Origin of the sequence: Arthrobacter psychrolactophilus (genome assembly GCF_003219795.1) — a bacterium.
GTDB classification, from domain to species: domain Bacteria; phylum Actinomycetota; class Actinomycetes; order Actinomycetales; family Micrococcaceae; genus Specibacter; species Specibacter psychrolactophilus.
The window spans coordinates 341,335-397,664 of the sequence record NZ_QJVC01000001.1; the positions used below are offsets into that span (position 1 = coordinate 341,335).

A 56,330-nucleotide genomic window follows, 5' to 3' on the forward strand; every position below is an offset into this window, starting at 1 on the left:
GGACGAGCGCTACACGATTTAGCGCCCTTTCGGCATTCTCGCCATAGCTGGGTATTCTCGCCATAGGTCGGCCTATAGCGAGAATGCCCAGCTATGGCATTTTTCGTAGGTGACCCCATTGACGCGGCGCGCGAGGAACGAAACGATGGAGACATCCGGTAGTTATGACCCGTCAAAGCCCCATTTCAGGAGTCAATGTTATGTCCACGCAGGTATTCATCAACCTACCCACCCGCGATCTTGACCGCTCGAAGGCGTTTTTCGAAGGGATCGGCTGGCAGATTCAGCCGAATTTCACGGATCAAAATGCCGCCTGCGTCCAAATCGATGAGAATGTCTTCCTCATGATCCTCACCTATGATTTCTTCGCCACGTTCACGGACAAACCCATCTCCGATCCCGCCACCTCGCTACAGGTGCAGACGGCCCTGAGCCGTGACAGCCGCGAGGACGTGGACGCGCTCCTGGAGAAGGTGCTGGCCTCAGGTGGCAACGAGCCCCGCCCCGCGCAGGACATGGGCTTCATGTACTCCCGCGACTTCGAGGATCCGGACGGCAACTGGTTCAGCGCTTTGTGGATGGACCCGAAGGCGGCAGAACAGGGCCCGGAGGCGTTCATGGCCGAGCAGGCCGAGGGCTAGGCCGGCCACGTCCAGAAGACGCGCCCGCCCCCCCCCTCAAAAGGGGACGGGCGTGTTTTTCGTGGCCTGACAATACGGCGCCCTCGTCCAGCGCTGGAACGGAAGATGACCCTCGCTCGTTGAGCTGGACAAGGCCGGTAAAGCTGGGAGAATTTAAGGTAAGGGCTGGATTCGCATCGGCTCGCTGAAGGGCAAGGGGGACACCATCAAAAGCTGGACCGTGGAGGACGCAGGGTTTGCCGTGGAGGAATCACGATTCCAGGAACAAACGCTCAAGGAAGCCGCGCAAGCCATCCGGAACACCATCGTGGGCAGGCTCCATGATGATGGGCTGAACCATCATGACGTGCAATTCCGGGTCAAAAGTGCCCAATCCGCGGCGGAGAAGATGTCCCGCCGCGATGAATTCGGCAATCTGAAATACCCCGGCGGACTGGAACGGCTCGACGACCTGATCGGCGTCCGCGTCATCTTGTACGTGGAATCGGACATCGACGCCGTGGCGATCGCGCTGAGCAGCCAATTCACCTGCCATGACGACGAAGACAAGACCGCCATGATCCGTAAAAATGGCGGCATTGGCTACGCTGGCCGGCACCTCACGCTGGAGGTCCCCGCCAAGAATCCGCCCACAAATTGCCGTGACTATTCGGGCTACCGCTTCGAGGTCCAGATCCGCACCGTCCTCCAACACGCCTGGGCGGAGTTTGAGCACGACATCCGCTTCAAGGGCACCAGCGGCGACAACGCCGAGATCAGCCGCGCCTTTACGATGGCCTCCACCTTGATTGAGCTGGCCGATCAGCAGTTCGTCAACATCGCCGACACCTTGAAGCGGCTCCAGTCCGAGGGCACCATCGAGCCTGTCCCCGAGACTCAGAAGCTCGACGCCGGATCCCTCCAGAATGTTTTGAACCGCGCCTTCCCGCAGTACCGCAATAGCAAGGAAAACCAGTACGACTGGATGGTGCACATCCTCGCCGCGAACGGGATCGACACCGTCACCGCCGCCGAGGACTGGTTTAAGTCGATCGACGCGCGGAAGGTCGTCAAGCTCATGGCCTACCGTTTCAATCCGGGCCAGGTCCGCATCGCCGACGACCTCCTGCTGCAATCCTTTGGCGAGGCCTACGTTGCCGCCACGAAGTCGGTGGGCAGCGATCGGAACCGGGAAAGCAAGTTGCGCTCGCGCCTACGCCGACTCCGCAGCGAATGGGATGAGCCGCAGGACACCTGAGGCGCCGTTCAGCCCTGCGTCGCGGCCCACTGCGCCACCCGGGCCGTGCTTTCCTCCTCCGAGAGGTCCTCGACGCGGGTCATGATGGACCAGCGGACGCCGAAGGGGTCGCGAATGCTGGCGAAGCGGTCACCGGAAACAAATCCTGTGGCGGCTTCGCGCACCGTGGCTCTGGAGGCGACGGCGCGCTCCAGCACGGCATCCACGTCGGGGCAGTAAAGGGCGATGGAATAGCAGTCGTCGTCGCCTTCCGGGGCCTTGACCAGGTGGTACTCCGGGTTGGGCTCGCCAAGCTGCAGCCGACCCTGACCGAAGTCGAGTTCGGCATGCACCACCATCCCGCTGAACTCGGTCACGCCCACGGTGCGCGCGCCAAACACGTCCTTGTAGAACTCGATGGCGCCGGCTGCATTGGGGATGCTGAGGAACGGGGTCAGGCTGCTGAATCCATGGGGGATCCCGTTGCTGGTGAACTGGCCGTTCGCGGCCGTTGTCTTCTCAATTTCCGCTGAATTGTTCATGGAGTCAACGTTACGGCGCCGGGTATGCTGCGGGCTTGGAGATTTGCGACATGCTGATGTGGGCGGGCCCGGGTCATAGACTGTCCCCGTGGATCACGACTTCAAGGGAATCCTGTACCCGGCACGCCTGCCGACATTCCACCGGCTGCCCGCCCCCGACTGCGTGGCAGATCTGGTCCAGTGGTTTTGGATTCCGGAGTGGGACATTGCACCGGGCCGCTCCTCACGCCAACAGGTGCTGTCCTTTCCCGCCTCCAACCTGGCCATCCAGCGAGACGTGGTGGAACTGGCCGGACCCACCACCAAGGCAACGCAGCAAGACCTGGAGGGACGCGGCTGGGCCGTGGGCGCCCTGCTGCACCCGGCTGCCGTGCCGGTGTTCACCGCCAACCCAGCGGGACTGCAGGACAGCAGACTGGAGATTTCGGCACCTGGGCTACTGGCCGCCGTCGTCCTGGCCATGGAAAACCCCGACGGCGACACGCGACGCGGACAGGCGGTTGACGTGGTCGCCCGGTGGCTGGCGGAGCAACTGCCGCAGGTCTCGGATGAGGCGCTGCTGACTAACGCCATGGCGGCAAAGATTGCAGGGAACCCGGATCTGCTGCATGTTGAGGACGTCGCGGAGGAACTGGCGGTGTCGGTGCGGACGCTGCAGCGGCTCGCGAAAAAGTACGTGGGTCTGGGCCCGTCGGCGCTGATTAGGCGGCGCCGGCTGCAGGAGGCCGCGGACCGCGTCCGCCGCCATCCGGAGGTGGATCTGGCAGGTATTGCCGCGGAGTTTGGCTACGCCGATCAGTCGCACCTGGCTAATGATTTCCAGCGTTTCCTCGGCTTCACGCCCAGCAGCTACCGGCAGCAGTCCTGAGGTTTGTGACGTCGCGTGAATTACCGTGACCCTGCGCGTCAGAAGCGTTGAGCGGCGGCGTGGACTTCCTTACCGTTGAGCCATGTCTGAAAACTTGTCTGGGAGCCATGAAGTAAAAACCATCCGCATTGTGGCTGGCCAAAAACCCCGGCGCAAGATTCGCGGCCTGGAAATTGCGGCCATCGCCGCCATCATCGGATTGATCGGTGCCGGCGCGGCGGTGGCCTCCACGGCATCCCGCAACGCCGAGCCAACCGCGGCCGCCCCCGTCCAGGCCCAGACCCTGAAGTTGGGCTATTTCGCCAACGTCACGCACGCCCCGGCGCTGATCGGCGTCAACGATGGCATCATCGCCAAAAACCTAGGCTCCACCACGTTAGAAACTCAGGTCTTTAACGCCGGCCCCGCGGCCATCGAGGCGCTCAACGCCGGCGCCATCGACGCCGCGTATCTGGGCCCCAATCCCGCCATCAACTCCTTCGTCAAGAGCGGCGGCGAGTCGATTCGCATCATCGCCGGAGCCACGAGCGGAGGTGCCCAACTCGTGGTCAAGCCGGACATCACCGAGGCGGCGCAACTTAAGGGCAAGATCCTGGCCACCCCGCAGCTCGGCGGCACGCAGGACGTGGCGCTGCGCTCGTGGCTCGCCGGCGAAGGATTTGCCACAACACCTAGCGGCGGCGGCGACGTCACGATCAACCCCACTGACAACGCCAGCACCCTCAAACTCTTCCAAGAGGGAAAGATCGACGGCGCCTGGTTGCCTGAGCCCTGGGCCTCCCGTCTGGTGCTCGAGGCGGGGGGCAAGGTGCTGGTCAACGAGGCCGATCTTTGGGACAAGGGCGAGTTCGCCACGACCATTTTGATCGTCAACAAAAGCTACCTCGAAAAGCACCCCGACACGGTGGAATCCTTGCTGGCAGGCAACGCCGAGTCCATCGACTGGCTCAATGGGCACCCCGCCGAGGCGGCCCACGCCGTCAACACCGCGCTCAAGGCCCAGGCCGGAAAAGCCCTGGCGGAGAACGTCATTGCCCGTTCCCTGACGGAGCTGAAATTTTCCGCCGACCCCCTCGCGGCAACCTTCCCCAAGCTCCTGCAGGACGGGGTTACGGCAGGCGTTGGCACGCAGGCAGATCTGTCCGGCATCTTTGACCTGGGCCCGCTCAACACGGTGCTGCGCGAGAACAAGTCGCCCGAGGTTTCCGCAGCAGGGCTGGACTGATCCGCGAGAATATGACGTTGCGTGAAGCAACATGACCTCGAGCGTCGCTTTCATTGAGGGGCACCTGCGGATTCCTTACCGTTTAGATATGGAAAAAAGCGGAAGTCAGCGACGTTGGCGCGGTGTGGAGATCGTGGTTTTAGCGCTCCTCCTGGCCTTGATCGGGGCCGGAGCAATTGCGGCCGGATCACATGACACCGCCGCCTCGCCCACCACAGCAACAGGATCGAGAGCATCATGACGCAGCTGCTGACCGCGGACGCGGTGACCACCACGAACGCCGGCGCCGAGAGCGCACGCCGGGCACCCGTCGTCGTCCTGGAACACCTGGGCAAGAGCTTTGGCTCCGGTGCCCCCGTGCTGGATGACATCAACGCCACGATCCGACAGGGCGAATTTGTGGCCCTGCTCGGCGCCTCGGGCTGTGGCAAGTCGACCCTGCTGAACATCATCTCCGGACTTGATGGCCCCTCCACGGGCGCCCTGGAGGTGCCGGAGGACGGTGCCGCGTTCATGTTCCAGGACTCCTCGCTGTTTCCCTGGCTCACGGCGCGCGGGAACGTTGAACTCGCGCTGAAGCTGCGGGGCGTGGGCCGCGCCGCACGTAAGGCGCGCGCCGTCGAACTTCTTGACCTCGTGAACCTGGGGCACTCCATCGACAAGCGCCCCCACGAACTCTCGGGAGGCATGCGCCAACGCGTGGCCCTCGCCCGGGCGCTCGCGCAGGACAAGCCGCTGCTGCTCATGGACGAGCCCTTTGCCGCGCTCGATGCCATCACGCGCGACCTGCTCCACAACGAGCTCGAACGCGTCTGGAAAGAGACCGGACGAACCATCATTTTTGTCACCCACAATGTGCGTGAAGCCGTGCGATTAGGGCAGCGCGTGCTGCTGCTCTCCTCCAAGCCGGGGCGGGTTGTGGCGCAGTGGGAGGTCTCCGAGGAGCACCGCACGGACGCTGCGGCCGCCGGGAAGCTGACCGGCGATATCACGACTCGACTGCGCGAGGAGATTCGCCGACATGCCTGAGACAGTCACCTCACCCCTGCTCAAGAGCGGCTCCGACGACGAGCTGCGCTCCCTCGAGGCCGGGCTGGATTCGCTGCAGTCCGACGCCGTGGAACGTCACCGGATCGACTGGTCTCGCATCCTGTTGCCCCTAGCCGCCTTCATTGTGCTGCTGCTGGCCTGGCAATTCTATGTTTCGCTGGGCCTGCGCCGCCGCGATCTGGTACCCGGTCCGCTCGACGTCTTGGGTTCGCTGGGCGCGCTGTGGCACGAGGGCACGGTGCAGGAAGCCGTGTGGACCTCGCTGCAGCGCGGCATCATCGGCTTTACCGTCAGCATTGTGGTGGGCACGCCGATCGGGCTCCTGCTCTCGCAGGTCCGGCTCTTGCGCCGAGCCTTTGGCCCGCTCATCTCCGGCCTGCAGGTTTTGCCGTCCGTCGCCTGGGTTCCGGCCGCCATCATCTGGTTCGGGTTGACCGACGCCACGGTGTACTTCGTCATGTTCATGGGCGCCATCCCCTCGATCATCAACGGCCTCATCGCCGGCGTGGATCAAATTCCCCCGCAGTACCGCCGCGTGGGACAGATCCTCGGCGCCTCGCGCTGGGAAATGGCACTGAACGTGGTGCTTCCGGCAGCCCTCCCCGGCTACGTTGGCGGGCTCAAGCAGGGCTGGGCCTTCTCCTGGCGCTCCCTCATGGCCGCAGAAATTATCGCCATGGGCGGCTCCCTGGGCTTCGGCCTGGGCTCGCTGCTGGAACAGGGCCGCCAGCTCTCCGACATGGGAATCGTCATGTCGGCCATCCTGGTCATCTTGTTCGTCGGTATCGCCGTGGAGCTGCTCGTGTTTGCGCCGGTCGAAAAGCGCCTCCTGCGCCGCCGCGGTTTGCTGGCCGGCAGCACCCGCTAGCTGGCGGCAATGTGTCGCCGCGTGACGCCACGTGAAGTGGTGTAACGCATCCCTTGTTTCCCTTTATGGCGCCTCTCTAAGGTTTTTCTTATGGCAATTGTGGATCTTTACCCAACCTCACTCCGACTCCTCGGCCGCCCTGTTTTGGTGGTCGGTGGCGGCACGGTTGCGGCTCGTCGTGCCAAGGCCCTGCTCGACGCCGGAGCTCACGTCACGCTGGTAGCTCACGTTCTCAGCGCCCCGGCTCGGGAACTGGCGGATGCCGGACTGCTGTCATGGCAGGCCCGCGACTACGAAAGTGCTGACATCAGCGGTGTTTGGTACGTCGTGGCAGCCAGCGGCGACACGGCCACGGACGCCCTCGTGGCTGCCGATGCCGAAAGTAACCGAATCTGGTGCGTCAACCACTCCGACGCCGCGGAATCTGCTGCGTGGACACCGGCGGTTGCCACGGTGGAAGATATCAAGGTTGCGGTCAACGCTGGGGGAGACCCCTTGCGTGCCGTGGCCATCCGCAACGCCATCGCCGCGTCCCTCGAGAGTGGCGACCTGCCGCTGGGACGTTTCCGCGGCACGGGGGAGGGCCACAAGTTCAATCCCGAAAAGGGCCGAGTCGCCCTCGTTGGCGGGGGCCCCGGCGCGGAGGACCTCATCACGGTGCGCGGTCGTCGCCTACTGGCGGAGGCCGACGTCGTGGTTGCCGACAGGCTAGGTCCGCGAGGCTTGCTGGAAACCCTCGGTGAGCACGTTGAGGTGATCGAGGTTGGCAAGACCCCCGGACACCACCCGGTTCCCCAGGGCGAGATTAACGCCATCCTGGTACGGGAAGCCCTCGCCGGAAAGCGGGTAGTTCGGCTTAAAGGAGGCGACCCGTACGTTTTGGGTCGTGGCGGCGAGGAAGCCATTGCCTGCCGCGAACACGGCGTGGACGTGGAAGTTGTTCCGGGCGTGACGAGCGCCGTGAGCGTTCCGGCGGCCGCGGGGATCCCCGTTACGCACCGCGGTCTCGCTAAGGCCTTCACCTTGATCAGCGGCCATGAGGAACTTGACAACGTCCCGCGCGGCAGCGATCACACCGTGATTCTGCTCATGGGTGTGGGTACCCTGAACCGTTCCATGCCTATCCTTGAAGCAGCAGGCCGCGGACAAGATTGCCCCGTGGCCATTATTGAAAATGGCTACTCGAAGGATCAGCGCGTCACGATTGGCACGCTTGGCACCATCGTGAGCCTCGCTCAGGCGGCTCGGGTACGTAACCCGGCGGTCGTCGTCGTTGGTGATGTGGTGCGGGTCAGCCCGCTCGCACCGCCGGAACTGGCCACCGCCAATTACGGCACGCGGGAAACTATCAGATCCTTCTCTTAGACTTATCTATAAGCCCTTTGGACATACAGAAATGAGCACAGCCGTGTCATCAAGCACTTCAGCAGCGCCCGGTACACAGGAGCGCCCGCTGCGTATTGCCGTTATTGGTTCCGGTCCGGCCGGCGTCTATGCGGCAGACATGATTACCAAAAGCTCCGAGGTGAGTGATGGCCTAGTCGTCAGCATTGACCTTTTCGATCGCTACCCCGCACCCTACGGCTTGATCCGTTACGGTGTGGCCCCCGATCATCCGCGCATCAAGGGCATCGTCAACGCGCTCTACAAGGTTCTGGACCGCGGAGACATCCGTTTCTTCGGCAACGTTGACTACGGCACGGACCTCTCCCTCGAGGATCTGCAGAAGCATTACGACGCCGTCATCTTCGCCACGGGCGCTATCAATGACGCAGACCTGAACATCCCTGGCATCGAGCTGGATGGCTCCTACGGTGGCGCCGACTTCGTGTCCTGGTACGACGGTCACCCCGACGTGGCCCGCGAATGGCCCCTGACCGCTAAGGAAATCGCCGTCATCGGTAACGGCAACGTGGCCCTGGACGTGGCCCGTGTGCTGTCCAAGCATGCCGATGACCTGCTCGTCACCGAGATCCCGGAGAACGTCTACGCCGGCTTGAAGGCATCGCCCGTCACCGACGTGCACATCTTCGGCCGTCGCGGCCCGGCTCAGGTGAAGTTCACGCCCATGGAGCTGCGCGAACTCAGCCACTCCAAGGACGTCGACATCGTGCTCTACGAGGAGGACTTCGACTTCGACGAAGCCTCCGATGTGGCCGTCAAGAGCAACAACCAGGTCAAGACCATGGTCAACACGCTCACCAACTGGCTCGTTGAGCAAGATGACGACGCCGCCGACCCCGCCACGGGTGCCTCGCGACGCCTGCACCTGCACTTCCTGCACAACCCCGTGGAGATCACGGGCGAGGACGGCAAGGTCACCGGCATCAAGTTTGAGCGCACCGAGCTCGACGGCACGGGCAATGCGCGCGGCACCGGCGAGTTTATCGACTACCCGGTTCAGGCCGTGTACCGCTCGGTTGGCTACTTTGGTTCGGCCCTGCCGGACGTCGAGTTTGACCACAAGCGCGGCGTTGTCACGAACGACGGCGGACGCGTGTTGGGTGCCGATGGCACCCATGTGCCGGGCATCTATGCAACGGGTTGGATCAAGCGTGGACCGGTAGGCCTCATTGGCCACACCAAGGGCGACGCCCTCGAGACCATCACGCACCTGCTGTCCGACCGTGCGGACCTGCCGTTGGCCGACGAGGCCGCTCCCGAGTCAATCGTTGAGCTGCTTGATTCCCGCGGTGTGGAATTCACCTCGTGGGAAGGCTGGCTGGAGCTGGACGCCCACGAAAAGGCGCTGGGTGCTGCGGCATCGGAGTCCGGCCCCGTGCAGCGCGAGCGCATCAAGGTTGTTCCCCGCGAAGAGATGGTCAGCGTCTCCCGTGGAGCCTCTGTAACCAGCTAAGGGCGTCCTTGACGGGTGCGACTTGAAAACGCCACCCTTGGGCATTCTCGCTATAGCTCGGCCTATAGCGAGAATGCCCAAGGGTGGCATTTTTGCGTGTGGAGCCTCTTTAGCCCTGTGGCGACAGCCGTCGCACCGCCAGCGCCAACCACAGCTGCACTCTGTCGGAGGTCAAGGCGGGGTCGTATCCCGACAGCTCGGCAATCTGCGTCAACCGGTAGCGGACGGTATTACGGTGCAGCGCCAACTCCTCGGCCACCGCGGCCACGGAACCATTAAGCCGGAGATAGCATTCAAGGGTCTCAAGCAGTTCGGCGCCATGCGCCTCGTCGAATGCCGTCAGCGGGCCCAAGGCCTCCGACGCCATATCGGCCATGGGCACGTCGCCGCTGGCCAAGAGGAGCGAGGTGAGGCTCAAGCGCTCCGGAACGTTGACCTCCAGTCCGCGGGTGATGGCCTCTCGAGCCTCAAAGTAGCTCCACCGCAAACCATTCGCCTGGGCATAGGCGCCACCAATTCCCACAGGGGCGGTGATGCCAACATTGTGCATTTGGTGGCTAAGATCCCGGCCTAGTACGGCGGGGTCCCCGGCCCGTGTGGGCACAACCAGCAACAACTCCTGCCGGCCCTCGGAATTGATGGTCGTGGCGAGGGCGCTGTCGAGAGTCGGGGGCAAGGTGATGGTGGAAAGGGCAGCGAACTTGTCCTCATCCACGCTGATCAGCAGCACAAAATTCTTTGCCGCGGGGGAGATGCCCAGGTTCTCCAGACGCGCCGCCGAGTCGGCGGGGTTAAGGGTTCCGCGCACAATGTCGGCGATCGACTGCCCTGCGATTTGGCGGGCACTTTGCCGTCGCTGCAGGACGTTGTTGAGCTCGATGCTGATGAGCCCCCGCGCATAATCGACAATGCCGTCGTCGTGAAATGGCTTGTGAAGCCAGAGCGTGCTGCTGTCGCGTTTGCCGGTGGAGAGCGCCACTGGATGCCAGGCGTCGTCGTCGGGGGTAGCGTCCGGAACTGTTGTGGCCACCTCGCTGCCATATTGGGTGATGATCAAGCCGGCGCCCACCATGGCGGAGAGCTTGTGGAGCAGAGCAGGCAATCCGCCACCGATCAGCAGCGTCCGGGCCAAGACTTGGTGCTCGCGCAGGAGTCGCTCAAGTTTGGAGTAATGGTCGGAGGAGCGGGCATTGGCCACGAGCTTGCCAATAGCGATGAAGGGGGTGCTGTAGGGAACCTCGACCACGGGAACCGACCAACGATTTGCCTCGGCGATGAGGGCCGAGGGAACCGCCTCGTGTTCGAATCCAATCCCAAAACCAATGCCGACGGCGCCCGCCCGCTTGATCTGCCGGACGAAGGAACGTTGCGCATCCGCGGTGCCCTGGCGTGCTCCCGTGGTGAGTACCAACTCGCCCCCGCTGAGGAACGATGCAGGATTCTCCAGCTCCGTCACGGCAACCCAATCGATGGCGGCCGAGAGCGGCGTGCGGCTCGAACCCAAGTTCTTCAGATGCAGGGTGGGGACGGCCAAAAGGTCTGCCAAGGTGAGTGCCATGTATTAACTATACAAACGCACTATACGAACGAGGGGCCGTGGTGCACTTGGCTATTCATGGATGGTGCAGTGCTGGCCTAGGCTTTCGCATAAGCGGTAAGTAATCCGCGTCACTCCCGTCAACCGTCAGAGGAAAGTACACCGTGGTCCAGACCTTGCAGAACTTCATCAACGGAGAGTTTGTTCCTGTTACCGGGACAGAATCTTTGGACGTCGTCAATCCCAGCACGGGCGAGATTGTGGCTCAGGCTCCCATCTCCAGCCAGGCAGACGTCGATGCGGCGATGGCTGCTGCCGCAACGGCGTTCAAGTCGTGGAAGCATGCAACCCCCGGACAGCGCCAGAGCGTCCTGCTCAAGATGGCCGATGCCATCGAGGCTCGCAGCGACGACTTGGTGGAGGCGCAGCATCGCAACACCGGCCAGGTCAAGGCCATGATTGCCGCGGAAGAGGTGGCCGCCGGAGCCGATCAGCTCCGCTTCTTTGCCGGAGCCGCCCGTTTGCTGGAGGGTCGTTCCGCCGGCGAGTACATGGAGAACTTCACCTCGTACGTACGCCGCGAACCGGTTGGCGTGATTGCCCAGGTGACCCCGTGGAACTATCCGTTCCTGATGTTGATCTGGAAGATTGGCCCGGCCTTGGCAGCTGGCAACACCGTGGTCCTCAAGCCCAGCGACACAACGCCGGAGAGCACACTGGTCTTCGCCGACATCGTCAAGGACATTGTGCCGGCCGGTGTGCTGAACTTTGTTCTGGGCAACGGGGCAACCGGCGCCGCCATGGTGGAGCACAAGACCCCCGCCATGGTGTCGATTACGGGCTCGGTGCGCGCAGGTATCGCCGTGGCAACAGGTGCCGCCAAGGGGCTCAAACGCGCTCACCTGGAACTGGGCGGGAAGGCCCCCGCGATTGTCTTTGCCGACGCCCATCTCGGCAAGACGGCGCAGGAGATCGCCGAGTACTCCTTCTTTAACGCTGGCCAGGATTGCACGGCCATCACCCGGGTGCTGGTGGAGGAATCCGCCCACGCAGAGTTCGTCCAGGCCTTGGCCGTCGCGGCGCAGGGGCTGGAGACGGGGAACCCCGACGAGTCCAAGAACTACTTCGGGCCGCTCAACAACGTCAACCACTTCAACGCCGTCGTCAAGGTCGTGGAAAACATCCCCGATTACGCCACCATCGTCACGGGCGGCCAGCGTGTGGGCGACAAGGGCTTCTTCTTCGCCCCGACGGTCGTTGACGGCGTCAAGCAAAGCGATGACATCGTCCAGCAGGAAACGTTCGGCCCGGTCATCACGGTGCAGACCTTCAAGACCGAGGAAGAGGCCGTCGAGCTGGCCAACGATGTCGAGTACGCGCTCGCATCCAGCGTCTGGACCGCCAATCACGGTGTGGCCATGCGGGTCTCCCGCGACCTGGATTTTGGTGCCGTGTGGATCAACACCCACATCATGCTCACGGCCGAGATGCCTCACGGCGGCTTCAAGCAGTCCGGCTACGGCAAGGACCTGTCCATGTACGGCGTCGAGGATTACACCCGGATCAAGCACGTCATGAGCAATCTGGACGCCTAGGAAGCACGACGGCGGCACCCCTTGTGCGCGCCTCCCACCAACATTGCACTCACCTATTGAAGAGGAACACCCATGTCTGAAATTAGCTACCGGCTGGAGCAAAAACGCCACCTCCTCGGAACGTTCCCCGGTCCGAAGTCCGCAGCCTTGGATGCTCGCCGGAAGTCCGTTGTTGCTGGCGGCGTCGCCTCCACCGTCCCGGTCTACGTCGCCGATGCCGATGGCGGCATCATCACCGACGTTGATGGCAACTCCTTTATTGATCTGGGTTCTGGCATTGCCGTGACCTCCGTAGGTGCCTCGGATGCCAATGTGGTCGACGCCGTGCGCGAGCAGGTTGGGCACTTCACGCACACCTGTTTCATGGTCACCCCGTACGAGAGCTACATTCAGGTGGCGGAGGAGCTCAACGCGCTCACGCCCGGCACCCACGAAAAGCGCACCGTGTTGTTCAACTCCGGCGCCGAGGCCGTGGAAAACGCCGTCAAGGTGGCCCGCCTGGCTACCGGCCGCGACGCCATCGTGGCTTTCGACCATGCCTACCACGGCCGCACCAACCTGACCATGGCGCTGACCGCCAAGGCCATGCCGTACAAAACGAACTTTGGCCCGTTTGCGCCGGAGATCTACCGGGTTCCCATGAGCTACCCGTACCGTGAAGAAGCCGAGATCAAGGGTGAGGATGCGGCCCGCCGCGCCATCACCATGATCGAGAAGCAGATCGGATCCTCCTCGGTCGCCGCGATCGTGATTGAACCCATCCAGGGCGAGGGCGGCTTCATCGTTCCCGCCGACGGCTTCCTGCCTACCCTGGCCGCCTGGGCCAAGGAAAACGGCGTGGTCTTCATCGCCGATGAGGTCCAGTCAGGCTTCTGCCGTACCGGCGAATGGTTCGCGAGTCAGCATGAGGGCGTTGTCCCGGACATCATCACGATGGCCAAGGGCATCGGCGGCGGTTTGCCGTTGAGCGCCATCACGGGCCGGGCAGATCTCATGGATGCTGTGCACCCCGGCGGCCTCGGCGGCACCTACGGCGGAAACCCCATCGCCTGCGCAGCAGCCCTCGCGGCGATCAAGACCATGAAGGAGCACGACCTCAACGGCCGCGCAGCTAACATTGAGCGGATCGTCACCGACCGCTTCAACGCGCTCGTCGAAGAAATGGGCGAGGCCGGCATCATTGGTGAGATCCGTGGCCGCGGTGCCATGATGGCGATCGAGCTGGTCAAGCCCGGCACGGCCAACACCACCAAAGAGGTCAACGCGGAAGCCGCCAAGGCCATCGCCGGTGCCTGCCTGCAGGCCGGCGTCATCATCTTGACCTGCGGCACCTACGGGAATGTCATCCGGCTGCTCCCGCCGCTGGTTATCAGCGATGAGCTCCTGAACGACGGCCTGGACGTCCTCTCCGACGCGATTCGCACCGCCTAACGCCAGGGCGACGAGTTGCTAGCAACAGAGGCGCCAGCGTCGGGATCTATCCCGACGCTGGCGCCTCTGCCGTTCATGAACGGTCAATAGCGCCACCTCGTTGGGTAGTCTGGGAGGAATATTCTGTATCCGACTCGGCACTTTGGGGTGGCATGGGCAAGCAGGGCTTTGATCAGCGATATCCAACGATGTTTCAGCCCGGTGGCGAAGAATGGCCCATGCCGGAGCCCGTGATCGCCGGTTCCGTACCACCGGAGCCCCTGCCACAGGTGAGTCCGCCGTCCGTCCTTGCCATCGCCGCTGCCGGGAACGTCGCCGGAAACGAAAACGTGGACGATGAGCCCCGAAGCGAATTAGTTGCCGTAGCCACAGTGGAACAGATAATGCCGTGGGGCTCAAGAGTGTGGCTCGCCGGCGGTGCGATGGCACTGCTAAGCCTTGCCGCTGCCGTATTTTGTTTCGTGGCAGTCACCCTCATTCCCTCCGCGCGCGAGTGGAACATGAACGGGGAATCCTCTATCGCGGCGAACCCGTGGGGTTACCCCATTTTCCCGGGGGCGGCGGCCTTTTTGACGGCGTCCGTAGGGATGCTCGCCGCCATGCTGCTGCTGGGATCATGGCAACTCGGCTCGAGGTGGCTTCGTGCCGGGGCCGCTATGGTGGGGCTTGTGGCACTCGCCGGCGGTATGGTCGGATTTTTTGGTGGAACGTTCTGGCCGGAAATGTTTTACGGCAGCTATCAAACGGACCCCTCCAATGTCCCATTCCAATGGCCCATGTTGCTCCAGTCAATCGGATCACCGCTGTCGACACTGGGCCTGATGATCCTGAGCGTTGTTGTCATTGTGCGCCCCGACGGTGTGCGGGAGGGTCGCGCCTCGGGCAAAAAGGCGCTCTCGGTAGCCCTCATACTGGTCGCTGCGGCGTTGTGGGCCTGGTTTTGCCCGACACTCTTCCCTGAGCAATCCCTGAACACCCCCATCACCGTCGACGGTAATGAGTTTTGGGCTATGCCCTGGACTGGTTCTATGACGCAGGCTGGCGGGCCCTTGGCGATGGTGGCGGCCGGGGTCCTGATGTGGGCCGCACTGCTCCTCGCGTCATCCACGTCGGCTAGGGACACCGCGTCCCAGGATGAGGACATTTACGACGAGGATGAGGCATGAGTAAGCAAGGCTTTGACGCCCGCTATCCGGCCATGTTCCAGCCTGGTGGAGAGCAAAGTACGACGCCGGAACCTCCTACCGCAGCTCTCGCACCTGTGCCCCTCCCGGCCCAGGTGGCACAACCGGAACCGCAGATTGTTCAGGCACGCGCGGCCCACCCGGCCGAGAAGCATCCCGAGCTTATCTGGCGCAGGCCCCTGGCTCTCGCTGTCGCTTGTCTTGTGGCAGCAGTCTTTTGCTTCATGGCACAGTATTGGCTCGATGTGTCGATCAGCTTCGAAGAGTCAGCAGCCTTTGGCTGGATGAACCAGCAGTGGCCCAATTTGATCTTCCCGGCGACCTCGCCGTTGCTGGCGGCCGGGATCTCGCTGATCGTGATGTGGCTGTGGATGGGTTCGCGGAGGACAGCCATGCTCGAGGCGAGGTACCGGGCGGTCTTCCGACATGCCGCCGTGGGTCTGCTGCTTTTTGGCCTCTTCGCCCGGTTCTGCCAACAGTTATTTCCCGCGCCGCTTAGCCCCGTCATGGTTGTCGATGCGGAGACGGGTATGCCCGTCAGATATCTCCTGAGTCAGCCATGGCCCGCGGACCGCTGGCTTTCCCCTCGGTACAAGGAAAGCAGCTGGTGCAGGGTGGCGACATCTCATACCTGCCGCCGTGGACCGAGATCGTACAGCTTTTCATGCAGCCCTTCCTCATGGCCGCCGTGGCGATCTTGGTCCTCACGACTCTTCGCCCGGTCCTACGATCCGCCGCGGCACAGCAACGCGAAATCATCAGCTCGGACCCTGTTCCCCAACGCCTCGCCGCCTGTACAGTCAGTGCTACGAATGCCTCACCGTGTGCGGATTGAGGCCTGCCGAAGGGTTGATTCATGAAATACGTTGTGGGCTACCGGCCTGATGAGCGTGGCGCCGATGCGATCACCCTTGCCGGGGTCATCGCGAAAACGCAGGGTGCGCAATTACACCTGGTCCATGTTGTCCACGGGGCTAAGGCCATCGATCCCGACGTCGAGAAGCGCGCGCTGGGATTCGTTCCCAAGGGTGTTGCGGCGAGCTTTTCCACACGCGAGGCCGATTCCTTTGCCAACGGTTTGATCGAGGTCGCGACAGAAGTCGAGGCCGCCCTGATCGTGGTGGGCGCCGCCAGCAACGGGCTGTTCAAACGATTCACGGTGGGTTCCGTGGCTAATGGTTTGTTGCATGCCTCGCCCGTCCCGGTGGCGCTGGCCCCTCGCGGCTACAACCGGAAAGACCCGCTCACAAGGCTGACCGTCATGGCTGGCACGAGGGAGGGCTGGCAGGCAGTGCTCGACGTCGGAACTACCGCGGCCGGGCGTCGTCACGTTCCGCTGCGGCTGGTCTCCATCGTGGAGCTCGACGAGCTGGAACAGGACGAGTTTTCCTTGGACAATGCCCTGAGCCCGGCCAGGCAGCATGTGAACACTGTGTTGGCGGAGGCCGCGGCGAGCCTTCCCGGGACGAAGGTCACCGTGACACTAGCCCATGGGCGCACCATCGAGGAAGCTGTTGATGGCCTTGGATGGAAGTCCGGCGAGCTGGTCATTGTCGGATCCAGCCGCTTGGCCGAGAACCGGAAGATCTTCCTGGGGTCCACGGCCAACAAGATTCTTCGAGCCTTGCCGGTGCCCATGGTGGTGGTTCCGCGAGACTTCCAGGAGCAGGGAATCTAACGCACGGGAGAGCTACTACTTCTCCAGAGAGGCGTCGCTGAACAAGAGCTGCAGCCCCTCTGCCATGGTGGGGTGGGAGATCACGGCATCGCGCAGGCGCTGGTAAGGCAGCTGGCCCAGCATAGCCATCTGCACCACGGCGATCACCTCACTGGCGTCATGGCCCAGCAGGCTGACACCGAGGATTTGATCGGTGGTGCGGTCAACTACGGCTTTCCAGAGGCCGTCCAGATGGCCCACCGTGCGGGCTCGGGGAATCGCTGTCACAGGCATGCTTGCCACCCTGATGTCGTGGCCGGCGGCACGGGCCTGCGACTCGGACAGGCCCACGCGACCCAGCTCTGGTGTGGTGAAAACACTATAAGGAATGAGCCGATCGAGGGTGCTGTGCAGCGAGTCTTCTGAGGCGGCCGTAAGATTCTCCTTCAGAATGCGGTAGTCATTCCAGGAGGCATGGGTGAACTGCGGGGTTCCTGCCACGTCTCCGGCAGCCCACACACCCGGGGCCGTGGTCCGCAGGAATTCATCCACCTGGATGAGTCCCTTGTCTGTAAGTTCGACGCTGGCCATCTCAAGTCCCAGCCGGGCCGTGACGGGTTCGCGGCCCAGAGCCACCAGGATTTCTGCTGCTTCTTCGCTGGTGCCATCGGAGAGCGAAACCGTGACCGTGCCATTGGCGCGGGAGACCGATTCGGCCGCGACACCCAACCGCACGTTGACGCCGTCGGCCTCTAGAGCGCTGGCAACAGCCGCAGAAACATCAGCGTCTTCACGGGGGAGCAGAGCTTCCCCGCGCTGGATGATCGTGACGGCGACGCCCATGATGGCCAACAGGGAAGCGAATTCGCAGCCGATATATCCACCGCCCAAAATGAGGATGCTCTCGGGAAGTTCGGCCAAGGCCAGGATGCTGGTGCTGGTCAGGGGTGCAGCCGCGCGCAGGCCGGGAAGATCTGGAACGGATGGCACCATCCCGGTGTTGACCACCACGTTGGTGCCGGACAGTGTGCGGGGCGTGCCGGCGTCGTCCGTCACAGTAACGGTGCGCGGGCCGGTGAAGTGGGCCTCGCCAATCACCAAATCCATGCCGGAGGCCAGAAAGGATTTACGCTGGCCGGCCACCATGGTGCCCACCACATCCTCTTTGCGGTTGCGCAGCAACTCAATGTTGATGGCGGGGGAGGCGGTGGGGTCGCCCGGTATGCTGATGCCGAATTCTGCAGCCCGACGGGTGAGCGCCAGGAGTCGGGCACTGTTGACGAGTGTTTTGGTGGGGATGCAGGCAACATTGATGCAGGTGCCGCCAATCATGCCCCGTTCCACCATGGCGACGCGTTGGCCGGCTGCCGCCAGATCCATCGCTAAGGACTTTCCTGCCTTGCCGCCTCCGATGACCAGGAGGTCAAAGTTTTCCGTTGTCAACAGTGTTCCTTTCGTAGCATTGCTCAGGAGCCTACAGGGGCCAGGCTTCGCAGTCGGGATGCCTTGCGATAGTGCACGAGCATGTCCGTCATGAGGATGATCAGTGCTACCCAGACGATCGAGAAGCCGATCCACCGTTCAAGGCTCATGTGTTCACCGAGCAGGGTGATGGCAATGATGAACTGCACCACCGGAGTCATGAACTGCAGTAAGCCAATGCCCGTCATGGACAGGCGGCTGGCCGAGGCGCCGAAGAACAGCAGCGGCACGGCGGTCACAATGCCGGCGGATGCCATGAGCCAGAAGTGGCCCGCACCCAGCGCCAACAAGGTGGCCTGACCCATCAGGGTCACCGCGATCATGGCGGCGATGGCAAAGGGCGTCAGCACGGCGGTCTCGATGCTCAGGCTCGTGATGGCGTCGACCTTGCCGCCCACGCGATTCTTGACGAATCCGTAGATCCCGAAGCTGGCCGCCAACACCAAGGCGATCCACGGTAGCTTGCCGTAGCTAAACGTCAGTACCACGACGGCCACGAACCCGATCCCCACGGCCAGCCACTGTAGAGGGCGGAGTTTCTCCTTCAAGACAATGACGCCGATCAAGACGGAAACCAACGGGTTGATGAAGTAGCCCAAAGACGCCTCGATCGTGTTGCCGGTGGTGACGGCAAAGACGTAGGTCAGCCAGTTGATGACGATCAAGAATCCGGCGATGGACAAGGTGCCCATGATGCGCCGGTTCTTGAGCGCCGCAGCCATCTTTCCCCACCCACGGGTTGCCGTAATGATCAGGGCACAGAAGATCAGCGACCAGATGACTCGGTTGGCCACGATTTCGATGCTGTTCGCCGGCAGGAGCAACAAGAAATACAGCGGCATCATGCCCCACAGGCCATAGGCGCCAACTCCGAAGAGCACACCCGTCGCGGCTTCTGACTTGGCAGCTTTGACCGCTTTTTGTGGGGTGGTGGGGAGGGGATTGCTCTGAGCTTGGCTGGAAGTCACAGTCCCCATAACAACACCTAGGCGGAATATAGTCCAAGTCCACCTGAACTTGAGTGGACCTAAGCCTGGGCTACAGCGGTCGAAGGCCTAAAATACGAGCACGCTGACGGCCTCCCGCGGGCCAATAAGTCGGGGCACAGAGGGCGGAATTGCGGCTCTGGTGTGCAAGAGTTGATCCATTGATGTTGCATCACCGTTTCGGAAGGACTTCTCTCTTGGCTACTTTGAGCGCTCCTCGCCCGTTCCGCGTCGCCATTATTGGTTCGGGACCGGCAGGTATTTATGCTGCGGACATTTTGACTAAGTCGCAGGAGGTTGCTGAGGGCGAAGTTCAGGTCAGCATTGACCTTTTTGAATCGCTACCAGCGCCCTACGGCCTCATTCGTTACGGTGTTGCCCCCGATCATCCTCGGATCAAGGGCATCATGAATGCCCTCCATAAGGTCTTGGACCGGGGAGACATCCGCTTCTTTGGCAATGTTAGTTATGGTCGCGACGTGACGTTGGCCGAGCTGAGGTCGTTTTACGACGCCATTATCTTTGCCACAGGCGCCACCAAGGATGCCGCGCTGAATATCCCCGGCATTGAGCTGGAAGGGTCGTTCGGCGGCGCCGATTTCGTCTCCTGGTATGACGGCCACCCTGATGTTCCCCGAGATTGGCCGCTGAGCGCCAAAGACATTGCTGTCATTGGCAACGGCAATGTCGCCTTGGACGTGGCACGGGTGTTGTCCAAGCATGCTGACGAGCTCCTGAGCACCGAGATCCCTGAGAACGTGTACACAGCGCTGAAGGACTCGGCCGTCACGGATGTGCACGTCTTTGGTCGCCGCGGGCCAGCCCAGGTGAAATTCACGCCTCTTGAACTGCGAGAACTTTCCCATTCCCGCGACGTCGACATTGTCCTGTACGAGGAGGATTTCGACTTCGATGAGGCCTCGGATCTTGCCATCAAGAGCAACAACCAGGTCAAAATCATGGTCAATACGCTGACTAACTGGCTCGTGGAGCAGGACGATGAGGCAGATCATGAACCCGCCTCCCGCCGCCTGCATCTGCATTTCCTCCATACCCCGGTGGAGATTACGGGCACCGACGGCCACGTGTCCGGGATTCGGTTTGAGCGCAATGAGCTCGATGGAACAGGCAATGTGCGTGGCACGGGGGAGTTCATCGACTATCCCGTGCAGGCGGTGTACCGGGCGGTGGGGTATCTCGGCTCGGAGCTGCCCGAGCTCGCCTTTGACTCTCGCCGCGGGGTGATCCCCAACGACGGCGGACGAGTCTTAGATGGCGACGGCCAGCAGGTGCCGGGATTGTATGCGACGGGGTGGATCAAGCGCGGACCGGTGGGACTGATCGGTCATACCAAGGGTGATGCCCTGGAAACCATTGGTTGCCTCCTCGAAGATCGGAGCAGCCTTCCCATCGCCGAGCGGCCGGGCGAAAACGAAATTGTGGACCTGCTGACCTCACGCGGTGTTGAGTTCACCAGCTGGGAAGGATGGAACAAGCTAGATGCCCATGAAAAGCATCTGGGAGAAAGTTATGTACCGGCCCCCGGCGTGGACGTAGTTCGTGAGCGCATCAAAGTTGTCGGCCGCGATGAAATGGTAAATATCTCCAGATGATCAGGAGCAAACCACTGCGGTGAATCACGCTCCAAACGGTTCTGTGACGGAAAATTACAAGACTGTCGTCTCAACATGCGAGATCAAATCTTTAAAATACAATAATTCTGATAGCGCTAGCTATTGTTGGTGGGTTCAAAAAACCTGAGGATTAAGCGATTTCCATGAACCTATTCAGAACCAAATCCATCGAGAGTTCCCTAGCTGACGCTCAAGAACCAGGTCGTGGTCTTAAACGATCTTTGACGACGTGGGATCTGATGATCATGGGCGTCGCGGTTGCCGTCGGCGCCGGGATCTTCTCGGTCGGCGCCAATGCTGCTGCCAACCATTCCGGACCTGCCGTGTCCATTTCCTTTATTCTGGCCGCGATAACGTGTGCTCTGGCGATCATGTGTTATGCAGAATTTGCCACAGCCATCCCCGTCGCGGGCAGCGCTTACGTCTTCACGTATGCCACCGTGGGTGAACTCTTGGCGTGGATCATTGGCTGGAATCTGATTCTGGAATTGCTCATGGCCGGATCTGTCATCGCGAAATATTGGGGCATCTACCTCAGTAACTTCTTCGAAGCCGTGAATATACCTGTTCCGTCCAGCTTCGAGGTTGGGCCCATCACCGTTTTCTGGGGCCCGCTGGTTGTCGTGGCAGTCTTCACCTTCGTGTTGGTCATGGGTACGAAGCTCGCGGCGCGCATCAACAACGTCTTCACGCTGATCAAGATCGGCATCGTACTCTTCGTCATTGTTGTTGGCTTCTTCTACGTCAAGGCAGAGAACTACACCCCGTTCGTTCCCCCGTCTCAGCCGGCACCTGCCACGGAGTCCTCGTGGCAGCTGCAGCCCTTCCTGTCCTTGATGACAGGTGCCGAGCCGTCCATGTATGGATTCGCCGGAATCATCTCGGGCGCCGCACTGGTCTTCTTCGCGTTTATTGGTTTCGATGTGGTCGCCACAAGCGCCGAGGAAGTCAAAAACCCGGCAAAGACCTTACCTCGCGGCATCTTTGCCGGTCTGGCCGTTGTCACCGTGCTGTACATCCTCGTGACCTTGGCGGTGACGGGCATGGTCTCCTACTCTGATCTGGCCAAGGCCGAAGATCCCTCGCTCTCGACCGCCTTCTCGTTGGTGGGCGCAGACTGGGCCGTCGTCATCATTTCCTTGGGATCCCTGATTGGTTTGACCACAGTGATCATGGTTCTGCTCATGGGTTTGGCCCGTGTCATGATGGCCATGAGTCGCGATGGCTTGCTCCCGCGTGGACTGAGCAAGACCTCAGAAAAGCACGCAACGCCTGCTCGCACCCAGATTCTCAGCGGTGTCCTTGTTGGTCTCCTGGCTGGCTTCACCCCGGTGGAAGTACTCAGCGAGATGATCAACATTGGAACCTTGAGCGCCTTTGTCATGGTGAGCATTGGCATCCTGGTGCTGCGCCGTAAGCGGCCCGACCTCAAGCCGGCCTTCCGCGTTCCCTTCGGCCCGGTGATCCCCATTGCTTCGGCACTGTTGTGCATCTACTTGATGCTGAACCTAGCCACACTGACCTGGGTATTCTTCGCCATCTGGATGGCTGTCGGCCTAGCGTTTTACTTCAGCTACGGACACTGGAACTCACGCCTACGCAGGGAAGAAGCCGCCGGTCTGGCAACCTCGGTGCCCAGCAACCTGACGTAGGGGCAAGTGGTTCCCGCGTACGCTGGGAGTCATGAAGCATGAACACAATGGTGACGCCAAGGCATCGATGACCTTGGCTGATGTGGCCCCGGAAGCAGTCCTGTTGGCAGGTGCGGGCAGGGCAATCTTGTTGCAACTGGCCAACCCGCCCGTGGGTTATGGGGTTGCGGAGCATTCGAGCTTTTCGGTGGATCCCTTGCGGCGCCTGCACGGAACGTTGAGCTATATCTATGCCCTGAGCAATGGAACGCCGGCACAGCGAAAGAGCATTCGCCGCTATGTTCAGAATGCCCATCGTCCGGTGAAGTCCAGCGGATCCGCCACAACCCCGGCCTATAGCGCCGCAGATCCACAGCAGCAACTGTGGGTTGCGGCAACTCTGTACGATTCGGCCGCGCAAAGCTACGAACGAGTCTTTCCGGCTTTGTCGGATGCTGACGCGGAGTCGATTTATCAAAGCTATGCCATTCTTGGCACAGCCCTTGGCATGCCTGCCGCACTCTGGCCCGCCTCACGAGCGGACTTCGCCAGCTACTGGAGCTCACAACTTGCCCACCTGACGGTAGATGAAACCGTCAAGGGGGTGGCCGCGGAGCTATTGACCGCCAAAAATGCGCCCCTGTGGGTCAAGATTCTCATGCCACTGGCTCGCTTCCTGACGGCAGGGCTATTGCCGCCTGCGGTACGCGATCTCTACGGCTTTCCGTGGACTCCCCGCAAGGAGCGAATATTGAACATCCTCTTCGGCATCGTCTCGGTGCTTGTTCGCATCACCCCTTTCAAGATCCGCAGCGCCCCTATGCGTTACTACCTGCGTCGTATCCCCGAATAGCGGCGTCACGGAGCCGCATAGCGAGTAATCCACCCGATGAGCGGACGCAGCTGTTCCCAGTAGTTGGCGATACGTTCCTGAGCGGCCCTTGTTGAGAGCCACTCAGGACGCCCCAAAGTCAGGGAAGCGCTCAGTGTCTTGTATTTGAGCAGTTCCTGCCGCGGGTGGTCCTTGGGGAATCCGCGCGGAACCGTTTTGAGTTTTTGTCCCTCAATCGTGAACCCGGCAGCAAGCAACTCGGCAAGAATAGCCTCGACGGCCTTACCGCTTCCGGAAGCGTCGACGGCTGCCCGGAAGCGCGACAGCTGAGCCGGGGCGGTGGAGTGAAAGCCGCCGCCCAGAAGTAGCCCGTCTGCGCTGACTTGCAGATAAAAGCCCACTCCCTCGAAGGTAGAGACAAACATGCCCTGCGCGGTCTTATATGGCTCCGCTGCGGAAGATAATCGCATATCCCGGTAGGGCCGGAAGAGCTTCCCGGGTCCAAAATGAGGTTCCAGTCCGCTCAGGAGAGCCGTCAGCGGTAGCCGCACAGCGCCGTCGTACTCGTCTTTATGCTCCAGCCACCACTGGCGATTGTTGTTGGCCTCGAGGCGTTCGTAAAAGTCCAAGGCCGCCACGGGAATGCCGTCGAAAGTGTCCATGTCTCTGATGCTAGGGGCAGTCGCGAGGGGCCACCAGAGTTCAGCGGCGAACTGTGGGGAGTACCCCTAGGCAGAGGTGCTGGGGAGGAGTGAAAAGAAGTGGACAGCTAACTGGACTAAGTCCAGAAAAGCTGTAATTATGGTCGTATGGTTAACGAACAAAAACTCGAGGACATGTTGCGGGCAGTGTCACTGCGTGTCACGCGCCCTCGTGTTGCTGTTCTTGACGCAGTGATGTCGGCGCCGCATGCCGACGCCGACACCATCATTGGGACCGTTCGTTCCGAGTTGGGCAGCGTGTCTAAACAAGCTGTCTATGACGTACTCGCGGCCCTCGTTGCGGCCGGGCTGGTGCGGCGGATAGAACCGCAGGGCTCTCCGGCACGCTTTGAAACACGCGTGGGAGACAACCACCATCATGTGGTGTGCCGGCACTGTGGAGACATTGCAGACGTAGACTGCGCCCTAGGTGAAGCTCCCTGTTTGCATGCCTCGAACAGCCACGGTTTCAGCATTGATGAGGCCGAGGTTATCTACTGGGGTACCTGTCCTGACTGCGCTGCCAAAAGACTTCTCACTGAACAAGATTCGACTATCACTAGGAGCGATAAGTAAAGATGACTATCGAAAACACCGCGCCGCTGACAACAGCTGCAGGCGCACCGGTCGCCAACAACCAGGACAGCCTCACGGCAGGTCCCCGCGGACCGATGCTGCTGCAGGACGTATGGTTCCTGGAGAAGCTGGCCCACTTTAGCCGCGAAGTAATCCCCGAGCGTCGTATGCACGCCAAGGGCTCCGGCGCCTTCGGTACCTTCACGGTCACCAACGACATCACCAAGTACACCAAGGCAGACATCTTCTCCGAGGTGGGCAAGCAGACCGAGCTCTTCACCCGCTTCTCCACGGTGGCCGGCGAACGCGGCGCTGCCGACGCCGAGCGCGACATCCGCGGCTTCTCCGTGAAGTTCTACACCAACGAAGGTAACTGGGACCTGGTCGGTAACAACACCCCCGTATTCTTCTTCCGTGACGGCTTGAAGTTCCCCGACCTGAACCGCGCCGTCAAGCGCGATCCGCGCACCAACCTGCGCAGCGCCGAGAACAACTGGGACTTCTGGACCAACCTCCCCGAGTCCCTGCACCAGGTCACCATTGTCATGTCTGACCGTGGCATCCCCGACGGCTACCGTCACATGCACGGCTTCGGCTCGCACACCTTCTCCCTCATCAACGCAGCGGGCGAGCGTTTCTGGGTCAAGTTCCACCACGTGACCCAGCAGGGCATCAAGAACCTGACGGACGAAGAAGCCGGCGCAGTCGTTGCCGCTGACCGCGAGTCCAGCCAGCGCGATCTCTTCGACGCGATCGAGAACGGTGACTTCCCGAAGTGGAAGCTCATGGTTCAGGTCATGCCCGAGGCCGACGCCGAGACGTACAAGTACCACCCGTTTGACCTCACCAAGGTCTGGTCCAAGAAGGACTACCCGCTCATCGAGGTTGGCGAGTGGGAACTGAACCGCAACGCCGAGAACTACTTCGCCGACGTTGAGCAGTCTGCCTTCTCACCGGCCAATGTGGTCCCCGGCATCAGCTTCTCCCCGGACCGCATGCTGCAGGCTCGCCTGTTCTCCTACGGCGATGCTGCCCGTTACCGTCTCGGTGTGAACCACCACCAGATCCCGGTGAACGCGCCCAAGAACGCCGTCAACACCTACCACCGCGATGGCCAGGGCCGTGTTGATGGCAACCAGGGCCGCACCCCCGGCATCGAGCCGAACTCCTACGGCCGCTGGCCGGAGCAGCCGGCCTACGCCGATCCGGCACAGGCTATCGGCGCTGTCGCGGACCGTTTCAATTACCGCGAAGATGATGCCAACTACTTTGAGCAGCCTGGCATCTTGTTCCGCGAGAAGATGAACGACGCACAGCGCCAGGTGCTCTTCGAGAACACCGCCCGCGCCATCGATGGAGCCTCCCAGGCCACCATCGAGCGTCACATCTACAACTGCACCCAGGCCGATCCGGCGTACGGCGCAGGTGTGCGTGCGGCCATTGAGGCTCACCAGGCGTCCAAGGCTTAGTCCTTAGAGTCCACTGACGACTGCGGCACGTGCCTTTCGCTTTTCGCGAGAGGCACGTGCCGCCGTCGTTCTTGTTAAAAGTTATCCGAGCAGGTGCTCGCGGCCAAACATGGCGGCAGCGGCGCGGGCGGAGGGAGTTCCGGCGTCGAGGTCGGCTCCGGCGGCCACGAGGAGCAGGGAGACCTCATCCTCGCCCTTGAACAAGGCGCCGGCGAGGGGCGACTGATCGCGCTCGTTGCGGATGTTGACGTTGGCGCCCCGGCCAATCAGCCAGGACACCGTCTCGGCTTGGCCCTTGTAGGCGGCGAGCATCAACAGGATGTTCCCTGTGGCGTCCTGGACGTCGATGTCCAGGCCGTGGTCGAGGAATTCGGCGAGCTCGGAGGTCTTGCCGTCGCGTGCCAGATCCATGGCGAGGGCGACGACCTTGGCGGTCTGTTCTGCGGAGAGGGAAGAATCGTGGGTCATCTCTCCACAGTAGGCGAAAGCGCCCGCTGATTCCTCCGCGACTAGGCTGTGTACGTGCCAAAAATCCTTGCAGACATCACCCCGTTGAAAGAGAGCCCCGCATTTCGGCGGCTCTGGCTGGGCAACGGCCTCTCCTCGATCGGCACCCAGCTGACGGTTGTCGCGGTCAGCCTGGAGGTGTATCAACTCACGGGATCCACCCTGTCCGTCGGCATGCTGGGCTTGTTTGCCCTGGTTCCGCTGGTGATCGCCGGGCTGTATGGCGGTGCGATCGCGGACGCCCATGACCGTCGCACGGTGGCACTGGCCTCCTCCTCGGTGCTGTGGCTCGTGACGATTTGTATCGCGTTGCAGGCGTGGCTGGGGCTTGCCAATGCTGGGCTGTTGTACGGCCTGATCGCCGTGCAATCGGCGGCGGCCGGCGTCAACGGTTCGGCTCGTAGTGCCATTGTGCCGAGGCTGGTCAGGCCGGAACTGCTCCCGTCGGCGAATGCGCTGAGCATGATCGTCATGGGTCTGGGCACCACGATCGGGCCGCTGCTGGCCGGCATCCTCGTCTCCACGATTGGCTACGGCTGGACGTACACGGTCGACGTGCTCACGTTCACGGCCTCGCTCTGGGCCTTGTTCAAACTCCCGCCACTTCCGCCCTTGCCTCGTGCCGGTGGGGTGCAGCGCGCCGGATTCGCCTCGGTCCTGGAGGGCTTCGCCTTTCTCGGCAGCCGCAAAAATGTCCGCATGACCTTCCTGACGGATATGTGCGCCATGGTCTTTGCCCTGCCACGCGCCTTGCTTCCGGCCATCGGCGCGGTCTGGTTGGGCGGCGGGGAGCAAACCGCTGGCATTCTCCTCGCCTCGATCGCGGCCGGTTCCTTCCTCGGCGCCTTGTTCTCCGGCCCGCTCGGCGGCGTCCGACGCCAGGGCCTCGCCGTGGTTTGGTCGATCACGCTGTGGGGTGCGGCCATTGTTGCGCTGGGCGGTTCTGTTTTGGCTGCTGGTCAGACGTCCGACGGCGGGACCTCACCTTGGATTGTTGGTGCGGTTGCCGCTTTAGTCGTGGCAGGCGTTGCGGACACCATCAGCTCCGTGTTCCGATCCACCATCTTGCAATCGGCAACGCCTGACCATCTGCGGGGTCGCTTGCAGGGCATCTTTGTTGTGGTCGTGACAGGCGGGCCGCGGTTGGGAGATGTGTTTTCCGGATCCGTGGGCCAGTGGCGGGGGGAGGGATGGGCCGCCGTGATCGGAGGACTGCTCTGTATTGTGGCCGTCTGGTCCCTGGCCTTCTGGCAGCGCGGATTCCTGCGCTATGACGGACGCCACCCGAAACCCTGAGTGGGAACAACCCTGCTCACCCCGCACGTTATAGAGCTAAGCAGTTACATAGATAGAGGAGATGCGCCAGTGCGCAGGAATTTCAATGGTTTGAAGACGGCAGCTCTCTTCGGAGTGCTGTGGGCCGTGTTGCTGGGACTCGGCGGCATCATCTCCGCGGGGACGCGAAGCGCCGCACCGCTCTGGATCTTTGCCTTGATTGGTGTGGGAACCACTGCCTACGGGTACTGGAATAGCGGCAAGATCGCGATTCAATCCATGCAGGCCTATCCCGTCAGTGAGACGCAGGCGCCCGTTATTTATCGGATCGTTCGGGAGCTCTCGGCGAAGGCCAATCAGCCCATGCCGGCCATTTACGTTTCGCCGACGCAGGCCCCTAACGCGTTCGCCACGGGACGCAATCCAGCGAACGCGGCCGTTTGTTGCACCGAGGGAATCCTGCGCATCCTCGATGAGCGCGAACTCCGCGGTGTCTTGGGCCATGAACTCATGCACGTCTACAACCGCGATATCTTGACCTCCTCCGTGGCGGCCGCCGTTGCTGGCGTCATTACCTCCGTGGCGCAGATGCTGATGTTCTTTGGGGGAGGTGAGCGCCGCAACGCCAACCCCTTGGCCATGATCGCCATGGCGCTCCTGGCACCTCTTGCCGCGTCCCTCATTCAGCTCGCCATCAGCCGCACCCGCGAATACGACGCCGACGAGGACGGTGCGCACCTGACGGACGATCCGCTCGCCCTGGCCTCGGCACTGCGCAAACTCGAACGCGGCGTTCAGCTGGCGCCCCTGCCGGAAGAACAAAAACTCGTCAATACCAGCCACCTCATGATCGCCAACCCCTTCAAGGGCGGTGGGGCAAAGCGGCTCTTTGCCACGCACCCGCCCATGGCCGATCGCATTGCGCGTCTGGAGAAGATGGCCGGCCGGCCGCTGCTCTAACTAGGCGAAGCTCGCAAGCAACAAGGCGACGTGCGAGAGGGATTCCAGATCGCTCGTGGCATGGGGAGAGAACCTGATGCGATGAGGTCCGTGGAGAGTTGCCGAAATCCCAGCCATGGCTAGCGTGGCATGGGCCTGCGCCGCATTTCCCTCGGGGAAACCGGCCACGACGATGCCCGCGCGTCGCTCATCCTCCCGTGGTGAAAGAACCGGAACGCCGGCGTCCTCCAGCTTTTGCGCCAGGACAGAGGTGAGAGTCGCAATGCGGGCCGCGATGGCACCCACCCCGGCCTCCTCGATGAGCTCAAGAGCCGTGGCAAAGGAACCCGCAGCGAAGGGCGAAAGGTTTGAAACGTTGAACTTGGCGGCGTCGCTACGCTGTGCATGGGCCACGCCGTCGTACAGGGACGGCTGTTCCACACCTGTCCAGCCACCCAATGTTGGTGCGATTCGTTCCAACCCGGCGGCCGACAACGCCAACGCGCCCGAACCCCACCCGCCACGGACCCACTTTTGACTCCCTGTCACGACGGCGTCGGCAACACTCCAGTCCTGGTCGATGATGCCGAACCCTTGAATGCCATCGACCAACAGCAGACGCTCGGACCCGATGACCTCACGGATCCCCGCCAAATCTGCCCGGTACCCGGTCTGGAAATCTACTGCGCTCACGGCGACCGCCGTGACCTCGGCACTGAGATGTTGCGCCACAAGATCGGGCGTCACCCGCGCAAGGCTCTCACCCATGAGTGCTACCTCATTCACGCCTGCCTGCTGCGCTCGCAGCCAGGGATAGGTGTTGGCGGGGAATTCTCCCGCGCTGACGAGGACCTTGCCGCGCATCCCAAATGCGAGCTGGAACAGCCCATAGGAGGTGGCCGGGATGAGCGTGATGTGCTCCTGCTCGAATCCGGTCAGCCGGGAGAGAGCCGCCCGTGCCCGAACGTCCTCAGTGTGCAGCCGATCGCTGACACCCACCGCGCCTTCGGCAGCGTCCGTCATCAGCTCCGTGGTGCAGCGCACCACGGCCTGAGATGGGGGACCGAAACTGGCGAAATTCAAGTAGCCGGACTGTTCACTAAAGGCGGCGAGATAGTGTGCGGGGAGTTCGGTAGCGCGGTGCATGAGGGTCCTGACGTACGGGGGAGGTCGATCCGGTTGCACAAAAGGCTAGCCCATGAGCTGGCGATCCCTTGATTCATTCCGGCATGACCCACGAGCCCGGCTGCGTGGTAGAGAATGGAAGTATGCGACTCATCTTGATCAGACACGGGCAAACACCAAACAATGTGCGCAGTCTTCTCGACACCGCCATTCCCGGCCCAGGGCTCACCGCCGCTGGTTTGGAACAGGCTGCGGCCGTTCCCTCGGCGCTGTTCGGTCAAGCGATCGATGCGTTGTACATCTCGAATTTGACCCGCACGGCCCTGACGGCGGCGCCCCTCGCGGCGGACCGCGCCCTCGAACCCATTCTCCGAGACGGACTGCGCGAGATCAGCGCCGGCAGCCTTGAGATGATGGGAGATAGGGACTCCATTGCCGCGTACCTGTTCGCCGTCAAGTCATGGATCGGCGGTGACTTATCGGTCCGGATGCCCGGCGCCGACACGGGCTATGAGGTGTTGGAACGCTTTGACGCGGTTATCGCAGAAGCCTCGAGCGCGGAAAACGTCGCCATGGTCAGTCACGGAGCCATGATCCGTTTCTGGGCTGGCTACCGCGGGATCAATATCGACTGGTCGGATACTAGATATCATGACCTTTCCAACACCGGCATCGTGACCCTCACGGGTGAGCCCACGGGCAGCATGGCACCGGGTGGTTGGCATATTGAGTCCTGGCAAGGCGCACCTGCCAGCGAGATGCAAGTCCATTAAGAACCACCAGCGGATGGGCGAACAGGAGAGTCTGCCGACTCCCACACCCTTTAGTACCGTCAATCTTTGGCGGATGAAGGGCATCAGCTGGGTATGGCTGGGCACGGCGGCCGGTTGCATCGCGCTCTTGGCAGTGGGCGCGCCGCTGAACATGAATCTGTACCACATGGCACTGCCCTTTGCTCTGGGTCTGGCCATCCTTCACGTCGCGGCCTTGGGGCTGAGTGCTGCTCGTCCTTTGGCCGGTGTCATGGTGTCTTTGATTCCCATGACCATGCTGCCGCTGGTCTCCTCGCCCGTAGGTCTGGCGCCCATGCCCTTCAGCGTCGTCGCCATCATTACACAAGTCCTGGTCATCTGTGTCGCGGGGCTTCGCGCGCATTGGATGGTTCCGGCCTTTGGCTGGCTCGCCAGCGTGGTCATTGGTGTGGGGCTGAACTATGTCACGATGCCCCACGGGCAAACCGTCGGTGCCCAAAACAACGTTGTCATTTTTGCTGCTGTTTCGGGCGGGCTCATGGTGGCCGCCGTAGTTGCTCAGCAATGGCAACACCTGCGCACGGAGCTGGCCGCGGAACGCACGGTGAGCGCCGAGGAGCAGTCCCGCCGCCGTCTGGCCGAGGAGCGCACCCGGATTGCCCGCGAGCTGCACGACGTCGTGGCCCATGGGATGTCGGTCGTGGTGGTGCAAGCTACCACCGCCCCCTATCGCCACCCCGGGCTCAGCGAGGACTTGAAGAAGGAGTTTGACGACATTGCCGTGAACTCCCGGCGGGCCATGACCGAGATGCGCAGCATGCTGGGATCGCTGCGCAACGCGGACGCTGGTCGCCAGTTGGGACCGCAACCCACCCTCGCAGACCTGCCACAACTTCTTGCCTCTGCCCGATCGGCAGGGATCCGAATTTCGGAACCTAAGCTGTCCGACGTCGAACATCACGACATCGCCGAGGTCATCGCCTTGACGGCTTACCGGATTGTGCAGGAGGCGCTCAGCAACGTCATTCGGCACGCACCCGGGGCTGATGTGGAGGTGGAATTCACGGTGCAGGGGAGAAACCTCAGCGTTCGGGTCACGAACTCCAAGTCCGATGTGGGGGCGTTAATGGCGCAGCTCGACAAGGGCTCGCACGTGGGACAGGGCTTGATTGGGATGCGGGAGCGTGCGGGGATTGTGGGCGGAACCGTGAGCTGCCTGCCAATGCCCGACGGCGGATTCCAAGTCACAGCGCAGCTGCCCCTTGACGCGAACGGCAGTACCTCCAGATGATGAGAATTAGTAGTAAGGGATGTGCCCGGTCGTGAGTATTCGAGTGATTGTCGTGGACGATCAGGCCATGGTTCGAGAGGGCTTTGCCGCGCTCCTTGGCGCGCAGGAGGACATCGAGGTGGTGGGTCAGGCCGAAAACGGCGCCATCGCGGTTCAGCTCGCGGCTGCCCACCGGCCAGATGTGGTGTTGATGGATGTGCGCATGCCTGTCATGGACGGGCTGGAGGCTGCCCGGCGGATTCTGGCGGAGGCTCCCGAACCGGAAACGACGCATGTTTTGATGCTGACAACCTTTGACGTTGATGACTATGTTTACGATGCCCTGCGACTCGGTGCAAGTGGTTTCCTGCTCAAGGATGCCCTGGCCGATGAACTCGTTGCCGCGGTGCGAATCGTGGCGTCAGGGGAGGCGCTCCTGGCCCCCTCTGTGACCAAGCGGATGATCGAGCAATTTGCGGTATCGCGTGCCCGGCCAGCGCTGTCACAGGAACCACTGGAGGGATTGACCGACCGTGAACTTGAGGTCATGACCTTGATCGGCAGAGGCCTGTCCAATCAGGAAATTGCCGCGGAACTTTTCATCGCCCAACAGACTGTCAAGACCCACGTCAGTAAGATTCTGGCCAAGTTGGAATTGCGTGACAGGGTCCAGGCCGTGGTGCTGGCCTATGACACCGGGCTGGTTGAACCCGGGAGTTAGGCACTGGCCAAAAGGCTAGTCTTTTGGCGGGTGGAAGCGAAGAGCCCAGTGTTTGTAACGATAGTGTTCCACATGGGATGTCCAGAAATTTTATTTGTGGTGAGTTTTTCTCGCGGGGTGCTGCGGGAGTGCTATTTTCTTTCCGGAGTTAGCAGGCAGAGCGTTGCTCGAGTCGGAGCCCGGCGCGAACAATCGCCCCACAAGTAAAGGAATATATATGGACACGCCGTTGTCTTTCAGAGGCTCCCCGGGACGAAAAAACGTCATGGCTCGTACCCTATGGACCACCGCCGCCCTAGCCGCCTTGCTCGGCGGAATACTCCCCGTGCCAGCCACTGCGGCACCTGTTGCGGCGACCGCTGCCGGGATTCTTGCCGGGGGTACGGCCAGTATCGAAATCAACGGCGTGAGCATCACCGGCCAGATCAGTGATGTCAGCCGTGACGTGCTCACCCAGCCATACACCATAGGCGAACAGGTGGCCTTTAAGTTCGCTGTTCGCAATGGCGGTGCGCAAACGCAAACGGTCACACCTGTTGCGGGAAATTTCACCCCCTTTGTTCCCGCCGATGGGACCGGTAACTGCCGGTGGATCAACCTGGCGGTAGGAGCCTCCTACACTTGCACCACGGCAAAGCACACCGTCACCGCGGAGGACCTGGCCGCGGGTGTCTTCATGACGGCAACGAGCTGGCAGGTGGGGCAGCTGATAAAGGAATTGCCCACGCCCACGCTTGCCTTGCGCAGCAATGTCACCACCACGGTGGGTCAGGTGAGCATCTCGGGTACGCCGGCGAACCCGCAGCGGAACACGGCCACTGAGCCGTATGCCGTGGGGGAGGAGCTGGAATACCTCTTTACCGTTCGGAACAACGGCACCACCACTCTGGATGTCACCCCGCAGTCAGGGGCATTCGCTCCATTTTTGGTTCCTGATGGAAAGGGGAACTGCCGTTACCTAGGCCTGGCCGCGGGAGCTTCCTACACCTGCACCACGACCAAGCACACGGTGACGCGGGAGGAGCTCGACAGCGGCTTCTTCCAGCCCACCACCACCTGGCAGGCCGGTACCGTGACGGGCTCGGTGACCACCGACGCGGCCGCACTCGGCACCCCACTGGCCGATCCTCTGGCCGGCTACCTTGCCGCAGGTCCTGCCGACCGTGGGCTGGGCTTCCACGACGTGGACAAGACCGGCGCGGAACGCGCCATTCGCAACGACCTCTCCGACGGAGAACTCACCGGGATGGTGGAATTCGCGCAGACTCACACCATCAATCCCGCCGGGAACGATGCCACCGATATGCCAGATCTGGTAGCGCAGCGCGCAGCCTTGTTACTCTTCACGCCCACCACCGCAACCCGCTCAGTCAGCGTCGCCGCCAGCGTCAAAGGCGTGAGTAAAGGAACCTTCGCGCTCAAGACGCCCGAGGAGCTTCCCGCAACTGATGCGAACTTCTCTATCGGCCGAGCCGAGGTGGTCTACTCCAAGCGTGCCTGGAGCGTTGACCTGCCGTGGGACGTGGTTGTCCCCGGGCTTGAGCTGAGCTTCACCGACGCTAGTGGTGCAACCGGTACCCTACCGGCACAGAACATCACCATGGCACCGCCAGCAGAACTTGTCATCAACAATATTGAGTTGGGCATGCTGACCACGCCCAATATGAACGGCGACCATGCCTTCATCAACAAGCCGGCAGCATCGGCAGCGGATTACTTCCAGACCATCCCGGCATCCAAGCTAATCATGGCCAAATACGAGACGGTCCAATTGAACAAGGTCATTGTGGCCAACGGCAACATCTACACACCGGACAGTCCCTCCGTGACCAACGGTGATGTGTACTCGGGTGACATGCGTGAAAAAGTGGGCAAGGCCCAGGTCTCCACGGGCATCAACCTGGCCAACTTTGGCCAGACCTCCGGTGCCATGAACCAGCAGCAACCGAGCCTTTTCAACCAGCGGATCATCCATCACTCGGCGGGTCTCTACGCCAATGGACGGGCCGAACACGGCCTCTCGGGCGGCAATGGCATGGCCACGATCTACGCTTCAAGCGGCAATGAACTCAGCCACGAGCTGGGTCACTCTTATGGATTGGGACACTACCCGGGGCAGAACAACTCACTCCCAGGTGATGCCGCGGTCATTAAAACCACGCACCATTCCGAATCCGGCTGGGGCTGGAATGCCTACCGCGATGCGATGCGCACCAGTCTCCAGATGGGTAGTTTTAAACCGGAGGGCATAGGCATCAACGGGGTCACGTTCAAGGAGACCTTTGCCGGGTCTTATAACTACCTGAAGGATGCCATGTCCGGAGGCTGGCCCGAAGGAAATTACTCCAAGTACACCTTCCATACCGGCTATAGCGCGGACCGGATCCAGGAATCATGGAAGAGCGTTGTCCCTGACTTGAACTATCCCAGCGGATACCGCACCTGGGACGCGACAACGCAGAGCTACGTTGACGCCAAGGTTGCCAACGCTTCCTTCAACGCACTCCGACCCACCGCGGTGGGGGTGCCCGTTGTGACGCTACTAGGTGGTTACGTCCCAGCTGATTCCTCGAAGGCAGTGCTCTACCCGGCATTCCGCTCCAACTACGGAAACGCCTTCAACTACCCTGCGCCGATTCTTGACGGGACGCCGGCCACGCGTGTGTGCTGGATGGACGTTGACTTCTTGGATGGCACAGCAAAGCAGTTTGCGCTCAGTGGTGGCGTCGCCGGTGTCCCCGTAGCTAACGCACTGCAGTTCAACATCAATATCGCCCAGGCTGACAAGCCCACAGCGGCTCAACTCTCCTGCAAGCAGAACGGAGTAGTGTCCCAGTACGGGGAACGCATCACGATCGCCACGGATCTTCCCGCCATGGCCGCAGCCGTGACCATCGGTGAGGACGCCGGCTACACGGCTGTGCGCGATGCTGAGTTGCCAGCCCTGCAAACCGAGTTGGAATCACTGGCGACCAGCGAATTGCCCCTGCTGAGTAAATCGTCCAAGACGTCCCTGGCTTCCTGGCAAGAGAGTCTGGACCTCCTGAGCCCGACTGCCAAGACCGTGGCAGAGACCATTCTGGCGCGTCAGACGGCTGCCGACAACGCTGCTAAGTTCCTGCGCTACTACCAGGACACCGATTCCACCCAAGCCACACAGACACGTTTCAAGGAGCTGCTGACGAGCTCAGGATTGGCGGCGTCCGTGGACGCACAGGTGGTGCCGGAAGGCTCCGTCATCAAGGTTGATCGTGGCAATTCTGGAGTTACGGATGGTTACTGCCTCAAGCTCTACACGAACGACGACGGTTCCCTCGAGGCCCGCGTCCCCACAGCCGCCACCGTGGCGACCGAATGCACGGGAGCAGCAACGGAAAAGTGGGTCATCGATGCCCGCGGTGCCGTGCACAACGGGGCCCGCCCGGATCTCTGCCTCACGAGCAGCAATCCGAGCAGGCCAGCTGTGTGCGATAGCTCCTCTGCAGAGCAGAGCTGGACGTACACGGCTGATGGGCATCTGCAGTCGGTGGTTTCCCCCAGCAAATCCATGGATCTGCACCGCACCACCCGGCTGCCGTATCTCTACCCGACTCATTCGGGTACCAACCAGAAATGGACGGGCATGAGCCGCAGCACGGTGCCAGCCTTGGCGCTCTTGGATGCCGCATCACTCAAGGCTCTGGGGGAGTTAGGACTCTAGTTACCGGGGAGGCTGGACCAGCTTGAACATCGCACCGGTGCAATCGCTGAGTCCAGCAATCCGCCCGTAAGGGGAGTCCTCGGCCGCATTAATGATCGTGGCACCCAAGGTGAGGGCCTTGGCGATGGTGGCATCGACGTCGTCCGTCTGGAAGTAAATCTGCCAACTAGAGGGGACCTCGGCCGGCAGGAACTCGGCGGCATCCATGATGCCGGCGAGTTCCTGCTCGCCCTCGACGAGGTTCGTGTAGCGAAATTCGGGGGTATCGCTCATGACAGAGGTTTCCAGGGCGAAAACGTTCCGGTAGAAGGCGACGGCGGCGGGGTAATCCTTGGTGTGCAGCTCGTGCCAGGCTGCCGCGCCGGCCTCCTCATGGGCCTGAAAGCCCGTGTGACCGCCAAATTCCCACAGGCCAATCGAGGCGCCGGCCGGATCACCGATCATGGCCATCTTGCCCTGCTCGGGTACTTCCATGGGCTCCATGAACGGGATGGCGCCGGCATTCTTGGCCGCGGTCATGGTCGCATCGATGTCATCGACGCGAAGATACGTGGACCACATATCGGGGTAGCCGCCGTCGTCCTCCTGGCTCGCCATGAGGCCCGCGACGCTCTTGCCGTCCTTGAAGGCCATGGTGTAGCCGCCGTACAGCTCCTCATCCCCGGTTTCATAGCTCCAGCCGAACAAGGCGGCGTAAAACTCTTGAGACCTGGCCTTATCCGAGGTCAGCAAATCGATCCAGCAGGGTGCTCCGGCAGGAATTTCCTGGGGGTTCATTGCGGCTCCAAACTTCGCTCTTGTGCGGGTGTTTTCACTCGGCAAGGGAAGACTATGCCCGGACGCCGCTGGGGGCAAGAGCAAAAAGCGCCTGCTGGCTGATTGTTTGCCCCGAGTTTCAGGGGCATTCAGCTAGCAGGCGCTGTGGTGGTGCTGGATTACTTCTTAGCGCATGTTGACGAACTGCAGGTCAGCGTCTTCAAACTTGCGCAGCAAGCCCATGACTTCCTGAAGATCGTCGCGGCTCTTGGAGCTCACGCGGAGCTCATCGCCCTGGATGGTGGACTTGACGCCCTTGGGGCCCTCGTCGCGGATCAACTTGTTGATCTTCTTGGCGATGTCCTGGGCAATACCTTCCTTGATTTCAGCTTCAAGGCGGTATTCCTTGCCCGAGGCGAAGGGCTCACCGGCGTCCAAGGACTTCAGGGAGATGCCGCGCTTGATCAACTTGGACTCGAAGACGTCCATGACGGCCATGACGCGTTCCTCGGAGTTGGCCTTGATCAGGATCTTCTCGCCGCTGAAATCGATCTCGGCGCCAACACCCTTGAAGTCGTAGCGCTGAACCACTTCCTTCTGGGCCTGGTGCAGGGCGTTGGCGACCTCTTGCTTGTCTACCTTGCTGACGACATCGAACGTTGACTCACTAGCCATGGTTTCCTCCTCGTATAACAAAAATGAATGGTTGATTTGCCACCAAGCTTAGCGCCCGAGGGGCCCAAACCGAGCGAAGCGAGGTTTTGGGAGGGTGCTAAGTGTTAGCGCCCGAGGGAGTTGATCGCTCACAGACTCTTCATAGCTTTCCCTCGGTAAGCGCACATTTGGGCCCGGCAGAGTAGCTACTGGACAGACCCCCACCCTCAGGAGCACTAATGACCAGGGAAGAAAGTACCCAGCCCGTTCCGACCACTCGCAAGAGAGTTGGCAAGCGGACGGTAGGCACTACCGTGGCGGCCGTCACCTTAGCTGCCGCAGCGGTTCTGGCCGGTCCGGGACTGGCGGGAGCATCGGCGTCGACCCTTGATCCTGCCAGCATTATCGGCTCGCCGCCCAACTCTGCCTCGAGCAGGATCGCCGGCGTGCAGGAAGATTTGGCCCGCGCGGTGGCACTGCATCAGGTCACGGCCGAGCAAGCAGAGTTCCTGCAGCGGCAATTGATCAAGAGAATCCAGGCTGAAGCGTAGCCAGGGAGAATCTTTTTCGGGCAAAAAATCATTGATTTCTAGCGGTTTTCAAAACTTTTTTGGACAAGAGCTGTTCTCGATTCGGTTTTTGAGCAAATACCTTGTATTGTTTTAGTGCTTCCACTTCGTGGGGGCACAACGCCAGACCCAATGATATTGGGATTGGCAGGCCATGGCAGATTACCCGAGCGGCCAAAGGGGGCTGACTGTAAATCAGCTGGCAACGCCTTCACTGGTTCGAATCCAGTATCTGCCACCATCGGGAAACCCGGTACCAAGCATGCAAGTGCTTAGTACCGGGTTTTCTTGGTTTCCGAGTCCTTTTCACGAGCCGCGGCGAACTACAGTTAAGGTATGGAATACCTCGTGCCTTTGCTTATTGTGTTGGTCATCGTCGCTGCTGTGGTTATTGGCACGAGGATCATGCGACGACGTGGTCAAGCCGGTCAAGAAACCGGTGCCCAGCTGGGGCGGAAGGCGGGCAAGGTTCATCGGGAAGTGACACGGGAGAACGCCGAGGCGGCCAGTGCGCGGCTGACCCCGGAGGAACACCGGCGCGTGTACTCCTTAATCGCTCAGCGCCAGGTACTCAACGCCGTTAAGGAATACCGTGAGGCTACGCGTCTGGGCCTAGGAGATGCGGCGGCGGCAGTTGCGGCACTGGCCCAGTTCCCGCAGCCCACACCGGAGAAGGTAACCCAGCCCAAGATGCCCGTCGAAAGCCCCGCGGCGATCAAGGACGGGCCGCTTACGGTGGAGGACATCATCGGCGCGGCACCCGACGTCGCGGTTCCGGCCATGGATACCCCGAGCGTTGAACGTATGGCACCCAGCACTTATCGCTACCGGGCGATCGTGTCCCAGGGTGAAGAGATTCGCGAGGTGACCAGCACCCGCCTCAATGAGCAGATTTTCTCGGAGATCCGCGCCTTGGCCCGCGCCGGAAAGCACGACGACGCGACGGCCCTCTTGCGCAGTCACGCCGACATTGGAGAGACCGAGGCGCAGGAATTCGTCTCGATGATCGGCCCCGAGGACTAACCCCGTCCAGGGAAGCTGTAACGTTCAAGCAACCTGCAGGATGCGTGACATGGTGGGGCTGAATATTTGCCCAACCGCTGTATCAACTCCCAAAGAGAGCCCATGGATCTTTCCTTGCACGCGTCAACTGGGAGCCTTCTATCTCAAGACGACGCCGGAAATTTGCTTCTCCACGGAGACTGAAGCCAAGAATGCAGGCTACCGAAAGTCCAAGGTCTAGGGTGCGGCAATTACTTGTCGAGAATGAAACCATCCTGGTGGTGGATGAGCTGGCGGCCCATGCCGGAGCTGAGCTGAATCCACAGGCACGCACGATCGTGGGACTGTGTTTCCACACGGCCTTCTAAACGCCAGCCTCGTTCGTTGACCAGGGTCACGGGATCATTCTCGGCCATGACGGGCCACACCTCGTTGATATCGGGGTTGATGAACGTGCGGTGGCGAATACGGCGGGTCATGGCTTCTCCTAGCGTGAGGGCTTCGCTGTTGTACTTCAATAACGACTCAACACCGCCATCATGCGTGGATCAGGTGAACTAGCTGTGAACTTGGTGTGTCCGGAGTTTCAAAGTTCGGTGAAACGCTCATGGTTCGTCGCGGGATGGACACAAAAAGTGAGTTCTCGGGGTCGACTAGGCCTGACTCTGCGTTGACCCGCGTTGACCCGTCAGGTAATGCCCATTAGAACGTTCAAAAGGGCATTACCTGACAGGTCAACACAGGGGAGCGGAGGATGAGGGATGCGCCGTCGTCCTGTGGCGAGGAAACACGCCGGGGGTGCCCTCCGAACGACGCCCTCCGCTCGTGGACTTGCTTTGGCGCTGGGCGAAATTGCTAGCCAGTCCTCAGGGCCGTCACGTACCGTAGAGGCATGGCTACAGTAGAGATCACCACCGAAAGTTTTGGCAGCACGATTGAGGACAACGACATTGTGATCGTTGATTTCTGGGCCTCCTGGTGCCAGCCGTGCGTGCGTTTTGCGCCCACGTATGAGGCTGCGTCGGAGAAGCATGGCGATGTTTTGTTCGGCAAGGTTGATACCGAAGCCCAGCAGCAGCTCGCAGCTGAAGCCAACATCACCTCGATCCCGACCCTCATGGCATTCCGCGAAAAGGTTCTGGTTTTCGCCCAGCCCGGTGCCCTGAACAGCACCCAGCTCGATTCGGTCATCGACGCCGTCAAGGCCCTGGACATGAAGGAAGTCCACGCGGCCGTCGCCGCCAAGGAAGCCGAAAGCTCCGCAGCAGAATAAACACTTAAACAGTTATGGCCCCCAACGCACATTGGGGGCCATAACTGTTTCTAGGGCAAGGACTAGGAGCGTTCCAGAATGACAGGCTCCGCCAGCAGGGCGCTCAAGGACTCGTTGAGATCCTGTACGGCGATGCCCTTGCTGTGCTTGTCTAGGTCTTCCTCGGAGGCCCACTGCTCGGTCAGGACGATCTTTTCTTCCGATTCCTCGGTGATTTCGTACTGAATGCAGCCGGTCTCTTCAACGACCTGCTCGATGGCAATATCGAGAGCGAGCTTCACGCGGAAGAATTCGCCCTCATTGGGGATGAATGTGGCTTGTAGGTTGATGATCTCGCTCATGGCTCAAGCCTAGGGGATAGCGAGTCGTGGACGGGAAGCCGTTCCGCCCTGTGAACAGCTAGTGCCGGCGGTGGTCCGAAATGCTCATGCGTGGCCCAAAAGTGGGCTTCCGGAAGCCGCTGAGCTGCAGCATCCGGACCACCCGTTGCCGCTGGCCACGCCACGGCTCGAGCAGCTCCAACATCCCCGGATCGTCCACGGCCTTCCCCGCCAGCGCCCAGCCCACATAGGCCGCCAGATGAAAATCGCCCACGGCCACTTGATCCGGATCCCCGTGCGTGCGTTGGGTGACCTCCGCCGCGGTCCACACCCCAATGCCCGGGATGCTTTGGAGTTTCTTTCCGGCTTCCTCCGCTGGCAGTTGCGCCAGTCTCTCAAGGCCCGACGACGAACGCAGCATCCGCATGATCGTCGCCGAGCGTTGTGGTCCAACGCCAGCCGCATGCCATTCCCATGACGGAATGGCCGTCCACTGCTGTGGCGTCGGGGCAAGCCTGAGCTCGGCGGGGATCTGCGCGTGAGTCCCCGCTCCCGGTGCTGGTGCGCCAAATTTTCGGAGCAGTCCCGCATAGCCTCGATGGGCCTCGAAGACGGTGACCTTTTGCTCCAAGATGGCCGGAATGAGGGAGTCAACCATCCGCCCCGTGGCGGGCAGACGCAGTGCCGGGTTCCGCCGTCGGGCATCTTTAATACGAGGGGGCAGGGAGTCTGCAAACGCGGGGGAGTCAAAGTCCGACCAGTCGTCGTGCGCGCCGAGCAAGGCCGGCGCTCCCGCGATGGCTCGCTCCGCGCCGGCACCCCACGCCTGTGCAGTCAGCTGGTGTCCCTGCTGAAGCAGTTGGAGGGTGGCCGGACCGTCGGGCGTATTGAAGGCGAGCCACGCGGCTCCCGGGGCGAGGCGGATCGTGTGATCGCCAGGGCCCCGGCCAAGAATGCCCAGCGTCTGGTGCAGCTGGTAGGGGGTGTTCGCCTCCCAGACCGTGAGGGGGCCGAGGGTTGGCGTGATGGTCATGGCTCAATAATTGCACGTGCCGCACCGTGGAATTGTTACGGCGCACTACCTGCCGGCCCATCATGATTTCCGGCCGCCCCGCGCGTCAATCTAGGCTGAGACTGACCATCCCGAGCGGCCGAGAGATCTGGCTCTATAACGCCGCAGCAACCCTGATTGACGCTTCACCACGGAGCGCTCGATGCCGGCAGGGTGCTACCGCCAGGACCGATGGAGTGCCTGCATGACTGATTTACTCACCACCCCGATTCCGCTCGCCGAACTGCAAGGTACGGCGGCCATGCCGGTCTCATTCCACAACCTGGGCCGCCGATTTGGTACCGGAGCGGGCGCGCACACCGTGCTCCGCGATGTCTCCTTCGAGGTCAAGGCCGGGGAAATCGTGGCCTTGTTGGGTCCCTCCGGCTGCGGAAAATCCACGCTCTTGCGGGCCGTTGCCGGACTTGATGCGCCCAGTTCCGGCGCCGTGAGTATCGACGGAACCGCCGTCTCGGGGATCGATCCGCGCTGTGCCGTGGCCTTCCAAGAACCTCGACTCCTGCCGTGGAAGTCTATCGCGGGCAACGTCACGATTGGCGTTCCCGCTGAATCGGATGCGGCCCAGCGTCGCGCCGTGGTCGATAAATTGGTGGGCCTCGTGGGGCTCTCAAAGTTTGCGGAACACCGCCCGCGCGAGGTCTCTGGCGGCATGGCCCAGCGGGCATCGCTGGCCCGAGCCTTGGCCCGCAACCCCGGGGTCTTGTTACTGGATGAGCCCTTCGGCGCCTTGGATGCACTGACCCGCATCACGATGCAGGATCTGCTGCTGGATATCCACGCGGCCGAGCCCACCACGGTTTTGCTCGTCACCCACGATGTTGACGAGGCCCTGCAATTGGCCGATCACATCATCTTGTTGGGCCCCGATGGTAGCGACAACCCCGGGGCGACGATCGTGCGCACCGTGGAAGTGCCCGGAGCCCGGCCCCGCGACCGGGCCTCAACAGCCTTGGCCGGGTTACGCAGTTCCCTGCTCGCCAGTCTTGGCGTTGCCGGCCACTAGGCCGCCTCACGTACTTTCATTTCTTGTCCCGCCACCACTTTTTTGAGGATCACCATGTCTTTTTCTGCCACTTTTAGCCGCCGTTCCTTCTTTGGCGCGGCCGCAGCCGTCTCCGCCCTGGCCCTTGCCGGATGCGCCGGAGAGAACGCCACGAGCAATGCGGCTGCCCCCGTCGGCGGCTCGGGCACCCTGAACATCGACTTTGCCACCTACAACCCCCTGAGCCTTGTCATCAAGGAAAAGGGCTGGCTCGAGGCAACCCTGGCCGACAAGGGCGTGAAGGTTAACTGGCTGCAATCGGCCGGATCCAACAAGGCTAACGAGGCCCTGCGCGCCGGTGCCATCGACGTTGGTTCGACGGCGGGATCTGCGGCCTTGCTGGCCCGCTCCAATGGGACTCCCATCAAGACCATCTCCATTTACTCCCAGCCGGAGTGGGCGGCCTTGGTCGCGGCGAAGGGTTCGGCCGTCACCTCGGTGGCCCAGCTGAAGGGCAAATCTGTGGCCGCCACCAAGGGCACCGATCCTTACTTCTTCTTGATTCAGGCACTCGCCGAAGCCGGCCTGAGCTCGAAGGACGTCACGGTGCAGAACCTCCAGCATGCAGACGGCCGCGCCGCCCTCGAGAACGGCTCCGTTGATGCCTGGTCGGGTCTGGACCCGATCATGGCCGGTGCCGAACAAACGGGCGCCACGCTCTTCTACCGGAACCTGAACTTCAACACCTACGGTTTCCTCAACGCCACCGAGTCCTTCCTGAAGGACAAGCCGGAACTGGCTCAGATCGTCGTGGACGCCTACGAAAAGGCTCGCATCTGGGCCGCCGCTAACCCGGAGGAAACTGCCCAGATCCTGGCCGACGTTGCGGGGCTGGACCTCGCCGTGGCTAACACCGTGATTCTAGAACGCAGCAACCTCGACGTCTCAGGCACCCCGGGCGAGAAGCAGCGGGCTGTTCTGGCCAAGATTGGCCCCACCTTTGTTGAGCTGGGCGATGTCACCGACCAGGCCAAGGTCGACGATGCTTTGGCCGCCCTGCTCAATGACTCCTTCGCGCAGAAGGCCGATCCTGCCACCATCAAGGAAGCGTAATGAGTGCGGCAACTGGAACAAAGACAACGACCAAGACGGTGACAAGCTCGCTTCTGAGCAATGGCTGGGCACGCTGGAGCCTGGGCCTGCTCTTGCCCGTTGTGATCTTGTTGGCCTGGCAGCTGAGTACCGCGGCCGGGGTCTTTTCTGCGGTGCAGTTGCCAGCGCCTCGGGCGGTTTTGGCGGCGGGCAGCGAACTCATCGCCCGCAATGAACTGTTCAACCACATCGCCATCTCCACGCAACGGGTGTTGCTTGGCTTCGCCGTCGGTGCCGCCCTGGGTGTGTCCCTGGGCGCGCTCGTGGGCTTGTCTAAAATCGCCGAGGTGATGCTCGGGCCGACCATTGGCGCACTGCGTGCCGTGCCCTCGCTGGCCTGGGTTCCCTTGCTGATCCTGTGGATGAAGATCGGTGAGGATTCCAAGGTCACCTTGATCCTGATTGGGGCGTTCTTCCCGGTCTTTACAACGGTTTCCCTGGCGCTGCGCCATGTCGATAAGAACCTTGTTGAGGCGGCCCGGGCGTTTGGGCTGAAGGGTGTGAAGCTCTTGACCACGGTGCAGTTGCCAGCAGTGGTTCCGGCGATCTTCTCCGGGCTGCGGCTCGCGCTGGCTCAGGCCTGGCTGTTTCTGGTGGCCGCGGAGCTCATCGCCGCATCCATGGGGCTAGGGTTCTTGCTCACGGATTCGCAATACAACGGCCGGACGGACAGGTTGCTGCTGGCCATCATCTTGCTGGCCGTTCTGGGTAAGATCACCGACGCCTTGCTGGGGCTGGCCGAGAAGTGGGCCGTCCGCCGTTGGTCCTGAGGTAGCACTGTCTGAAGTAGCACTCTCCGGAGTAGTCAAGCGACGCCCAGCCCAGTAGGGTGGCAGCAACACATCGGTAGGTGAATTGGGGGCAGGATGAGGTTTGCTCAGGGATCCGGCTGGCGGATGTCGCTCGACGCTTCATGGCCGCTTTCGGTGGCGCTCTACATCAGGGACGCGCTGGCTCTTCCGGCGACACAGCCCTTCTTTGTGCCGCCCGTCGAGCCGGAGCTGCCCGAGCGCATTCCGGTGCAGGGGCCGCTGGAAATCAGGCTGCTGGCGGACGAATGGGAGCTCTGGTTTACCGCCTTGATCAATAATCGTTCCGGGAGTCGATCCCTCGACGAGCTCTTATTGGAGGACCGCCACCTGGACCTGCAAAGCGCCGTGGAGCGGTGCTTCATCGCAGCGCAAAGTGCCGCGGAACTGTTCAAGCTCTCCTTCCACGACGAGCTCATGCGTTCGGGCAAGAATCACGCCGCCATCCCCTCCCGCTTGGTGCACACGATTGAAAAGGAACTCGGCCACAGTGCGGCACCGTTCGAGCTGGCCGTCCGGGTGCTCCCCGTCCAAGGCCAATGGCTACACCGGCCCAGCCCCAGGCTGGTCTTGATGAGCAGCGCCGTGGCCTTTGATCCCGAGGCGCAGCTGCGCCTACTGGGCCCCGTGCTGAGGGAACTGGCCCGCTAAAGGCTCGCGTCCGCCGTCGAACTTCCACTCGAGAGCCCCGCGGCCGTCTGCTGGAGAATCTCCCGGCAGGCCAAGATGGCCGGACGACGGCGGCTCGCGCGTCGGGCAGCCGTGAACACCGTCCGCCGTGGCCGGCCGGGCAAATCGAGCAGGGTCAGGGCTGGTTCCCGCCCCGTCCACATCAAATCCGGCATGAGGGCTACGGCGTGACCGGATTCGATGAGGCGCACCTGGGCCTGGAGATCGGCCGTCTCAAAGCGCACATCCGGCTCGAATCCGGCCTGACGGCACGCCTGCTCGGCCCAATGCCGGGACGCGGCGCCCCGCGGTTCCATGACCCAGGGCAGGGCGGCCGTGTCCTCGAGGCGTGTGATGGGCTCCGGACGCAGCCGCGCCACGGTCCCCTTGAGATCAGTGGGCGGGACGGCGAGGCGAATGGCGTCGCTCGTCAACACGACGCGGTCCAGCTCGGGATGGTGGGGAGCGGCATGCCCCGGATACTGCTCGGCGACAACCATGTCGAAATCGCGGGCCCACGTCTCATAGAGCGCCGTTTCGGGCTCGCGCTGGGTCATCTCAACGCGGACCTGCGGGTACTGCTCCGACAAAGACGTCAACAATTCCGGCAGGAGGGCTAGGGCTGCGGACTGGAACACGGCGAGCTTGACCGTGCCCGCGACCGTGGTGAGGGAAGCGGCCATATCTGCCTCGGCCCGTTCCAGCGACTCCACAATGTCTGCCGTATGCGCTACGAGAATCTCGGCCTGGGCCGTGAGTTGCACGCGCCGCCCCACCTTGCGCAGCAGTTTCACCCCGGCCTCCTTCTCCAAAAGAGCCAGCTGCTGGGACACAGCCGAGGGGCTGTATTGGAGCGCCAACGCCACATCGGCCAGCGTGCCGCGGATGTGCAATTCACGCAGCAATTTTAGGCGTCTGACGTCCAACATAAGGCTCTCCAAATAGGTAAGTAGATATGACTAATAATCATCAAAAAACACCACTTTTACTTATTGAATATTAGCCCCATACTGGAGGCAAAGAGAAGCGGCACGGCGTCGGGGGAACGCCGGGGCAACTCTCACGCATACCCCTGAACTCCAGTAGAAATGAACGCAGCAGACACCATGACAAGCACCATCCCAGCGGCCACCGCCGCGAACATTCCGGTCCCCGGCAACGATCTTGCCGATGAGACCATCGCCCTAGTCCGTCACTGGCTGACCGAGGCGGCAAAGTTCCCTGCTGACATCTCCGCCCAGCGTCTGGCCGGGGTGCTCAAGGACCCCAATGGTCTGGACTTCACGGTTGGCTTCGTCGACGGCGTCATCCGCCCCGAGGATCTCGCCGTGGCCGGCCGGAATCTGGCGGCGCTGGCCCCCAAGGTTCCCGCGTTCCTGCCCTGGTACATGCGCAGCGCCGTCCGGCTCGGTGGCGTCATGGCTCCCGTGCTGCCGCAGCTCGTCATCCCGATTGCCCGCAAGGTGTTGCGTGAGATGGTGGGCCACCTGATCGTGGATGCCACGGATGCCAAGCTGGGTCCGGCCATCGCCAAGATCCGCAAGGGCGGGGTTGATTTGAACATCAACCTGCTCGGCGAGGCGGTCCTCGGCGAAAAGGAAGCCAACCGCCGCCTCGAGGGAACCCTGAAGCTGCTGGCGAGGGACGACGTCGACTACGTCTCCATCAAGGAGTCCTCCACCGTGGCGCCGCACTCCGCCTGGGCCTTTGACGACGCCGTCGATCACATCGTGGAAAAGCTCACCCCGCTGTACACGCTGGCCAATTCCTTCCCCAAGGCCAAGTTCATCAACCTGGACATGGAGGAATACAAGGACCTCGGCATGACGATTGCCGTCTTCAAGCGCATCCTGGACAAGCCCGAATTCAAGAAGCTCGAGGCAGGCATCGTGCTCCAGGCATACCTGCCGGACACGCTTGCGGCCATGATTGACCTCCAGGAATGGGCTGCCATTCGAACGGCCGACGGCGGCGCTCCCGTTAAGGTCCGCATCGTCAAGGGTGCCAACCTGCCCATGGAGCAGGTGCAGGCCTCCGTCTACGGCTGGCCGCTGGCGACCTGGGGCACCAAGCAGGACTCCGACACCAACTACAAGCGCATCGTGAATTACGCGCTGACGCCCGAACACATCAGCAATGTCCACATCGGCGTGGCCGGGCACAACCTCTTCGACGTGGCTCACGCCTGGCTGCTCGCCAAGGACCGTGGCATCAGCACGGCATCCGGCCAGCTGGAATTTGAGATGCTGCTGGGCATGGCCACGGGCCAGGCCGAGGCTGTGCGTCGCGACGTTGGCTCGCTCCTGCTCTATACACCCGTGGTGCACCCGGGTGAGTTCGACGTGGCCATCGCCTACCTCATCCGCCGCCTGGAAGAGGGCGCGAGCCAGGACAACTTCATGTCCGCCGTGTTTGAGCTATCCGAGAACGAGGCCTTGTTTGAGCGCGAGCAGCAGCGCTTCCTCGCCTCTCTCGCAGCGCTGGACACCGAGGTGCCGCCCACGAACCGCGTTCAGGATCGCTCGCTTCCGGCAGCCTCCGCGGCCCCCGAGGGCTTCGCCAATACCCCGGATACAGATCCGGCCTTGGCGCCGAACCGTGTCTGGGGCTCCGAGATCCTGAGTCGCATCCCCGGTTCCACACTGGGTGCGGCGCTCGTCGCGGACACGAGAGTCACCGACCTTGGCGAGCTCAACTGCATCGTGGAGACCGCCGTCGAGCATTCCACTGCCTGGGGTGCTCAGAGCGGCGCCGAGCGTGCGGCGATCCTGCACCGCGCTGGCGAGATTCTCGAATCCCGCCGCGCCGAGCTGCTCGAGGTCATGGCGTCCGAGACCGGCAAAACCCTGGACCAGGGTGACCCCGAGGTCAGCGAAGCCATCGACTTTGCCCACTACTACGCCGAGCGCGCCAAGGATCTGGAAACCGTCGACGGCGCAACGTTCGTTCCGGCGCGGCTCACCGTGGTGACTCCGCCGTGGAACTTCCCGGTGGCGATTCCGGCGGGCTCCACCCTGTCAGCGCTAGCCGCCGGCTCCGCCGTCGTCATTAAACCGGCGCCCCAGGCGCAGCGCAGCGGCTCCGTCATGATCCAAGCCCTGTGGGACGCGGGCGTTCCGCGCGAGGTTCTGGCGCTGGTGCAGCTGGGCGAAAACGAGCTGGGCCGCGCACTCGTTGCGCACCCGGCCGTGGACCGGGTCATCCTGACGGGTGGCTACGAGACCGCCGAACTGTTCCGGAGCTTCCGCACCGATCTGCCGCTGCTGGCCGAGACCTCCGGTAAAAACGCCATCATCGTCACGCCCAGCGCCGACCTTGACCTGGCCGCGAAGGACGTAGTCCAGTCCGCTTTCGGGCATGCCGGGCAGAAATGCTCCGCCGCCTCCTTGGTCATCATGGTGGGTTCCGTGGCGACGTCGCACCGTTTCCGCAACCAGCTGCTCGACGCTGCGGCAAGCCTCAACGTCGGCTACCCGGAGACCGCCACGAGCCAGATGGGGCCCGTGATTGAACCCGCCGCCGGCAAGCTGCTAGGTGCCCTGACCACCCTCGATGCCGGAGAATCATGGGCCATTGAACCGCGCCAGCTCGATGAGAGTGGGCGGCTCTGGTCCCCGGGTGTTCGCACGGGTGTTGCGGCAGGTTCCAACTTCCACCTGATGGAGTTCTTCGGCCCGGTATTGGGCGTCATGCACGCCGCAACGCTCGAGGAAGCCATCTCGATGGTCAATGCGATCGACTACGGCCTCACCTCCGGCCTGCACTCCCTGGATTCCGCGGAGATTGGCCTCTGGCTCGACACCATCCAGGCCGGAAACCTCTACGTCAACCGCGGCATCACCGGTGCCATCGTGCAGCGTCAGCCCTTTGGTGGCTGGAAGAAGTCTGCTGTTGGAGCGGGCACCAAGGCTGGCGGGCCGAACTACCTCGCCGGTCTAGGCTCCTGGACCTCGGCCGAATCCACGGCCACGGCAATGCTGGGGGATTCCGCCCGGAAGATCCTGGCCGCTGCATCCTCGCTGCCCGCCGACGAGCTCGCGTTCCTGACGCGTTCCTTGCACAGTGATGCCGCCGCCTGGGCCGCCGAATTTGGCGTGGCCAGGGATGTCTCGGGACTCAGTGCCGAACGCAATGTGTTCCGCTACCTGCCGCTGAACCCGATGGTTCGTCTGGCCGAGGGTGGATCCATCGCGAAGCTGCTGCGCGTACTGGCGGCAGGAATCGTAGCCGGGGCGAGCCTGAAAGTCTCCTCCGGCGTCGAACTTCCCAGCGAGGTGACGGCGTTGCTGCTGAGCCTGCGTATCACGGTCGCCGAGGAGGACGACGCGGCCTGGCTCGTGACGGCGCAGCGATTTGGTGCCGGCCGCATCCGCCTGATTGGCGGCGATGCATCTGCCGTGTATGCGACCACCGGCGGGCGCCCCGATCTGGCGATTTACCACGGCGAGGTCACGGAGGCCGGGCGCATCGAGATGCTGCCATTCCTGCACGAACAGGCCGTCAGCATCACGGCACACCGCTTTGGCACCCCGAATCACCTCTCGGATGAGCTGATCTAAGGCCGAGCGCGGTTTTTGCCACAGCCCCCCATTAATGCCACAGGTCTACCAGTGGCATTAATGGGGGGCTGCGGCATTTTTGCGTTGGGGCGTCGCAGAGTGGGCCCGTGTCCGCGTTTAGCCCTGCACACGCTGCCCGAGCCGGCCCAGCCACGCCTCGGCCTCGGCGGGCGAGGTCAGCCGCACCACGCGCAGCCCTGGGAATTTCGATTCCAGGGTGGGCACGAGTTTTTTCAGCGAATGCCGGGTATTCCAGCCCCAGCGAATGATGTGATCGTCATCCGTGAAGATGCCCCAGAGCGGGCCCTCGTAGTTGCCGTTCCACAGCTCCTCCCGGCGCAGCCGTCGCCGCACGGTCCGCCGGATCAGCCGCGACATCGAAACCCTCACCGGATAATCAAGCCATATCAGCAGCTGGGCGCGCTCGGCCAGCAAGGGGCGGACCTGCCGATATTGCCACTCCGTCGCCCATCCCGGTGCACTGCTCAGATGCTCGACGTCGGACAGGAAGTCCGCGCGCGGCTCCCAGTTGGGTCCGTGGAACAGACTGTCGAGCTCGGTATACGGCAGGCCCAAAAGCTCGGCAACACGTCGGCTCAGCGTGCTCTTCCCCGCACCGGAAACGCCAGCCACTAAGACTCGCTGTGGCAGGGTGGGCAGGCGGTCGGAAGCGGCAAGCATGCTCCACAGTTTATTGCGCCAAGAGCGCCAAACAGTAACCTGTCTTGGCCAGTTTAGTGGCGGGGGACTACGTTGGAGGGTATGAAGTATGCGAACTCCGTCCTGGACCTTATTGGCAACACCCCCTTGGTTAAATTGAACAAGGTGACCGAGGGTATCCAGGCCACCGTTTTGGTGAAACTTGAGTACATGAACCCGGGCGGTTCCGCCAAGGACCGGATCGCGGTCAAGATGCTGGACGAGGCTGCCAAAGAAGGCAAAATAAAGCCCGGCGGAACGGTCGTTGAACCCACGAGTGGCAACACCGGCGTGGCCATGGCAATGGTGGCCCAGGCACGAGGTTACAAGTGCGTGTTTGTGGTTCCCGACAAGGTCGGCGAGGACAAGCGTGCCGTGCTCCAGGCCTATGGTGCCGAGGTTGTCGTCACGCCCACAGCCGTTGCCGCCGACTCCCCGCAGTCCTACTACGGCGTCTCCGATCGTCTGGTCAAGGAGATCCCGGGCGCCTACAAGCCGGACCAGTTCTCGAACCAGAACGGCCCGCTGAGCCACTATGAAACCACGGGCCCGGAAATTTGGCGCGACACCGAAGGGAAGATCACCCACTTCGTGGCCGGCGTGGGCACGGGTGGCACGATCTCCGGAACCGGCCGCTTCCTGCGTGAGGCTTCCGCTGACCGTCCCGAGTCCGACGGCGGCGAGGTCAAGATCATCGGCGCCGACCCGGAAGGCTCTGTCTACTCGGGTGGCACGGGACGGCCTTACCTCGTGGAAGGTGTGGGCGAGGACATCTGGCCTCCCTCTTACGACAAGAACGTTCCGCACCAGATCATCGCCGTGACTGATAACGACAGCTTCTCCATGACGCGCCGCCTAGCACGCGAGGAGGGCCTGCTCGTGGGAGGTTCCTCCGGAATGGCTGTTGTGGCCGCGCTGGAAGCCGCCAAGGACCTGGGACCTGAGGCCGTCGTCGTCGTGCTTTTGCCTGATAGTGGCCGCGGCTACCTGGCGAAGATTTTTGATGACAAGTGGATGCAGTCGTACGGCTTCTTGAAGGTCACCGACGAGCCTGCCATTGGCGATGTGCTCAAGGCTAAGACAGGTCAACTGCCGGCTCTGGTGCACATTCACCCGAATGAAACCGTGCGCGATGTCATTAACCTAATGAGCGAATACGGCGTCTCCCAGATTCCCGTGCTCTCCGCCGAGCCGCCGGTAGTCATGGGTGAGGTGCTGGGCTCCGTCGACGAGCGCACCTTGACCGGCAAACTTTTCCGTCACGAGGCGAAGCTGACGGACAAGATCACCGAACACATGCAGCCGCTGCTGCCCATCATCGGATCCCTGGAACCGATCTCCGCCGCGCGCACCAAATTGCAGGATGTGGATGCGCTCATGGTGACGTTTGTGGGGGCGCCCGTTGGCGTGCTGACCCGTCACGACCTCCTGACCTACCTCAACGACTGACCGTTTCCAGACTAAGGAACAAGACCATGACCGAAGGCTTCAATACCCGCGCCGTCCATGCCGGACAGACTCCCGACGCCACGACCGGCTCGGTAATCCCGCCGCTCTACCAGACCACCACCTTCGCCCAGGATGGGATCGGCCAGCTGCGCAACGGCTACGAATACGGCCGCGGCACCAATCCCACGCGCGACGGACTGCAGGAGCAGCTTGCAGCGCTCGAGGGTGGCAAGTTCGCGTTTAGCTTCGCCTCCGGCCTCGCCGCCGAGGATGCCCTGATCCGTGCGCTGCTGCTCCCGGGTGATCACATCATCATGGGTAACGATGTTTATGGGGGAACCTACCGACTCATCAACCGTGTGCTTTCCGTCTGGGGCATCAGCAACGCTGCCGTTGACATGAACGACGCCGATGCGCTGGCTGCCGCTGTGGCCGCGGGAGGCCCGGAAGGCACGACGAAGATGATCTGGGTCGAGACGCCGTCGAACCCCATGATGAAGATTACCGACATCGCCGCGCTCGCCGAGGTGGCTCACGCTGCTGGCGCGCTGCTGGTTGTCGATAACACCTTCGCCTCGCCGTACCTGCAGAACCCGCTCGCCCTGGGCGCCGACGTCGTGGTGCACTCCACGACGAAGTACATTGGCGGACACTCGGATGCCTCCGGTGGCGCCATCGTCCTCTCCGACGCCGAGGCTGCCGAGAAGATTGGCTTCGTTCAGTTCGCTGTTGGCGCGGTCTCCGCTCCCATGGAAGCCTGGCTGACCACGCGCGGGCTCAAGACCCTGGGTGTGCGCATGGATCGCCACTGCTCCAACGCCCAGAGCATCGCCGAATGGCTGCTGACCCGTCCCGAGGTTGAAAAGGTGCTCTACCCGGGCCTGCCCGATCATCCCGGCCACGAGCTCGCCGCACGTCAGATGCGCGGCTTTGGCGGCATGATCTCGGTGCAGTTCAAGGGTGGCGAGGCTGCTGCGCGTAAGGTCGCAGAGTCCACCAAGCTGTTCACGTTGGCCGAATCGCTGGGTGGTGTTGAGTCGCTCATGAATTACCCCTCCGAGATGACGCACGCGTCCGTCAAGGGCACCGAGCTGGCCGTGCCGGAGAACCTGATCCGCCTGTCCGTGGGCATCGAGGATGTGGCCGATCTGCTGGCCGATCTGGAGCAGGCACTGAACGCCTTGGCCTAAGCCTCGTCCCATCTCAGGGGCTCGTGAAGCTTTATTTTTTTCAAGAGCATCCTCGCACTGACACGGTGCGAGGATGCTCTTTTTGTAGCGTCCATTGCCGTGGACGCTTTCTACGATGTAGGGAAATTTTCAGATCACTTACACTATTTACCTGTTAAAATATATGTCAATAAGGTAACAGTTAGCTGATTTGCGTATCGATTCGGTATCGTTTTAGAGTTTAGATATGCCCTACGGGGCGGGCGGCACTCATTCGCCCACGATTGCCCAAGCCTTCCAACACCACGCACCGTCATGCGGAAGGCCATGGAAACAACCTCCATATCTATAGGTTGGACGGTGGCGCACGGATGTCCGGGGACGGATGGAGCGAGGGTGGCCTTTGGGAGACAAGCATCGATGAAGAACTCTAAAATTACACGCAACATCGGCCGAGTTTTGGCTGTTGCCGCCTTGGCTGGCGGCGGGCTTGCCGTAGCTGGAACCGGCGCCAACGCGGCCGACGGCGGCACCTGGGACGCGCTGGCACAGTGTGAATCAGGCGGCAACTGGGCCATCAACACCGGCAATGGCTACTCAGGCGGCCTGCAGTTCTCGCCGAGCACCTGGGCCGCTTACGGTGGATCCGGAGCTCCGGAAAGCGCCTCACGTGAGCAGCAGATCGCCGTAGCCGAGAACATTCTCGCCGGTCAGGGTTGGGGCGCATGGCCTTCCTGTGCCGCACAGCTGGGTTTGAGTGGCGGTGGCGGACAGGCATACACCCCGGCTGCTGTTCCTGCTCCGGCTCCCGTAGCCGCTCAGGCTGCAGAGGTAGCTCCCGTTGCACAGGCACCCGTTGTTGAAGCACCTGCGCAGCAAGCTCCCGTAGAGGTTGCTGCTCCGGTTGCACAGGCTCCTGCTGTAGCTCCGATCGCCGTCAGCGGCGAGACGTACACGATCGAGTCAGGCGATACCTTGAGCACGATCGCTGACAAGCTCGGCATTCAGGGCGGCTGGGAAACTCTCTACCAGGCCAACGTCGACACCGTGATCCACCCGGATCTGATCTTCACGGGCGCCGTTCTTCAGCTCCCGGCCTAGCTTCACCGCCCAACGCGGCATCACATTACGGCGGTAAAACGCCGAACGCGGCATCACTTCCTGTGAAGTGATGCCGCGTTCGTCATTAACCGCACTAAAGTGATGCCGCGTTTCTGGGTGGGATTAGACGCGGGAGGCGGCGGCGCCTACTCGGGACTCGGCGTCGTAGGAGTAGACCTGTTTGCCGCCGATGAAGACCGTCACCGCGCGGGACATGATGTCCAAGGGATCGCCGCTCCACAAGACAAGGTCGGCATCCTTGCCCACCTTGAGTGAACCGATGCGAGCGTCCAGACCCAGCACCTTGGCGGGGTTGATCGTGATGGCGCGCAGGGCCACCTCGGGATCCAAGCCTTCACGGACTGCGAAGGTGGCCTGGTGCACCAGGAAGTTGATGGGCACCACGGGGTGGTCGGTGATGATGGAGATCTCCACACCGGCCGCCGCCAACTTGCCCGGGTTTGCGATGGACCGACCGCGCAGTTCCGGCTTTGACTTCGTGGTGAATAACGGTCCGATCAGCACCGGCGTGCCGCGCTTGGCCAGAACATCGCCGAGAATATGCGCCTCGGTGCCGTGATCAATCACGAGGTCGTAGTCAAACTCATCGGCCAGGCGTATCGCCGTGGCAATGTCGTCGGCCCGGTGGCAGTGTTGGCGCCAGGGGATCTCGCGGCGCAGCACCATCGCGAGCGCCTCCATGTGAGCGTCGCGCGGGCGCGGCTCGGGCAGCGCCATCCAGTTCTGGGCCGCCATGAACGCCTGTCGAATGACCAGCGCCGTCCCCAGCCGGGTGGAGGGGGTCTTCTTCATGTCGCCGTACACGTTTTTGGGGTTCTCGCCCAGGGCCGACTTCAGCCCGCTGGGGGAGCGCAGCACCATCTCCTCGATGTAGCGACCGTGCGTGTGCATCGCCACGGCCAGCCCGCCGATCGGATTGGCCGACCCCGGATTCACGTTCACGGCCGTGATTCCGCCAGCCAGGGCGTCGTTAAAGCCCAGATCGAAAGGGTCGACGGCGTCAATGGCCCGTACCGCTGCCATGACGGGGTCGGTCTTCTCATTGACGTCGCTCGTGGAGCCAATCTCACCCTCGGGGTGCATGCCGAGGTGGACGTGAGCGTCGATGAGGCCGGGCAGCAGCCACTGGCCCTTCGCATCGATGACGTCGGCGCCCTCGGGAACCTGAACGGAGGCGCCCAGACCCAGGATCTTGCCGCCTTCCACGAGTACGGTGCCGTCAAAGGGCTGACCCTCGACCGGCACCACGTGGGCGTTGGTGATGGCCAGCACGCGCTTCTTTGCTGCGGCTGCGGCCTCACGAATCGTGGCGCTGATCGAGGCTGTGTCGGCCACAGGCTGCACGGGCACGGCCTTGCCGGACTTTTTACCGGGCTTGGCAGCGGCGGATTTGGCCACGGGGAGACCACCTGGTTTTCCTGCTGGCGCAGCCGCCCGGCGGGTGACCCGACCTGGCACAAAGGCGCTCTCTGACGTTCCGCCGGGCTTCGGGGTGGGTGCTGAGGGTGTCATGACGGCCTTTCGTTTGCCAATGGTGAACTATTCCAAGCTACAACGTTTACTCGTGTGCGGGGCCACTGCGGGAGGCATATCAAACGGTGTCCCACTTTCTTAGATGCGCTGAACACGGAGTGAGTTAGGCGCAAAGGGTGCGGCCCATTTCTGAATGCGATGAACCCGCAGTGAGTTTTGTGCCAGTGGACAAGATGCGCTGGAATCGCCGTGAGTTTTGCGCAGAATGGTTCACCTACGCGCCTAGGCTGGGGCCATGTATACAAAGACTGTTCTGATCACAGGGGTTGG

Annotated in this window: 54 protein-coding genes, 1 tRNA gene and 1 riboswitch (2 of these 56 only partly in view); of the genes, 40 read left to right on the forward strand and 15 right to left on the reverse strand. The window is 62.2% G+C overall.

Going from position 1 to position 56,330, the window contains the following annotated elements; genetic code table 11:
* From CVS30_RS01580 to CVS30_RS01590, 3 genes are all read left to right on the forward strand, one after another.
* Positions 1–22: the 3' portion of a sulfate adenylyltransferase subunit 1 gene (locus CVS30_RS01580; protein WP_110483560.1), read on the forward strand. 1,349 nt of this gene lie to the left of the window's left edge; only the last 22 of its 1,371 coding nucleotides appear in the window; its start codon lies beyond the left edge, outside the window; it ends in the stop codon at positions 20–22.
* Positions 23–200: 178 nt separating this feature from the next.
* On the forward strand, positions 201–641 hold the full coding sequence (locus CVS30_RS01585; protein ID WP_110483561.1) for a VOC family protein: 441 nt from the start codon (positions 201–203) through the stop codon (positions 639–641).
* 220 nt (positions 642–861) lie between these two features.
* Positions 862–1,878, forward strand: coding sequence for a GTP pyrophosphokinase (locus CVS30_RS01590; RefSeq protein ID WP_110483562.1), 1,017 nt, complete (start codon positions 862–864; stop codon positions 1,876–1,878).
* Between the two features lie 8 nt (positions 1,879–1,886).
* Here CVS30_RS01590 and CVS30_RS01595 read toward each other — a convergent pair whose 3' ends face one another.
* Complete coding sequence (locus CVS30_RS01595) at positions 1,887–2,399, reverse strand: VOC family protein (RefSeq protein ID WP_110483563.1); 513 nt, start codon at positions 2,397–2,399, stop codon at positions 1,887–1,889.
* 88 nt (positions 2,400–2,487) lie between these two features.
* Here CVS30_RS01595 and CVS30_RS01600 point away from each other — a divergent pair, with 88 nt between their 5' ends.
* The 7 genes from CVS30_RS01600 (at position 2,488) to CVS30_RS01625 (ending at position 9,267) form a co-directional block, all read left to right on the forward strand.
* Positions 2,488–3,267 (forward strand): helix-turn-helix transcriptional regulator, encoded by a 780-nt coding sequence (locus tag CVS30_RS01600; RefSeq protein WP_110483564.1) that lies wholly within the window; start codon positions 2,488–2,490, stop codon positions 3,265–3,267.
* Between the two features lie 82 nt (positions 3,268–3,349).
* Positions 3,350–4,492, forward strand: a complete 1,143-nt coding sequence (locus tag CVS30_RS01605; RefSeq protein WP_110483565.1) for an ABC transporter substrate-binding protein — start codon at positions 3,350–3,352, stop codon at positions 4,490–4,492.
* 88 nt (positions 4,493–4,580) lie between these two features.
* A complete protein-coding gene (locus CVS30_RS17895; protein ID WP_181419650.1) occupies positions 4,581–4,733 on the forward strand; it encodes a hypothetical protein in 153 nt (50 codons plus the stop codon).
* Positions 4,730–5,521: an ABC transporter ATP-binding protein gene (locus CVS30_RS01610; protein ID WP_110483566.1), complete on the forward strand. Its 792-nt coding sequence runs from the start codon at positions 4,730–4,732 to the stop codon at positions 5,519–5,521. Before CVS30_RS17895 ends, CVS30_RS01610 begins: the two co-directional genes overlap by 4 nt.
* Positions 5,514–6,410, forward strand: a complete 897-nt coding sequence (locus CVS30_RS01615) for an ABC transporter permease (RefSeq protein WP_110483567.1) — start codon at positions 5,514–5,516, stop codon at positions 6,408–6,410. Before CVS30_RS01610 ends, CVS30_RS01615 begins: the two co-directional genes overlap by 8 nt.
* Before the next feature lie 90 nt (positions 6,411–6,500).
* The gene (gene cobA, locus CVS30_RS01620; protein ID WP_110483568.1) at positions 6,501–7,775 is read left to right on the forward strand and encodes a uroporphyrinogen-III C-methyltransferase; all 1,275 of its coding nucleotides are present in this window, start codon (positions 6,501–6,503) and stop codon (positions 7,773–7,775) included.
* A gap of 31 nt (positions 7,776–7,806) precedes the next feature.
* Positions 7,807–9,267 (forward strand): FAD-dependent oxidoreductase, encoded by a 1,461-nt coding sequence (locus CVS30_RS01625; protein WP_181419651.1) that lies wholly within the window; start codon positions 7,807–7,809, stop codon positions 9,265–9,267.
* A 109-nt stretch (positions 9,268–9,376) separates the two neighbouring features.
* On the opposite strand, the gene CVS30_RS01630 is transcribed toward CVS30_RS01625, so the two are convergent.
* Entirely contained in the window at positions 9,377–10,825 is a 1,449-nt protein-coding gene (locus tag CVS30_RS01630; RefSeq protein WP_110483570.1) for a PucR family transcriptional regulator, read from the reverse strand.
* Between the two features lie 143 nt (positions 10,826–10,968).
* On the opposite strand from CVS30_RS01630, the gene CVS30_RS01635 reads away from it, so the two are divergent.
* The 5 genes from CVS30_RS01635 (at position 10,969) to CVS30_RS01665 (ending at position 16,692) form a co-directional block, all read left to right on the forward strand.
* Positions 10,969–12,399: a gamma-aminobutyraldehyde dehydrogenase gene (locus CVS30_RS01635; protein ID WP_110483571.1), complete on the forward strand. Its 1,431-nt coding sequence runs from the start codon at positions 10,969–10,971 to the stop codon at positions 12,397–12,399.
* Positions 12,400–12,471: 72 nt separating this feature from the next.
* Positions 12,472–13,830 (forward strand): 4-aminobutyrate--2-oxoglutarate transaminase, encoded by a 1,359-nt coding sequence (gabT, locus tag CVS30_RS01640; protein WP_110483572.1) that lies wholly within the window; start codon positions 12,472–12,474, stop codon positions 13,828–13,830.
* 218 nt (positions 13,831–14,048) lie between these two features.
* Positions 14,049–14,996: a hypothetical protein gene (locus CVS30_RS01650; RefSeq protein WP_181419652.1), complete on the forward strand. Its 948-nt coding sequence runs from the start codon at positions 14,049–14,051 to the stop codon at positions 14,994–14,996.
* Positions 14,993–15,874 (forward strand): hypothetical protein, encoded by an 882-nt coding sequence (locus tag CVS30_RS17735; RefSeq protein WP_146233287.1) that lies wholly within the window; start codon positions 14,993–14,995, stop codon positions 15,872–15,874. Before CVS30_RS01650 ends, CVS30_RS17735 begins: the two co-directional genes overlap by 4 nt.
* Positions 15,871–16,692 carry a universal stress protein gene (locus tag CVS30_RS01665; protein ID WP_110483577.1) on the forward strand — a complete coding sequence of 274 codons (822 nt, stop codon included), beginning with the start codon at positions 15,871–15,873 and terminating at the stop codon, positions 16,690–16,692. The genes CVS30_RS17735 and CVS30_RS01665 overlap by 4 nt, the downstream gene beginning before the upstream one ends.
* A 15-nt stretch (positions 16,693–16,707) precedes the next feature.
* On the opposite strand, the gene CVS30_RS01670 is transcribed toward CVS30_RS01665, so the two are convergent.
* Complete coding sequence (locus tag CVS30_RS01670; RefSeq protein WP_110483578.1) at positions 16,708–18,114, reverse strand: dihydrolipoyl dehydrogenase family protein; 1,407 nt, start codon at positions 18,112–18,114, stop codon at positions 16,708–16,710.
* Positions 18,115–18,137: 23 nt separating this feature from the next.
* Positions 18,138–19,130 carry an EamA family transporter RarD gene (gene rarD / locus CVS30_RS01675; protein ID WP_110483579.1) on the reverse strand — a complete coding sequence of 331 codons (993 nt, stop codon included), beginning with the start codon at positions 19,128–19,130 and terminating at the stop codon, positions 18,138–18,140.
* Positions 19,131–19,303: 173 nt separating this feature from the next.
* On the opposite strand from rarD, the gene CVS30_RS01680 reads away from it, so the two are divergent.
* The 3 genes from CVS30_RS01680 to CVS30_RS01690 all read left to right on the forward strand — a co-directional run bounded on the left by CVS30_RS01680 (position 19,304) and on the right by CVS30_RS01690 (position 23,257).
* Positions 19,304–20,752: an FAD-dependent oxidoreductase gene (locus CVS30_RS01680; protein WP_110483580.1), complete on the forward strand. Its 1,449-nt coding sequence runs from the start codon at positions 19,304–19,306 to the stop codon at positions 20,750–20,752.
* Positions 20,753–20,916: 164 nt separating this feature from the next.
* A complete protein-coding gene (locus tag CVS30_RS01685; RefSeq protein WP_110483581.1) occupies positions 20,917–22,425 on the forward strand; it encodes an amino acid permease in 1,509 nt (502 codons plus the stop codon).
* 31 nt (positions 22,426–22,456) lie between these two features.
* Entirely contained in the window at positions 22,457–23,257 is an 801-nt protein-coding gene (locus tag CVS30_RS01690) for an oxygenase MpaB family protein (protein WP_245934380.1), read from the forward strand.
* A 5-nt stretch (positions 23,258–23,262) separates the two neighbouring features.
* Here the strand turns inward: CVS30_RS01690 and CVS30_RS01695 are convergent, their stop codons facing one another.
* Positions 23,263–23,898, reverse strand: coding sequence for a DUF2461 domain-containing protein (locus CVS30_RS01695; RefSeq protein ID WP_110483582.1), 636 nt, complete (start codon positions 23,896–23,898; stop codon positions 23,263–23,265).
* 147 nt (positions 23,899–24,045) lie between these two features.
* On the opposite strand from CVS30_RS01695, the gene CVS30_RS01700 reads away from it, so the two are divergent.
* The gene (locus CVS30_RS01700; RefSeq protein ID WP_181419653.1) at positions 24,046–24,513 is read left to right on the forward strand and encodes a Fur family transcriptional regulator; all 468 of its coding nucleotides are present in this window, start codon (positions 24,046–24,048) and stop codon (positions 24,511–24,513) included.
* Positions 24,514–24,515: 2 nt separating this feature from the next.
* On the forward strand, positions 24,516–25,982 hold the full coding sequence (locus tag CVS30_RS01705) for a catalase (protein ID WP_110483583.1): 1,467 nt from the start codon (positions 24,516–24,518) through the stop codon (positions 25,980–25,982).
* Positions 25,983–26,063: 81 nt separating this feature from the next.
* Here the strand turns inward: CVS30_RS01705 and CVS30_RS01710 are convergent, their stop codons facing one another.
* Positions 26,064–26,450 carry an ankyrin repeat domain-containing protein gene (locus CVS30_RS01710; protein ID WP_110483584.1) on the reverse strand — a complete coding sequence of 129 codons (387 nt, stop codon included), beginning with the start codon at positions 26,448–26,450 and terminating at the stop codon, positions 26,064–26,066.
* Positions 26,451–26,504: 54 nt separating this feature from the next.
* Between CVS30_RS01710 and CVS30_RS01715 the strand changes: the two genes are divergently transcribed.
* Together CVS30_RS01715 and htpX are read left to right on the forward strand one after the other, a co-directional pair.
* The gene (locus CVS30_RS01715) at positions 26,505–27,785 is read left to right on the forward strand and encodes an MFS transporter (RefSeq protein ID WP_110483731.1); all 1,281 of its coding nucleotides are present in this window, start codon (positions 26,505–26,507) and stop codon (positions 27,783–27,785) included.
* Between the two features lie 69 nt (positions 27,786–27,854).
* Complete coding sequence (gene htpX / locus CVS30_RS01720) at positions 27,855–28,724, forward strand: zinc metalloprotease HtpX (RefSeq protein ID WP_110483585.1); 870 nt, start codon at positions 27,855–27,857, stop codon at positions 28,722–28,724.
* On the opposite strand, the gene CVS30_RS01725 is transcribed toward htpX, so the two are convergent.
* Positions 28,725–29,849, reverse strand: a complete 1,125-nt coding sequence (locus CVS30_RS01725) for an aminotransferase class V-fold PLP-dependent enzyme (protein WP_110483586.1) — start codon at positions 29,847–29,849, stop codon at positions 28,725–28,727.
* A gap of 122 nt (positions 29,850–29,971) precedes the next feature.
* On the opposite strand from CVS30_RS01725, the gene CVS30_RS01730 reads away from it, so the two are divergent.
* From CVS30_RS01730 to CVS30_RS01745, 4 genes are all read left to right on the forward strand, one after another.
* Positions 29,972–30,601, forward strand: a complete 630-nt coding sequence (locus tag CVS30_RS01730; RefSeq protein ID WP_110483587.1) for a histidine phosphatase family protein — start codon at positions 29,972–29,974, stop codon at positions 30,599–30,601.
* Between the two features lie 13 nt (positions 30,602–30,614).
* Entirely contained in the window at positions 30,615–31,871 is a 1,257-nt protein-coding gene (locus tag CVS30_RS01735) for a sensor histidine kinase (RefSeq protein WP_110483588.1), read from the forward strand.
* Positions 31,872–31,902: 31 nt separating this feature from the next.
* Entirely contained in the window at positions 31,903–32,571 is a 669-nt protein-coding gene (locus CVS30_RS01740) for a response regulator (RefSeq protein ID WP_110483732.1), read from the forward strand.
* A gap of 217 nt (positions 32,572–32,788) precedes the next feature.
* Positions 32,789–36,271: a M66 family metalloprotease gene (locus CVS30_RS01745; protein ID WP_110483589.1), complete on the forward strand. Its 3,483-nt coding sequence runs from the start codon at positions 32,789–32,791 to the stop codon at positions 36,269–36,271.
* Here CVS30_RS01745 and CVS30_RS01750 read toward each other — a convergent pair whose 3' ends face one another.
* Both CVS30_RS01750 and CVS30_RS01755 read right to left on the reverse strand, forming a co-directional pair.
* Entirely contained in the window at positions 36,272–37,048 is a 777-nt protein-coding gene (locus tag CVS30_RS01750; protein WP_110483590.1) for a VOC family protein, read from the reverse strand.
* Positions 37,049–37,213: 165 nt separating this feature from the next.
* Positions 37,214–37,702, reverse strand: coding sequence for a YajQ family cyclic di-GMP-binding protein (locus CVS30_RS01755; protein ID WP_110483591.1), 489 nt, complete (start codon positions 37,700–37,702; stop codon positions 37,214–37,216).
* A 218-nt stretch (positions 37,703–37,920) separates the two neighbouring features.
* Here CVS30_RS01755 and CVS30_RS01760 point away from each other — a divergent pair, with 218 nt between their 5' ends.
* The 4 genes from CVS30_RS01760 to CVS30_RS18625 all read left to right on the forward strand — a co-directional run bounded on the left by CVS30_RS01760 (position 37,921) and on the right by CVS30_RS18625 (position 39,493).
* On the forward strand, positions 37,921–38,232 hold the full coding sequence (locus tag CVS30_RS01760; RefSeq protein WP_110483592.1) for a hypothetical protein: 312 nt from the start codon (positions 37,921–37,923) through the stop codon (positions 38,230–38,232).
* 174 nt (positions 38,233–38,406) lie between these two features.
* Positions 38,407–38,491: transfer RNA gene (locus tag CVS30_RS01765), tRNA-Tyr, on the forward strand.
* A gap of 107 nt (positions 38,492–38,598) precedes the next feature.
* Positions 38,599–39,273, forward strand: coding sequence for a hypothetical protein (locus CVS30_RS01770; RefSeq protein WP_110483593.1), 675 nt, complete (start codon positions 38,599–38,601; stop codon positions 39,271–39,273).
* Between the two features lie 49 nt (positions 39,274–39,322).
* Positions 39,323–39,493: a sunset domain-containing protein gene (locus CVS30_RS18625; protein ID WP_442319996.1), complete on the forward strand. Its 171-nt coding sequence runs from the start codon at positions 39,323–39,325 to the stop codon at positions 39,491–39,493.
* Positions 39,494–39,503: 10 nt separating this feature from the next.
* Here the strand turns inward: CVS30_RS18625 and CVS30_RS01775 are convergent, their stop codons facing one another.
* Positions 39,504–39,731: a hypothetical protein gene (locus tag CVS30_RS01775; protein ID WP_146233289.1), complete on the reverse strand. Its 228-nt coding sequence runs from the start codon at positions 39,729–39,731 to the stop codon at positions 39,504–39,506.
* Between the two features lie 413 nt (positions 39,732–40,144).
* On the opposite strand from CVS30_RS01775, the gene CVS30_RS01780 reads away from it, so the two are divergent.
* Positions 40,145–40,525 (forward strand): thioredoxin family protein, encoded by a 381-nt coding sequence (locus CVS30_RS01780; RefSeq protein WP_110483595.1) that lies wholly within the window; start codon positions 40,145–40,147, stop codon positions 40,523–40,525.
* A gap of 62 nt (positions 40,526–40,587) precedes the next feature.
* Here the strand turns inward: CVS30_RS01780 and CVS30_RS01785 are convergent, their stop codons facing one another.
* Complete coding sequence (locus tag CVS30_RS01785; protein WP_110483596.1) at positions 40,588–40,866, reverse strand: putative quinol monooxygenase; 279 nt, start codon at positions 40,864–40,866, stop codon at positions 40,588–40,590.
* A 58-nt stretch (positions 40,867–40,924) separates the two neighbouring features.
* A complete protein-coding gene (locus CVS30_RS01790; RefSeq protein WP_245934381.1) occupies positions 40,925–41,878 on the reverse strand; it encodes a DNA-3-methyladenine glycosylase family protein in 954 nt (317 codons plus the stop codon).
* 102 nt (positions 41,879–41,980) lie between these two features.
* Positions 41,981–42,095, forward strand: a riboswitch (SAM riboswitch).
* 6 nt (positions 42,096–42,101) lie between these two features.
* Here CVS30_RS01790 and CVS30_RS01795 point away from each other — a divergent pair.
* The 4 genes from CVS30_RS01795 (at position 42,102) to CVS30_RS01810 (ending at position 45,511) form a co-directional block, all read left to right on the forward strand.
* Positions 42,102–42,920: an ABC transporter ATP-binding protein gene (locus CVS30_RS01795; protein WP_110483597.1), complete on the forward strand. Its 819-nt coding sequence runs from the start codon at positions 42,102–42,104 to the stop codon at positions 42,918–42,920.
* A gap of 54 nt (positions 42,921–42,974) precedes the next feature.
* Positions 42,975–44,012: an aliphatic sulfonate ABC transporter substrate-binding protein gene (locus CVS30_RS01800; RefSeq protein WP_110483598.1), complete on the forward strand. Its 1,038-nt coding sequence runs from the start codon at positions 42,975–42,977 to the stop codon at positions 44,010–44,012.
* A complete protein-coding gene (locus tag CVS30_RS01805) occupies positions 44,012–44,821 on the forward strand; it encodes an ABC transporter permease (RefSeq protein ID WP_110483599.1) in 810 nt (269 codons plus the stop codon). Before CVS30_RS01800 ends, CVS30_RS01805 begins: the two co-directional genes overlap by 1 nt.
* 96 nt (positions 44,822–44,917) lie before the next feature.
* Positions 44,918–45,511, forward strand: a complete 594-nt coding sequence (locus CVS30_RS01810; protein ID WP_146233290.1) for a hypothetical protein — start codon at positions 44,918–44,920, stop codon at positions 45,509–45,511.
* Here the strand turns inward: CVS30_RS01810 and CVS30_RS01815 are convergent.
* A complete protein-coding gene (locus CVS30_RS01815) occupies positions 45,508–46,458 on the reverse strand; it encodes a LysR family transcriptional regulator (protein WP_110483601.1) in 951 nt (316 codons plus the stop codon). The genes CVS30_RS01810 and CVS30_RS01815 overlap by 4 nt on opposite strands.
* A gap of 177 nt (positions 46,459–46,635) precedes the next feature.
* Here CVS30_RS01815 and CVS30_RS01820 point away from each other — a divergent pair, with 177 nt between their 5' ends.
* Positions 46,636–50,088 carry a bifunctional proline dehydrogenase/L-glutamate gamma-semialdehyde dehydrogenase gene (locus CVS30_RS01820; protein WP_110483602.1) on the forward strand — a complete coding sequence of 1,151 codons (3,453 nt, stop codon included), beginning with the start codon at positions 46,636–46,638 and terminating at the stop codon, positions 50,086–50,088.
* 117 nt (positions 50,089–50,205) lie between these two features.
* Here CVS30_RS01820 and CVS30_RS01825 read toward each other — a convergent pair whose 3' ends face one another.
* A complete protein-coding gene (locus CVS30_RS01825) occupies positions 50,206–50,769 on the reverse strand; it encodes a P-loop NTPase family protein (RefSeq protein WP_110483603.1) in 564 nt (187 codons plus the stop codon).
* 81 nt (positions 50,770–50,850) lie between these two features.
* On the opposite strand from CVS30_RS01825, the gene CVS30_RS01830 reads away from it, so the two are divergent.
* From CVS30_RS01830 to CVS30_RS01840, 3 genes are all read left to right on the forward strand, one after another.
* On the forward strand, positions 50,851–52,236 hold the full coding sequence (locus CVS30_RS01830) for a cystathionine beta-synthase (protein WP_110483604.1): 1,386 nt from the start codon (positions 50,851–50,853) through the stop codon (positions 52,234–52,236).
* A 26-nt stretch (positions 52,237–52,262) separates the two neighbouring features.
* Positions 52,263–53,426: a cystathionine gamma-synthase gene (locus CVS30_RS01835; protein WP_110483605.1), complete on the forward strand. Its 1,164-nt coding sequence runs from the start codon at positions 52,263–52,265 to the stop codon at positions 53,424–53,426.
* A gap of 399 nt (positions 53,427–53,825) precedes the next feature.
* Positions 53,826–54,506, forward strand: a complete 681-nt coding sequence (locus CVS30_RS01840; RefSeq protein WP_110483606.1) for a LysM peptidoglycan-binding domain-containing protein — start codon at positions 53,826–53,828, stop codon at positions 54,504–54,506.
* Between the two features lie 123 nt (positions 54,507–54,629).
* Here the strand turns inward: CVS30_RS01840 and CVS30_RS01845 are convergent, their stop codons facing one another.
* Positions 54,630–56,039 carry an amidohydrolase gene (locus CVS30_RS01845; protein ID WP_110483607.1) on the reverse strand — a complete coding sequence of 470 codons (1,410 nt, stop codon included), beginning with the start codon at positions 56,037–56,039 and terminating at the stop codon, positions 54,630–54,632.
* 256 nt (positions 56,040–56,295) lie between these two features.
* On the opposite strand from CVS30_RS01845, the gene CVS30_RS01850 reads away from it, so the two are divergent.
* On the forward strand, positions 56,296–56,330 hold the 5' portion of the coding sequence (locus tag CVS30_RS01850; protein WP_110483608.1) for an SDR family oxidoreductase. It continues 715 nt past the right edge of the window; 35 of the gene's 750 nt are visible here — the first part of the coding sequence; its start codon is at positions 56,296–56,298; its stop codon lies off the right edge, out of view.

Bases quoted from the DNA above. Each gene is read 5' to 3' on its own strand.
- CVS30_RS01810 (WP_146233290.1), top strand. From the start codon at position 44,918: ATGAGGTTTGCTCAGGGATCCGGCTGGCGGATGTCGCTCGACGCTTCA.
- CVS30_RS01695 (WP_110483582.1), bottom strand. From the start codon at position 23,898: ATGGACACTTTCGACGGCATTCCCGTGGCGGCCTTGGACTTTTACGAA.
- CVS30_RS01630 (WP_110483570.1), bottom strand. From the start codon at position 10,825: ATGGCACTCACCTTGGCAGACCTTTTGGCCGTCCCCACCCTGCATCTG.
- gabT (WP_110483572.1), top strand. From the start codon at position 12,472: ATGTCTGAAATTAGCTACCGGCTGGAGCAAAAACGCCACCTCCTCGGA.
- CVS30_RS01790 (WP_245934381.1), bottom strand. From the start codon at position 41,878: ATGACCATCACGCCAACCCTCGGCCCCCTCACGGTCTGGGAGGCGAAC.
- CVS30_RS01605 (WP_110483565.1), top strand. From the start codon at position 3,350: ATGTCTGAAAACTTGTCTGGGAGCCATGAAGTAAAAACCATCCGCATT.
- CVS30_RS01830 (WP_110483604.1), top strand. From the start codon at position 50,851: ATGAAGTATGCGAACTCCGTCCTGGACCTTATTGGCAACACCCCCTTG.
- CVS30_RS01665 (WP_110483577.1), top strand. From the start codon at position 15,871: ATGAAATACGTTGTGGGCTACCGGCCTGATGAGCGTGGCGCCGATGCG.
- CVS30_RS17735 (WP_146233287.1), top strand. From the start codon at position 14,993: ATGAGTAAGCAAGGCTTTGACGCCCGCTATCCGGCCATGTTCCAGCCT.
- CVS30_RS01710 (WP_110483584.1), bottom strand. From the start codon at position 26,450: ATGACCCACGATTCTTCCCTCTCCGCAGAACAGACCGCCAAGGTCGTC.
- CVS30_RS01785 (WP_110483596.1), bottom strand. From the start codon at position 40,866: ATGAGCGAGATCATCAACCTACAAGCCACATTCATCCCCAATGAGGGC.
- CVS30_RS01735 (WP_110483588.1), top strand. From the start codon at position 30,615: ATGGGCGAACAGGAGAGTCTGCCGACTCCCACACCCTTTAGTACCGTC.
- CVS30_RS01725 (WP_110483586.1), bottom strand. From the start codon at position 29,849: ATGCACCGCGCTACCGAACTCCCCGCACACTATCTCGCCGCCTTTAGT.
- CVS30_RS01800 (WP_110483598.1), top strand. From the start codon at position 42,975: ATGTCTTTTTCTGCCACTTTTAGCCGCCGTTCCTTCTTTGGCGCGGCC.
- cobA (WP_110483568.1), top strand. From the start codon at position 6,501: ATGGCAATTGTGGATCTTTACCCAACCTCACTCCGACTCCTCGGCCGC.
- CVS30_RS01625 (WP_181419651.1), top strand. From the start codon at position 7,807: ATGAGCACAGCCGTGTCATCAAGCACTTCAGCAGCGCCCGGTACACAG.
- CVS30_RS01685 (WP_110483581.1), top strand. From the start codon at position 20,917: ATGAACCTATTCAGAACCAAATCCATCGAGAGTTCCCTAGCTGACGCT.
- CVS30_RS01705 (WP_110483583.1), top strand. From the start codon at position 24,516: ATGACTATCGAAAACACCGCGCCGCTGACAACAGCTGCAGGCGCACCG.
- CVS30_RS18625 (WP_442319996.1), top strand. From the start codon at position 39,323: ATGGTGGGGCTGAATATTTGCCCAACCGCTGTATCAACTCCCAAAGAG.
- CVS30_RS01815 (WP_110483601.1), bottom strand. From the start codon at position 46,458: ATGTTGGACGTCAGACGCCTAAAATTGCTGCGTGAATTGCACATCCGC.
- CVS30_RS01795 (WP_110483597.1), top strand. From the start codon at position 42,102: ATGACTGATTTACTCACCACCCCGATTCCGCTCGCCGAACTGCAAGGT.
- CVS30_RS01595 (WP_110483563.1), bottom strand. From the start codon at position 2,399: ATGAACAATTCAGCGGAAATTGAGAAGACAACGGCCGCGAACGGCCAG.
- CVS30_RS01825 (WP_110483603.1), bottom strand. From the start codon at position 50,769: ATGCTTGCCGCTTCCGACCGCCTGCCCACCCTGCCACAGCGAGTCTTA.
- CVS30_RS01650 (WP_181419652.1), top strand. From the start codon at position 14,049: ATGCCGGAGCCCGTGATCGCCGGTTCCGTACCACCGGAGCCCCTGCCA.
- CVS30_RS01840 (WP_110483606.1), top strand. From the start codon at position 53,826: ATGAAGAACTCTAAAATTACACGCAACATCGGCCGAGTTTTGGCTGTT.
- CVS30_RS17895 (WP_181419650.1), top strand. From the start codon at position 4,581: ATGGAAAAAAGCGGAAGTCAGCGACGTTGGCGCGGTGTGGAGATCGTG.
- CVS30_RS01845 (WP_110483607.1), bottom strand. From the start codon at position 56,039: ATGACACCCTCAGCACCCACCCCGAAGCCCGGCGGAACGTCAGAGAGC.
- CVS30_RS01750 (WP_110483590.1), bottom strand. From the start codon at position 37,048: ATGAACCCCCAGGAAATTCCTGCCGGAGCACCCTGCTGGATCGATTTG.
- CVS30_RS01780 (WP_110483595.1), top strand. From the start codon at position 40,145: ATGGCTACAGTAGAGATCACCACCGAAAGTTTTGGCAGCACGATTGAG.
- rarD (WP_110483579.1), bottom strand. From the start codon at position 19,130: ATGGGGACTGTGACTTCCAGCCAAGCTCAGAGCAATCCCCTCCCCACC.
- CVS30_RS01775 (WP_146233289.1), bottom strand. From the start codon at position 39,731: ATGACCCGCCGTATTCGCCACCGCACGTTCATCAACCCCGATATCAAC.
- CVS30_RS01690 (WP_245934380.1), top strand. From the start codon at position 22,457: ATGAAGCATGAACACAATGGTGACGCCAAGGCATCGATGACCTTGGCT.
- CVS30_RS01680 (WP_110483580.1), top strand. From the start codon at position 19,304: ATGTTGCATCACCGTTTCGGAAGGACTTCTCTCTTGGCTACTTTGAGC.
- CVS30_RS01820 (WP_110483602.1), top strand. From the start codon at position 46,636: ATGACAAGCACCATCCCAGCGGCCACCGCCGCGAACATTCCGGTCCCC.
- CVS30_RS01760 (WP_110483592.1), top strand. From the start codon at position 37,921: ATGACCAGGGAAGAAAGTACCCAGCCCGTTCCGACCACTCGCAAGAGA.
- CVS30_RS01610 (WP_110483566.1), top strand. From the start codon at position 4,730: ATGACGCAGCTGCTGACCGCGGACGCGGTGACCACCACGAACGCCGGC.
- CVS30_RS01745 (WP_110483589.1), top strand. From the start codon at position 32,789: ATGGACACGCCGTTGTCTTTCAGAGGCTCCCCGGGACGAAAAAACGTC.
- CVS30_RS01805 (WP_110483599.1), top strand. From the start codon at position 44,012: ATGAGTGCGGCAACTGGAACAAAGACAACGACCAAGACGGTGACAAGC.
- CVS30_RS01730 (WP_110483587.1), top strand. From the start codon at position 29,972: ATGCGACTCATCTTGATCAGACACGGGCAAACACCAAACAATGTGCGC.
- CVS30_RS01835 (WP_110483605.1), top strand. From the start codon at position 52,263: ATGACCGAAGGCTTCAATACCCGCGCCGTCCATGCCGGACAGACTCCC.
- CVS30_RS01585 (WP_110483561.1), top strand. From the start codon at position 201: ATGTCCACGCAGGTATTCATCAACCTACCCACCCGCGATCTTGACCGC.
- CVS30_RS01755 (WP_110483591.1), bottom strand. From the start codon at position 37,702: ATGGCTAGTGAGTCAACGTTCGATGTCGTCAGCAAGGTAGACAAGCAA.
- CVS30_RS01700 (WP_181419653.1), top strand. From the start codon at position 24,046: ATGGTTAACGAACAAAAACTCGAGGACATGTTGCGGGCAGTGTCACTG.
- CVS30_RS01615 (WP_110483567.1), top strand. From the start codon at position 5,514: ATGCCTGAGACAGTCACCTCACCCCTGCTCAAGAGCGGCTCCGACGAC.